This is a genomic window from Brevibacillus daliensis (assembly GCF_021245735.1).
In the GTDB taxonomy this organism is placed as follows: domain Bacteria; phylum Bacillota; class Bacilli; order Brevibacillales; family Brevibacillaceae; genus Brevibacillus_B; species Brevibacillus_B daliensis.
On sequence record NZ_JAJISB010000012.1, the window covers coordinates 115166 to 171999 of the forward strand.

A 56834-nucleotide genomic window follows, 5' to 3' on the forward strand; every position below is an offset into this window, starting at 1 on the left:
TTACGCTTATTTCAACATTGATAGGATTAACTATGGTAACGAATACAGGTGATGGAACAACGTATTATCATAATAATAATCAGCTTGATGAGACAGATAAACAAAGTAGATTCACATGGGTCCTCTCTTCAGCTGTAGTAGCAATGCCCAATTTACTTGGTGGAGTGTTGTTGGGGTATGTGCTGGTATAAGGATTGAATCCGAATAAAGCACATATAGGAGCCCGAGATCCATATCAGATGCGGCAAGCAACATGCTTCCTGTACAAACTCCTGCTACAATGGTGCTATTTGCGTGCATATTTTAATCAGCCGCGGTAAAAAGGAGTGATTTCTATGAAAAAAATAACGATAAAAGTAATCTACGTTATGGTTACTTGGTTTGTGTTACATGTTCTAATCACATCCCTTGATGGTTTTATAGATGAAAAACAGCAGGTGGATCTTGCTGTTATCTTAGGCAATAAGATTGAAAATGATGGAAGACCATCAGATAGATTAAGGTATCGATTAGAAAAAGCAGTAGATCTTTATAAAGAAGGCTATTTTACATACGTACTTGTTAGTGGCGGAGTTGGTAAAGAAGGTTATGACGAAGCACAAACAATGAAACAATACTTAGTTCAAAAAGGTATACCTAGTGACAAGATAATAACGGATAGCATGGGATTAAATACAATTATGACTGCACAGAACACTAAGAAAATTATGGATGGCATGGAAGCCAAATCTGTCATGGTGATAACTCAGTTTTATCATATTAGCAGGACTAAGTTAGCCTTTTACAAGTCGGGATTCGAAGATGTTTATTCAGCTCACGCAGATTATTTTGAAGTAAGAGATTTCTATTCGCTTTTCAGGGAGTTTTTTGCTTACTATAAGTATCTACTTTTTGAGTGATAATACCTTGAAGTCTCGTATTCCAGTGAAATTTCTCTACTTGGAATAAAAGGTAGAGTCACAAACTTGATTTAACCTCTCCACACGACTCCTCGTCTTTCATACTCCATACGATATTCCACAGCAGCAGCTATGTTTGACCCAGCAAAACGTTCAACAATCCATAGCCCGAGATCCACACCAGATGTAACTCCTCTAGCGGTAATGACATCCCCGCTATCTACAATTCGATAACCGAGGACCTCTGCCTCATATGTTTTCATTTCATCTTTGGCTAAGTGGTGCATTGTGGCTTTTTTACCTTTCATAATACCGGAGGCGGCAAGCAACATGCTTCCTGTACAAACACCTGCTACAATGGTGCCATTTGCGTGCATATTTTGAATCAGCTGCGGTAATTCTCCACGCTCCGCTTCTTTTCTAGCCCCCAGCTCAGCCTTATGATTCCAGCCACCACCAGGAATGATTAATAAATCAGGTCGATTATCTATTCGCAAGTAGTCATCAATGTTTACCTTAACACCATAGGAAGTGGTCACTTCATTTTTTTGTTGACTTGCGACCAAGTTTATTTGAAAATCCGCTCCAATTTCTACAGCTCTTTTCAATACTTCGTAGGGAGCAAAAGCGACTAGCTCACCGAAACCATCAAAAAGTACGATTTGTATTTTCATGGCGAAACGTCCTTTCCCACTGTTCTAAAAAAGCCTAATTCTTTCGTTTGAAACTCCTGTGAAAAAAGGTCGGAACCTTCTTTTACTATCTAATGATTTTGAATAGTAGTCAAATAAAAAAGTAATGGTTACTCTTGACTTTCTGTTTAACACCCTTTAATGTATATAGTGTACTACATCAAGTGGTACACGTAATACACGTAATACACATTTTAGATAATTACGCTTTGGAAAGAAGAGATATGATGACGAAAAGCTCTTTAAAGTATGTACTTATTCTCGTATTTCTGTTTGTAATCTCTATTTTTTTCTATGTGTGGAACAAAGATAGCTATTGTTTTGGAAAAAGAGCGGGCTGGAGAAGTTTCGGAAGTTCAATACTATGTTAATTCCATCCAGAACTCGCCTGATATAAAAGGATTTAAACGTTTTACAATCTCTGAAGAAAAACTAAATGAGGAAAAAAATCCATATATCCTTGTTGGTCTAGATGGAATAACTGACCCAATTGTTGTTAAAACCACAGATGGAACAATACTTGAAGAGATTAAGTAAACCTAAGCATAACTCATATTGAGAACAATTAAACATTAGCACAGGTAAAGGTGGCTGAAGCACATGATCGTGATAAACGAGAGAAGTCCCTCACCGATTTATGAGCAGATCATTCAACAGATTAAAGAGTTGATTCTGCGAGGTGTTTTACTGGAGGGTGAAAAGCTACCTTCCGTTAGGGAAATGTCTGGACTGATTGTGGTGAATCCCAACACAGTCAGTAAGGCATATCAGGAATTGGAACGTCAAGGCGTTATTGAAACATTACGGGGAAAAGGAACCTTCGTTGCCAAACAACAATCACCGAGAATGGAGAAGGAACGCATGCAAAAATTTCGAGAAGCATTAAAGCAGGTCGCCATTGAAGCTACTTATCTTGGAATAGATAGTGCACAGCTTCAAAAGTGGTTGGAAGAGTACATGATGGAACTAAGAGGTGGAACCGATGCTTAATGTAAAACAGATAACCAAGATGATAGATAATCGCATGATCTTGGATAAGGTTAGCTTCCAAGTATCAGCAGGAGTCATTGTGGGTCTTGTAGGGCGCAATGGTACAGGGAAAACGACTTTACTTCGCACGATCATGGGGATTCTTGATCCTGAGGGCGGTACTATAGAATTTGAAGGAAAATCTGTTCACAATTTTCCAGAGACGAAGCAACAAATGTTATATGTACCAGATTCTCCGGAAGCGATACATATGTACACACCAGATGAGTGTGCTAGGCTGTATCAGGCCATTTATCCAAAATTTGATCACAATAATTATGAGACACTGATGGAACGTTTTGAACTTCCGCGCAGGAAGAAGATTCGGACGTTCTCCAAAGGGATGAAAGCACTCGTGTCACTGATTCTGGCTTTCTCCACCAGAGTATCGCTCATATTGCTGGATGAACCGACCAATGGCATTGATCCTATTGTGAAAAAGCAAGTACTCAGCATGATTGTAGAAGAATCGGCAGAACGACAAGTCAGCTTTATTATTTCCACGCACCAGCTGGAAGAATTAGAGCGCATCGCTGACCAAATTATTATGATGAAAAACGGGGGAGTTGAAGTACAAACCTCCATTATGGATACAGAAGAAAGGTTTGCCAAGGTACAGGTTGTCTTCAGTGGTGAAGCACCACAAGAGTTATTGAATTTGCCTCGTATCTATCTCTTAGGTCAGGTTGGGCGTGTGTACACGTTACTGATTGAGGATGAGACTGACAAGACACTTAATGAGATTAAAGAAGTGAAACCACTCCTTTTGGAAAAACTGCCTGTTGATCTGGAAGACTTGTTTATTATGAAACTAGGTGGTGGCAAACATGTTTAATAAAGCATTATGGATAAAAGAATGGAAGCAGAACGGCTTATTATGGTTGATGCCTATCCTGGCGTTTTTCGGAGTGACAAGTACCAGATTAAGTTATGTAATGGATTCAGAAAACTCGAAGCTCATGAACTTGAAAATGTTTCAGGAACAGGGTGCAGATTCATTTTATTTAGCTACTAACAATACGTACGGAACGATTATTATGCTTGTTGTTTTTCTGTGCTGGCTTGGGGTTAACCAAATTGGGGCTGAACGTAAAAATCTGATGAATGATTTTACTTTTTCTCTACCTTATAAAAGATGGGAAATATACCTAAATAAATTTACAGTGGGATTCGTAACTCTAGCTGCAAGTTTAGTGATCGCAACAATAATCGATATGGCAATCGTACTTTTTTCTCCGTTTGGTATGTTTTTCTCACCATCGATTCATATTTATGAAGCAGTGGTTTGCCTATCTATATTGACTGCTTTTTACAGCTCTCTCTTATTGGTGGGTACTATGACAGGCGGATCTTCCATGCAGTTGTTACTCACGATTATCTTTAACCTGTTTCCGGTTTTATTTGCCGGATTAGTGCTTTATTTCGTTGAGGTTAACTTTGGGGCAGAGAACTTTCTTCCAAACATGGATTTCGGAAATATGTTTATGATGTTATATTCTACTCCATTTTTAATGTATCTCGGTCACATATACCCAGAATTCTCTGTGATACCAGTAATTTTATATTCCGTGGTGTGTTTAGGCTTAGGAACGTTCCTGTATAATCGGAGCAAGCTGGAGAACAATGGCAAGATGCTACTTTTCGCTAAATTAGAAACAATCTTTCATTTTGGGGTAACCATCTGCTTCGCTCTTCTAGGAGGAATGTTTGCAGTGGTTGTATCTGAGGAAACAATTTTACATTATTACATCGGATTTATTATTTTTGGACTACTAGCATTCTTTGGATTCAATTATATAAAAAAAGTCCGTTTTAAAGGCTAATTCATCTTGACGGATAGTAGAGAAACCTTGGGAGATACATGCTCTCAAGGTTTTTTGGTATTTCGTGTTATCGATTAATATAAAAGAATTATTTGACAAGTCGAAGGTATACCAGACAAGATGAAGAGAGAATTTATCTTACTCATTGAAAGAAGGGGGAAGCATGCTTTTTCATGACAATGAATACATTATCGAACTATCTGGTGGAAAGGTACAGCTTCTTCCCAAGGAATACGCCCTATTGCGCTTTTTATATCAGCATGCGGGGCAGATTTTTACACGAGAAGAGCTTCTTAATCAGGTCTGGCGGATGGAAGAGCCAGTCGATCGGACCGTGGATGATCATATCTATCGCTTGCGGAAAAAGCTGACACCTTACTCCAATTCTTTATCCATTGAAACGATAAGAGGAAGGGGATACCGCCTGCAAAAATATAGTCAGCAGGAGGAAACCTCGGCTGTCATACAAGAACCCCTACTTACGAAAAAAACAAGGGAGCTAATTGAGACCTATCACTATCTAGGGATGGGTGATCAAATGGTGGCGTTCACTGAACAAATGCAAAAGCTGGGTGTACCGATTAGAGGCTATTATAGCTGGATGCAGCATGTTGTAAAAGGGGATATATCTCGAGTTGTAGGAAATAACGTAATTCCGTTCTGGGAGCGTGCATTTACATTTTTTTCAGCTCATTTTTTGATTACGGATGATTATATGAAGTCGTTTACTCTCGCCCATATCTTACTCGATAGCAAGAAAATGCCACCGTCTCATGCTAAAGAACTGGAGGTTAATCTGGTGACACTGAATATGCTGGTGGATAGGCAAGAGGAAGCAGAAATCCAGTTATCGAAGCTATGGGGATGGGTACGTCACTCACAAGAGGAAAATGGCTGGTTGATATTCATTATTCAAATGGTTGAAATAGGGCTAGCCATCATGAAAAAGGATGTACACCGTGCAGAAAAAAGCTTGATGGAGGCTAAAGATTTACTCATTACTTTTCCAGGACTTCGTGAAAGAGGATCTTGGTATATAATGTGGGCACTTTATTTAAGTCTTAGTAAAAAACAAGACGAAGCCGTGCTTGCTTGGAAAAAAGGAGCCGCTTGTTTGGAAGAATCTTGTTTTGTACCAGCTATTTTTTCAGGATTAACGATGAGCCGGCAGATCTGTCTTGGCGATCCAGATTTTGCTTTTCTTATTCCAATCATAGAGCAGAAATGGGAAGAACAATGTGAAAAGTATAAAGTGGAGGAATGGAGGGCAGCAATCAAGGTAGAGTTACAGGCTAATTTGAAGGAGTATGTATAGGTTTACGACGGAAAAGAAGGTGAAGAATGCTTTTTCTTGACGACGAATACACACTTGAGTTGCCAGTGGGAAATGTTCAGTTTCTACCCAAAGAATACGCCCTCTTGCACTTCTTATATCAGCACCGAGGACGATGCTTTACCCGAGAGGAGCTACTTGATCGTATATGGCAGATGGAAGAACCAGTTGGTTCGTGAGTCCGATACGAATATCTATCTGATCTTTATCATTCAACTGGAAGAAATCATTCTTAGTTTACATAACAAGGATACCATACGGGCTCGGAATTCCTTGAGAGAAGCGAAGGATATGCTACTAAGCTTTCCAGGGCTACGTGAAAAAGGGCTTTTGTCTTTACTGGAGGCCTTTTATCTTGCACTTATGAATCAAAAGGAAGAGGCTTTATCTACCTGGGAAATGGGAGTAACTACTTAAGGGAGTCAGGGTTTGTCCCTGCCCTTATTTCTGGAATAGGCACCAGTCGTGAAATAAGTTCCCTTCATCCCAAATATCAATTTTTAATGCCAAAAGTGGAACAAATGTGGGGCGAGCTAACCCGAAAATATAAAACAGATGTATTACAGGAAGCGATTGACGCAGATTTTCGTACCAATCTAGGCGAAATATTTTAGGGAGTTCTGTTCTTCCTCTGATATTCTTCTGACATTCAAACTGTACACTTATAAAAAAAGAGTAACGGAGTGAATAAAGATGAATGTAGCCGTGGAACCTCAGTCAAAAGTTGAAAGCTTATGGAAAAACAGAATCTATACAAAGCTCCTGTCCTCTTATGCCATATCATCCTTCGGTAACTGGTTTGATTATATAGCCCTGATTGCCATCATTACATTTCAATGGAAAGCAACACCGATGCTTATCGCACTACTAACGGTCTGCTATGCCATTCCTAGTATCTTGTTTAGCCAATTAGCTGGTGTATTGGCAGACAGGGTTGATAAGCGCAAATTGATGATCATTTGTACGTTTTTTCGAGCCATTCTTACATTTTGTCTACTCTTAGCGTCCAATGTTTATATCTTATACGGACTCATTCTCATTCGCTCAACACTGGACGTATTTAATCTCCCTGCCGAGCAAAGTTTGACGAGACAGGTTGTAGCGGATGAACAGTTACTTAAAGCAACCAGTCTCAACACAATGGTTATGCATATGTCAAAAATTATTGGCCCACTTCTAGGGGCAGCTATTCTAGCGATTAGCTCCAGTGTCTTATGCCTGATTGTAAACGGCTTCTCTCTGCTCCTTTCCTGCTTGATTTTAATCAGCATCGGCTCCATAAAAAAACAACATAAGGCTAATCCACAGGAAATAGAAATGGATACGACTGATCAGGCAAAAGGAAATTCAGGTACATCGAAACAGGAATCTGAAAGTCTCATGACCTCATGGAAAGCAGGCTGGGCAGTCGTGCTAGGCAATAAAACCTTACTTGTCAGTCTTATCTTTATGCTGATTGCTGCAATGGCTATCCAGTTCGTTGATTCTCAGATGTCTGTCTTAATCCGAGAAATTAATCCAAATAAACCAGAGTGGTTAGGCTGGGGAATTGCTTTGTTTGGACTAGGAGCTGTCAGTATGATTGGTGTGTTAAATCGTCTATCGGGGATAAAAAGATATGGTCTGGCAATGGGGGGAAGTGCTTTTTTGATAGGGGTTAGCTTTTTAGCCTTGGGAAGTATTGCAAAAGGGGTTTCATTTTGGTTGGTTATTATTCCGTGTCTCATTGGTGGTGCAGGAAGTGGGTTATGGTCGGTCATGTCCAACTACTTATTTATGAACGAAGCACCGAAAGATGCGATAGGTCGTGTAATGGGAATCGTTCAGTCAATGGGTAGCGCAGTTTGGTTGATAGCACCGCTCATTGGTGGGGGAGTGGTTACAATGGTTGGTCCACATGTTGCCTTTCAATTAAGTGGTATTCTTGTCATTGTTCTTGGACTATCGGCAATCATATTTCAGAGCTGGTTGTGGCCACAACGACCTGAGGATGCAGGGAACCCAGATAAGAAAATGGATGAGGTAAAATCAGTCATGGGTTGATTGTCTTATTATGACTACTGTAGTGGGCTGGCAGAAGAAGCACATTTTTTGACAGACAGGAATTTATAAAAATTCCTGTCTGCATAAGTGCAACTAAGGCTTTACCTGCACTAGAGGCTTGGTAAAGCCAAGTTTTCTAATTTGCAAACTCGTTAAGGTCCAGCAGGGGAGCTATGACAGTCCGCTACACAACAAAGAGTGCGGAAAGTGCAAAAGTTGCGATGCTACGCAGTGTCTCAAGGGTTGCACTTTTTAATCCGCACTCTTTATTGTGTAGCTAGGTAGGACCTTAACTACTTCTGGACAAAAAATGTGCTTCTTCTGCAAAGGGCTGCAGTGGAAAGAAAAGACTTAAACAAAACCTACAACATGAAAAACCAGCTTCTCTTTTCACACAGAGCGTCTTGGCGAAGCCCGACCCAGCGTAGCACTATTTATCGGGATTAAGAAGCGAAACCCAGCAAGTCTTACAGTGAAAACTTCGTTTTGAAGCTTCCTAGGGTGAATAGTGCGGAGCGGACAGTCAATCCCCATATAGGGCGAAGACTCTAGCGAGAGTGTGAAAAGAGAAGCTGGTTTTCTCCACTACAGTAGGATGAAGACGATCTTTTAAAAAAACGTTTATTAATTACAGATTATTCGTTATTCCTCTGTAATACCGTACTTTTTCATTTTGTTATACAGTGTACCTCGTGATATTCCCAAGAGAGTAGCAGCTGCTTTTTTGTTACCATAGGTGCGATGAAGAGCAGCTATTACCTGTTGTTTTTCATTTTCATGATAGGAGTGTCCCACACGTGTTCCCCAGGTGAAAGAAGGCTTTTCTAGTGGTAGTTCTCCCGAGGGAAAATCAAGTAATGGAAGTTCATGGCTAGGTTGGATAACCGATTGAGATTTGCTGGAACGAAATGGCGCTGGCAAATGCTCACTCGTAATCATTCCGTTCTCCTGCAATATAGATAGTCGCTCCATCACGTTACGTAGCTGCCTGATGTTACCTGGCCATGGAAATGTGATCAATGCTTGCATTACATCAGGTGCCAGAAGAGGAATAGGGTGATCATGGGAGAGTGAGTATTCCTGCAGGAAAATTTGAATGAGTTCAGGAAGATCCTCCGAGCGTTCCCGTAACGATGGTATTTCTAACGAAAAAACATTCAAACGATAAAAAAGATCTTCGCGAAAACGCCCTTCTTCCACCAGTTGTTCCAGATTTTTATTCGTAGCGGCAATAATTCTCGTGTTAATCGTAATAGGCGCCGTTCCACCCACCCGATAATATTGCCGTTCTTGCAGGGCACGTAACAGCTTTACTTGTAATTCCAGCGGCAATTCTCCGATTTCATCAAGAAAAAGTGTACCTTCATGAGCCAGCTCCATTTTTCCTGGCTTACCTTTCTTATCTGCCCCGGTAAATGCACCGCCCTGATATCCAAAAAGTTCACTTTCAAACAAAGCAACAGGAATAGCACCGCAATTAATAGCTATAAAAGGTTTATCTGCACGCTTACTCGCCTGATGAATGGCTTGAGCAAACAGCTCTTTACCCACACCGCTCTCACCAGTGATCAAGACGGTGGCATCTGTTGTTGCTACTTTTTTTGCGCTTATAATTACTTGCTGTAGGACGGAAGAATGACCTTTCACCTGATAAAAAGGATCAGAGGTAGCCTGATATCGAGTCATCTCTTGTTGTAAATTGTGAAGATGAGCAGTGGTATGTGTCAGTTCTTCATGTAATTTGACCAACTCCGTAATATCTTGTTCAATGGATAGTCCACCGATGATTTCATCCCCCTGACGAATGGGGGCAGAGTTAATCAAGACATGCTGATTAGGTCTTGGAATATGATAGAGTCGTTGTACGGCTGAACCTTCCGACAAGGCGACCTTTACACGGAGCGATTCACTAGCAAAATGATTATCTAACGGTGTTCCTACCATCTGTTCTTTTGGAATTTGATAAAGCGTCTCTGCTGCCTTATTCCAATACATAACATGGTTCTCTGAATTAACAATTGTAGTAGCCTCGCTCATCGTGGCTAGAAGGGTGCTAAGCAATGCCTCCTGATTGCGAGCTGCTTCCCCAATTGCTTTTATAAAAAGCGGATAAGTGAGTTGTCCTGCTGGCTGCTGATTCTTGTCAACGATAATAAACGCTGGTACTGTAATGGATTCTGCGATCGTGTCTAGCCTAGTCATCCATTGTATATAAGTGAAATAAGCTTCTTCCAATGTGGAATCTAGTGGAAGGAACAAGGTATGTTCGTCTTGGATGTAGCTACTTAGATAGGGAGAATGGTTATCAGTAGGTAGCGGGCACATGAAGGAAGCTATTTTTGTTTGCAAGGAAAAAACGGTTTTCATTCCATCACCTCATTTACCTGTTGATCAAAAGTGTACAATATTATGAACATGATTGCACATAAATGTCAGAATAAACTGCACATTACGATAGTTTTATCCTTATATTGCACGATTAGCAGGACTTGGCACGGTAGTTGCAGTTTATATCCTGATATAAATAGAAACATGCAAGGGTACTAGCATGAAGGAGGCAATCATCATGGAACAACTTCTTAAAAATTTTTTCTTGTTCCTTTCCAAAAATCAAAGTTTAAATAAAGCGGCGAAGAAGTGGGGCTTACGATTTGGGGCGAGTCGTGTGGTATCAGGGGAAACTATTGCAGAAGCGATTACCAAGGTACGTGAGCTGAACCAAAAAGGACTGGTATGTACACTGGATCATTTGGGCGAATTTGTATTTAGTGTTGAGGAGGCAAATGAGTCAGCAGACTACTGTATTAAAACCATTGAGGCTGTTCACGAATCTAAAGTAGACTGCAATCTTTCTTTGAAGATGACCCAGCTCGGCTTAGATATTAGTAGAGACTTATGTGTAAGTAACATGCGCCGTGTCCTAGATGCTGCCAAGAGATGCGACAATCTGTTTGTGCGAATTGATATGGAGGATTATGCTCATAATCAGGTGACCATGGAGGTTTTGGATGAATTGTTATTGGATTACGATAATGTGGGTACTGTTATTCAGGCATATTTGTTCAAGGCAGAGCAGGATATTAAGGACTTGAAGGATAGTGGAGTTAACCTGCGTCTAGTAAAAGGAGCTTATAAGGAGTCGCCAGAGGTAGCATTCCCCGCAAAAGCGGATGTAGATGAAAATTATAAAAAGATTATCAAGCTTCATTTACAGAATGGGAACTACGCAGCAGTTGCCACCCACGATGACACAATGATCAATTATGTAAAACAGCTGGAAAAAGAATTTAATCTTCCACGGACACAATTTGAATTCCAGATGCTGTATGGAATTCGTACACAATCACAGATAGATTTGGCGAAGGAAGGGTATAAAATGCGCGTTTATGTTCCATACGGTAACGACTGGTATGGCTATTTCATGCGCCGTTTAGCAGAACGTCCAGCTAATGTGAGTTTTGTAATTAAAGGTATGTTTAGTAGGTGATCTCATCTATCCCGAGCATGGTAAAAGCAATAAACGAACTACTAAAAAGGTTTCATTCTGTAAAGGATGGTCTTTTTCTGAAAAATGTAATCAAGGGAAGGAATAGAAGTGCCCCTGGATTTCATGTATCAGTGAAAGAAAATCTCTTTGAGAATGAAACCTTTCTACTTAATAAGAATAGGTCTGGCTAGTTTAAAGCGAGCTTGCTTGTTTCACAAGCTTTCATGACTTTCCACTGATTTGATCTTCCTGCTACTCATTACATATCCCATTACTGTAATAACAAGCAAGATCCCACTTGCCAGAATAAATAAAGTGGTGACAGGTAGCTTACTAGCAAAGAGAACGCCCATCATACTGGAAGTCAGGCTAAAAATCGTTCCGATCATCTGGTTCATGGAGAATATTTTACCTGTGTTTCCGATACTTGACTGAGTCTGAATGGCTGTAATGGTGGGAATCCCAGTAAGTGGACCACTTAAGCCTGCAATAGCAGCTCCTATATTAACTAACATGCTGGAATCATGGAACATACCCATGACCAAAAACCCCAAGCCACATAGCATCCAGCCAGTTGTTATTAGTCGCAAATGATTGTGGTACCGGAAGCGAATCATAAACAGACTGCTCAGTAGGTTGCCTACACCATAAAAGCCAAAGAGGATTCCAAGGCGGCCTGGGTCACCTTCTCCAGTTTGACTAGCAAGTACGGGGAAACCCACACTCCAGATAACTTGCCAGGAAATGAAGCCAATATTACAAAAAATCAGTATGTACAATAGCGTTTTTTTATTCAGCAATTCATGGATGGTTTCTCGCCACTGAGAAGTGGGAGAGACAGCTGGGACAGTATCTGATACAGCTTGTTTGTTCGGTAAGGATGAGCGTAACATAAAGACACAAACCGCTGAGAAAACATAGCAGAAAGCATTCATAAAGAATAAATAGCCGATCGGCATCAGATTAGCCAATATTCCAATCGACATGGGGGCTATGATCCGAATTGTTCGGAAGGTAGTGTCAAGTATAGCATTTGCTTGACTCAAGTGTTCCGGTGCTACAATGGTTCGTAAGGCTACCGCTCGTGCTGGATAAAAAAGAGTCGAAAAGATCCCGATCAGAAACTGCATAGCTAGAAAGAAAGGGAACCATGTTAGATTAAACATAACGGCTACCCCTACGGTAGTTGCGATAGCTATGCGCGCAATATCTGATTGAAGCATCATTCGACCTGGATTATAGCGATCGGCGAGCATTCCGCCCCAGAGATAAAACATAAATCCTGCAATCATTTCAGGCATTCCAATCATACTGAGTGCAGCGGGGGATTGTGTAGAAGACAACAAATACCATAATAAGGCGATACTATATAACTGGTCACCAATATTGGAAGTGATTTGTGCCGTCCACAGCAAGTAAAAAGGTTTATGACGTAGTGGCGCACTGTTCAAGGCACTCGCTTCCTCTCAAACATTTTTGATCGATATATAATTTTTATTTTCTGAAAATCATATGTTCATAGATTATAGCAGAGATTTCTGAAAAGACAATTATACATATTTGTGAAAATTTCGTGCTGTTTGGTTCAAAAGTTTTTTCATGCAGGAAAAATGGGGTATGTATGTAGTATAATTCATTAATATAAAATTATATGGTGTTAGGAGAGAAACAGCTATGGAGCTAACTGGTCAACGTTTGTTCGTTTTATGGAGAACTTTTTCCCAGCTTGATTTTTTGCGACAAATTCGTGGACGTGACATTCCTGATCACTCCATCAATGAACTTATAACTAAGGTAAAAACGCTTGATGAAGTTCAAACGTTGCCAATTGACACCGAACAGCTTAGAGAAACGGTGATTCAATTACGGAAAAAGTAACAGGGATGCATTCGTGCATCCCTTCTTTATACCTTTGTAGTGTGCAGAAGAAGCACATTTTTCGTCTGCGAACTCGTTAAGGTCCCGCAAGGAAGCGTAGACTGTCCGTTACACAGTGAAGAGTGCGGAAAGTGCAAAAGGTAGAGATTGCTACGCAGTAACTCACGGGTTGCACTTTTTAGTCCGCACTCTTCGCTGTGTAGCTAAGTAGGACCTTAAATAGTTCTGGACAAAAAATGTACTTCTTCTGCAAAAGGTTGCAGTGGAAATTAAAAGATAATAACAAAACCAACAACAAGAAAAACCAGCTTCTCTTTTCACACGGAGCGACTTGGCGAAGCCCGACCCAGCGGAGCACTATTCATCGGGAAAAAGAAGCGAAACCCAGCAAGTCTTACAGTGAATACATCGTTTTGAGCTTCCCCGATGAATAATGAGGAGCGGACAGTCTAACCCCTTGCGGGGCGAAGACTTTTAGCGACGAGTGAAAAGAGAAGCTGGTTTTCTCCACTATGGTAGGTAGAAAACGATCTCTTAAAAGCGGTATGATTATGAAAATAAATTATTAGTGTGAGAGGATGAACATGCTTGCTACTAGCAACAATCCCCCTGTTACCTCCTTATTGCTTTGACAGATTAGTTAACCGCTTAGCTACTCATCCAGATCCGCAGGCATCCCTGATCATTGCAGAAAAAAAGATGTATCGTCTCTTCCGATTACAGGGACAACCTGTGTTAATTGAGCTCTTATTTTGTGGAGACATAGAAGACCCTTTCATTCAGTTATACTGTGAAGATACGATTTCAGAACAGCAAAAGGAAGAACTATTTGCCATTGTGCGTCATATGTTTAGTGCAGATGTTGATTTGCGTGACTTTTACCAGCAAGTTACAGGTGATTCTCATTTGGCATTGCTTACCCGTTATTTTCGCGGGTTACGTTTCTTGTTAGATAGTGATCTTTTCTCCAGTATGGTACGCACGATCATTGGACAACAGGTTAATTTGGCATTTGCCTCCACGATGACTGAGAGATTGCTGGCTCTTGCAGGTGAGCAAGCAATGACGCCTGATGGAAAAACATTATGGGCGTTCCCAACACCGTCAGCCATAGCAAGGTTGGAAGTAGGTCAATTGCGTGAGATGCAATTCAGCCAACGAAAAGCAGAATATATCATAGATTTTGCTCGAGCAGTGGTAAATGAACAGATTGATCTGGAATCTATTAAAAAGATGACCGACGACGAGGTAGTAGCTTATTTGACTCCCTTACGAGGGATAGGCAGATGGAGCGTGGAATGCCTATTAATGTTTGGTCTAGGACGACCAGACCTGTTACCTGCTGCTGATATTGGACTCCGCAATGGAATTCAACTTGTGTATAACATCCCGGATAAGCTAAATGAAAAACAGATCCGTGATATAGGTGAAGCGTGGCAGCCTTGGCGCAGTTATGTTTCCCTCTACTTGTGGGAAGCTGTAGGGGCTGTTAAGAGAAAAGAGGAAAAATTTATCGATTTAATTACCAACAAAGAACGGCTGTTACCCTAAAGAGGGAATCAGCCGTTTTTAAGATCAATGTTATTCTGTACGATCTAAGGTGAGAACAGGTGGAGCATCTACTTTTTGATAAGTAGTAAGCGCCACTCCTAAAAAGATAATGAATGAACCAATTAAAAAGCTAAGATGCAGGTTTTCTCCTAGCAAGAGCCAGCCTAGTAAGGCACCTACAATGGGCTGTACAAAAAAGAAACCAGCTCCCTTACCAGCATGAACCAATTGAAATCCCTTATTCCACAGATAGAATGCTCCTGCTGTAGAAATAACGCCAATGTAGAGAATGCCAGCCCAGATATCTAAGCTAAAAGACCATGAGATTGGCGAAGTAGTCAGTTCCCAGATCATCAGCGGACTGCTGGATATCATTCCAAACAGTGCTACATAGGCAGTTATGGATAAGGAAGAATAGCTAGCAGACAGATGTTTGCAGAGTACGGTGTATAATCCCCAGCTAACCGCAGCAATGAGTAGGATCAAATTGCCTGTTATTGCCTCGGGTTGAAGGGATTCATGAGGAAGCCCAATTATCAACAGAACGCCCAGTGTGGCAAGAAGAATCCCGCCGACCTGAAGAACCGTAAGTCGTTCCTTCAAGAGCCAGAATGCAAAAAGCAGGATAAAGGCAGGTGAGGCAGAAGTAATAACGGCACCCATATGAGCGGAGGATAAATTGGTTCCCACAAATTGAGCACCAATTGAGATGGTGACACCAACAATCCCCACAAGTATCAATAAGGGAATTTCTTTTTTTGGAATAAACTGACGTGTAACGATAACAGGAATGCCCAGAACGAGAAAGGCAATCCCGAATCGAATGACTAGTAAAGTAAAAGGCGGTACTACATCCAGTACAACTTTACTGACAACATATAGTCCACCCCAAATAGCAGCAGCCAAAGACAGATAAACAGCACCTAGCCATTGATTAGATTGAATAGATTTCATTGCAGAACCTCCCGGATTGTCTATAGTAGAACAGCCGGGAAACAATTAGTACCAAAAACAGGTTGTTCCCCGGTAATTATGAGAACAATACGGTTTCAGGTACATCACACTCATAGCGAACGTGTTGCATGGATTTATGCCTCCTTTACTTATAAAAATTTTGCCATACACATAACAGGCTGTGTCTGTGTACCAACGTCAGCCGTTACTTGTCTATATTGTTCAAATCCAAGTTGACTCCAAAATGAGAAGGCTTTTTCATTTGAAAGGATTACACCAATATGCAGCGTTTCTTTTCCAAGTGAACGGAAATACTCTTCTATCATTAAGAACGCCTTCTTTCCATACCCGTGGCGCTGATGATCTGAGTCTATCATTAATAGACCAATCCAGCTTTTGTGGTCATTCGGGTTCTCTAGCAAAATGTGAGAAATACCAATCAGCTGATCTTGATGGCGTATGGCGAGCCAATGTCCTGTAGGAAGCTTGCTCATTTTTTCATATTCGTGTGTGAGATCGTGTAAAGTAAGGGAAGGATCACCGTTCGTCCATTCATTGTATGCGGGGTTACTATTGTAGATGTGCAGCGCTTTAGGCAGTTCATTTTCCTTTAGTGTATTAATCAGAAGTTCGTCAGTTTGCAATCGGATACTCATGTGTATGGTACACCTCCACTATAATAAATTGTGGTAAGATTAGGAAAGAATCTGATGATTTCATTATAGTGGAAAGCTTGATTTCGTACAGAATAAATTATTCTGATTTGATATGAAAATAAGGGAGGTTTATAAATATGATACATACTTTTGATTTTACGGTTCGAAGTACAGAAGTAGATATAATTGGCCATGTTAATAATGCGAAATACTTGGAATACATGGAATGGGCAAGGTTCAACTGGTTAATCGCTCAAGGGTTTACGATTGAAAAACTAAAGCAAAAAGGAATTTTTCCCGTTGTTGTTAACCTGAATGTTAACTATCGAAGTGAATTGGTAATGGGGGATCAGGTACAGATACACACCTCCCTCATTAACGTAGGGAAAAAGAGCTTTGTGGTAAAGCATGAACTTTTCCATGAGCAAAAAGGTTTAGTCGGAGATGGTCTTATCACAATGGTGATGATTGATGCGAAAGAACGAAGAGCAGTTGAGTTGCCTGAAGAGTTACGAGAATTATACTTTGCTCTTCAAAAGGACGAATTAGTTCCATAACCATCAACCATCAACCTATAGAAGTTTCAGTATACAAATAAAGGAGCCTAACAATGGAAAGTTCAAAACGTAATATTGTTTGGGCGCTGATGGTAACTACGTTTTTGACTGCTATCGATACGACAGTAATCACAACAGCTATGCCAGCAATCGCCAACGAACTGGGACAAACCGAGTTAATATCATGGGTTTTTTCCATCTACTTACTAACAACGGCTGTAACCACGCCTATTTATGGTAAATTATCTGATCTGTTTGGGCGTAAGAAAGTATTTTTATTCGGTAGTGTCCTCTTTTTATTAGGGTCCGTATTATGTGGCCTGTCCGGTTCAATGAAAGAACTCATGCTGTATCGTGGTATTCAAGGATTGGGCGCAGGAGCTGTTCAACCGATCAGTATGACGATTATCGGAGATTTATTTAACCAGGAGCAACGCGCCAAGCTGATGGGAGTATTTAGCGCAGTTTGGGGCGTTGCTGCCATTGTAGGACCAGTCATTGGTGGGTTTTTCGTTGATTTTGTTACCTGGCAATGGATTTTCTATATTAATGTCCCGATTGGGATTTTGGGAATTTACCTCATGTACAAGCATTTTCATGAAAATCTTGTACCCAAAAAAGCACGTATCGATTATTGGGGCGCTCTGTTTTTTACGGGTGCACTAGTTACTTTCTTGTATGTGTTGCTTGCAGAAGGAGAAGGTCAGGGAATCGTCATCAATGGACAAACCATTACTTTACTTGTAATCAGCCTGGTCTTGCTCGGTGTTTTCTTACTGGTGGAAAAGCGTACGCCAGAGCCCATGCTGCCACTTTCGCTATTTAAACGTCCGTTAATTGCTGTCTCCCAGATTATTTCCATTTTGCATGGTGCTTTGTTAATCGGGATATCCGTGTATATGCCTAACTGGTTAATCAATGTGGTTGGGTTATCGGCAACTGCTGCTGGATTAGTTGTATTACCGCTCTCTCTAGGGTGGCCAATTGCCGCCGCTATTGGTGGGAGATTAATGGGACGTTACAGTTATAAATGGATCGTGTTCGTTGGCGGGATATTCTTTATCATTGGCCAATTCTTGTTATCGTTCCTGACTCAACAAACGCCTATCTATTATATAGGTATCTTGATGTTTATTATGGGACTTGGATTTGGTCTTACCTTTACGGCTTTGACGGTAGCAGTTCAGGGCAGTGTGTCATGGAATCAGCGCGGTGTTGCTACCAGCTCAATCCAGTTTATGCGCACAATGGGACAAACCGTGGGTATTACTGTGTTTGGGGCGATCTTTAATATGTATCTATCACAAGGTCATCTAGAAACAGGACTCCTAACTGTGTTCCATTCTCTGTTAATTATTGCTGGATTGGGTCTATTCGTTACCCTGATCTTGCCAAGAAAACAGGAGGAAGTACTCGAAGGCCAGTAGAATCAGGATTTTCGGGTTTTCTCCCCAAAATAGACAACGTAGAGATGAAGGCAGAAATCGTACAAGCCTCGCCACCAGGTGAGGCAGATGAAAAAACAAATGGGACCACAGAGAGGGGAAGCAAGATGGAAGCCATTCGTAATGTCTATTGTGTAGGTCGTAACTACAAGCTGCATGCAGAGGAATTGGGGAATGCTGTACCAACATCGCCAATGATTTTTTCTAAACCGACTCACGCGCTTGTACTGGCAAATGGAGAAAATATTATGCTACCGGCCAATCAGGGTGAAATTCACTATGAGGCGGAGTTCGTGATTCGTATAGGAAGAGAGTACGAGCCAGGTCTAGGTACGGAAGACATGGTAGATGGCTTTGCCTTAGGTATTGACTTTACATTAAGAGATGTTCAAGACGGTTTGAAGAAAAAGGGACATCCTTGGTTAGTCTCCAAGGGATTTAAGAACAGTGCAATCATTACTGAATTTCAAGAATTCCCAGGTGACGAAGCGATCAAGGAAACCGATTTTACATTAGTGAAAAATGGCGTGGAAGTACAACGAGGGAATATAAAGGATGTTATCTTTGACCTACAAACCTTGATTACGTTCATTGGTGAGCAACTTGGTCTCGGGAAGGGTGATATTATTTATACGGGTACACCAGCAGGGGTAGGTCCGGTAGCTGATGGGGACCAGCTTCGTCTAACATGGGGAGAAAAAACATTAGGTGAGTGTCAAATTACAATGAAATAAGAATACTTGAGTAAAAGGCATAAAAGAGATTGTCTATGGTCGTGTAGATAACTTCTTTCTGTGCCTTTTTCTGTTCTAAGCGTAGCCGAATGATTTTGTTTGAGGATTTTCTGTTTGAACATGAACCATTTTCCTTTTGCCATCGACTATATTGATGAATGCAATCAAAAAAGAGATGGAGTGAACAGAGTATGACGGAAGTAAAAAATTCTTTTAACATGGACTTAGCGGAACTTGAGGGCTTACTTGATTTAGCGAATAGCAAGGTACCTTCGCTCATAACAAATCTTCTCAAAACCATCTATTCGGAAGAAGCAGGGGCCAACATTGGTAAAGCTGTTGGTGCGTTATACAAAGAATTGATCGCAGCGGGTATTTCACAGGAATTGGCTTCTAAAATGGCAAGTGATTACATGTTCTCCTTGAAGGATGTTACGAAAAATGTGGATGTAAAAAGTGAAACGAATGAATAGCATGTCGGTGCGAATGGAGTGAAGCGAAGATGGAATCTAAGCCGAAATCTAAGCCGAAAGATTATCCCAATAAGGATGTACATGTATACCATCTTCGCTTACTTACTCTAATCTCAAAGGGTGATCGAGAAGCCTTCGAGCTACTATATAATGAATTCCATGGCAGATTGTATATTTATCTGAAAAAACGTTATCAAGATGAGCACATCATCCATGATATTCTACAGGACATTTTTATCGCGATTTGGAGAGGGGCGTCTGGATATTCTGGAAAATCAAGTGTGGCTGCATGGATATTTAGTATTGCTCGAAATAAAGTAACTGACGTGATCAGGCTGAAATATAAGCGTAATGAAGAGATGAATGATGGCGGAGCAGCGATAGGGATGATGACTGATTCTATGAGTTCCACCGATTTTTCAGAAATCGTTTCTACACAACTGACTTTACAGAATGTAGTGAGCAAAATGCCGATAGATATGCAAGAACTTATATCGCTTGTTTTTGTCCATGGTTTTTCTTATAAGGAAGTATCAGAAATCATGGCGATTCCAGAAGGTACAGTAAAAAGTAGAATGTATTCTCTTAAAAAGTTTGTAAAAAAAGAAATAGAGATAGGAGGGGAATTAGGAGATGGCTATCCCATGTGAAGAGACTCAATGGATGCTACCGTGGTTAGTTAATGGAACGCTACAAGCTGAGGAAAAAGTGTCAGCTTATCATCATTTGGCGGAATGCGTCTCTTGCAGAGAAGAGTTAAAACTATTAGACCAATTTCAACAAGCAGTAACCATGAACGAAACGGAACAGCTGACCTTTGCAAAAGAGCACGGGAAGAATCTGCTACAGTCAATTATGAAACGTATAGACGATCTGGAGCAAGTAGGGGAAGAACTACCATGTGAACAAGAGGATAAAAATGTTTTACAACGGGAAAACCGCAACATGGGAGTATATCTTGGACCATATAAAATAATGAATACGTCTGTTTTAGGCGAAATAAATAATGCTTTTAGAAAAAAAGCAGCTAGAATGAATGACAACATAAAACCAGCAATCTCACAATTGGCAGATATGGCTAGCATAGTAAGAAAAATGATGAAGCTAGTAAGTTAGAAGGTGGGGAGGTAAGTGATGAAAAATGGTAAAAAACTGGGGCGAATCATTCCTGTCACTGTCAAGGCAACGGTTCTTCTGGTCCGGCTAACAACCATTTATGGAAGTGTGAGATTTCAAAAAAGTAGAGGGGTAAAAGCATTTGAAAGAACCCTGTCTCGTGAAGGAATTCCAGTAGAATTAATCCACAGTTGGTCTAAGACATATCAGGAGATGGTCCCACTTTCATTATCTGGTTGGAAAAAGAGTGAAACCAAACCAACGAAAGAAACAGATGAAATAAAAACAGGAAGAGGCCCAATACCCTCTTCCTGAGCAATATTCACATCGTTTTACGCATCCATGTCAAACATCTTCTGTGACTCCCTTTGTTACAGGACGCTCTTTCCACTTTGCAAACAAATAGCAACCTACAATTACGATTATACTACCCAATAGTTGTACCCAGGTAAGCTGTTCACCCAGCATGAAAAAGGCGAGAATCGCTGTAAAAACGGGATTAAAATTAAGGAACATTCCTGATGTAGTACCGCCCACATGTTTGACTCCCATATTCCATGTCACCATACTAATTACCGTGGCAAAAATGCTAATGTACAAAATTCCCCAGACAAAAGTTGCATCAATTGCTGTAATCGTAAAAGATTGCAGGCTAAAAGGAAGCAGCATCATAACACCAAATATACCTGCGTACAGCGTAGACATCATTGGAGAAACATCTCGCATTGCCCATTTACTACTCACAGAATAAAGTCCCCAAGTAGCAACGGCACATAGCATGAACAAGTCCCCAGAATTAAAGGTTAGTGAGAATAGCAAACGTAAATCGCCCTTTGATAAGACGATCAAGACTCCTGCCAAAGATATAACCATTGCTAGCATCTGCAAAGGGCGAATTTTTTCCCGCAAGATCAGGAACGAGAAGATAGCAATAGAAAGTGGATTCAATGTGGATAACAACCCTACATTAGTGGCTGCTGTTCTCTCCAATGCCCAAAATAAAAAAAGATTGAATCCGACAACACCAGTTGCACCCATTAGGATAAGAGGAATAATGGCACGACGCGGTGGCAACAAGCGTTTTTCAGTAGCATATACAATTGGGAGTAGAATAATGACAGCAATGATGTATCGTAAATTGGTTAAGGTCATGGATGATGCATAATCAACCATGAGCTTGCTTACTACAAAATTGCCACTCCATAGAATGCTAGTAAGTAGTAAGAGAGCGACATAAAATGGTTTCATACGTGAATACTCCTTCGTAGCGAGATCTGGTAGCAAAGATGGTATTATACTAACACAGTAGCTACGTAACAGTTTATATTATTTATTTTAGTGAAACACTTTCATAATTTGTCAATCTTTTCTCCCAATACATTCCATAGTTAATAAAAACCTCCCCTGCAACATTGGAAGGGGAGGTTACATCTTATTTACCAAGTATTTTCTACTTACATCAAGCCTTGTATGTGATAGTTCTCATCCAGGTGCATTTTTTCTGCTGCTGGTACTTTTGGTAAGCCCGGCATTGTTAATACGTTGCCTGTTATTACAACGATAAAACCAGCACCTGCCAAAAGACGGAGATCACTAATGGTAATAACGAAATTAGAAGGAGCTCCTAATAAAGTTGGTTGATCAGAGAATGAGTAAGGAGTCTTCGCCATACAAACTGGCAAATGTGAGAAGCCCTGTTCCTCAATCATATGTAGAGATTTAATTGCTGTAGGAGAAAGAGAGATGTCTCTTCCATGATAAATTTCTTTTACGATGGTGCTTACCTTTTGTAAAATAGGTTGCTCAAGATCGTATAATGGTTTGTAGTTGGATGGGTTATCTTCCAACAGAGTTAATAAGCTTTCTGCTAGCTTCTTCCCACCAGCACCACCTTGTTCCCATACATCAGAAATTTCAGCAGTCACTCCGATTTCTCGGCAAAGCTCTTGAACCAACTGTACCTCTTCACTCCAATCCTGTGCAAAATGGTTGATAGCCACTACTACAGGAACGCCGAACTTTTTCAGGTTTTCGATATGTCGTTTTACATTGGCAAAACCGATTTTTATTGCACTAATATCTAGCTTAGCCAGATCGTCTCGCTTAACACCAGCATTATACTTAAGTGCTTTCACTGTCACAACAAGAACTGCTGCATCTGGAGCAAGTCCAGCTTGACGGCACTTTATATCAAAGAATTTCTCAGCTCCCAGATCTGCCCCAAATCCAGCTTCAGTTACTACATAATCTGCCAGTTTTAGAGCCATCTTGGTACCAAGTACACTACTGCACCCATGTGCAATATTAGCAAAAGGACCACCGTGAACGATAACAGGCGTTCCTTCGATCGTTTGGACAAGATTAGGCTTTAATGCTTCTTTAAGAAGTACGGTCATCGCGTCAACCGCATTTATATCTCTAGCTGTGACAGGGTGTCCATCCATGTTATATCCGATAATGATACGTCCTAGACGATCATGTAAATCTTCTGGATTTTCACTCAGGCATAGGATCGCCATAATTTCGGAAGCTGTAGTAATCATGAAACCATCTTCTCTTACTGCGCCATTACCTTCGCCCATCCCAACAACGATTTGCCGCAATGCACGATCATTCATATCCAAGGCACGCTTCCAAACGATTTTTTTCGGATTAAGTTGTAGCGTATTTCCATGGAAGATGTGGTTATCAATCATGGCAGCCAGCAGGTTATGTGCAGCTGTAATCGCATGAATATCACCGGTAAAATGAAGGTTGATTTCATCGGCAGGCAGGATTTGTGCCTGTCCACTTCCAGTTGCTCCGCCCTTCATTCCCATGCATGGTCCGAGTGAGGGTTCACGTAGAGCTGCAATCGTTTTTCTTCCAACATGGTTAAGAGCTTGAGAAAGACCAATCGAGGTTAATGTTTTTCCCTCACCTGAAGGCGTAGGATTCATAGCGGTTACCAAAATCAGTTTACCATCGGGGTTGTCTTGCACTCTTTTCCATAAATCCATCGACAGTTTAGCTTTATACTTCCCATACAGTTCCAAGTCATCTGCATCAATGTTTACTTGTTGAGCAACTTCCACAATTGGTCTCATTAGCTACCTCCGTTTGCTGCAATTTCAGATACAACTCTTCTACTTTCATTATAGAGTCTTTATAGCAGAAGAGAAGGGTAGGATGTACATTTTTAGAAAAAAGTCTTTATCAGACGGACACGCGATATCGATTAGGATATGAATAGCAAGGAGGTGGAAGCAATTATCAAATACTAAAAAAACACGGGTAGGTTAAGGACGATAACAGGTGAACAGATAATTTACTGCTCTCAAAATAGGTAAAGGAAAAAAGAAGTATTTCGTTCTGGGGAAAAACGACTAGACAATCTTATGTTTTGTTTATTATAATACAGACAATGATTATAATTGTTTTGATTAAGCGTGTAAAATGTAACGGAAGGATATGATTAATATGACAAACAACAGAAAAGAACGAATTCTTCAGTATAAAGAAGAAAAGATCTACGCAGGAGTTTATCAAATCAAGAATACTCGCAATGAAAAGATATACATTGGAAGTACTCCAAATGTGAAAACATTAAATGGGCAACTATTTAGTTTGAAGCATGGATCGCATGTTAACAGAGATTTACAAGAAGAGTGGAATCAGTATGGAGAAGATGTCTTCGTGATAGAAGTACTGGAACAGATGGAGAAAAATGCAGACAATCAAGGGCAGATTAAAAAGAAGCTAGAGAATCTTGAGAAGAAATGGATTGAAAATACCAAGCCGCATAGTACGCATGTTCTTAACAAAATTTTTGATTAAATGAGTATGATTCGTAATCATATAGGCAGGTAAAGGGGGCAGAGTGTTGCGAAATGCCCCCTTTTAGCATGCCAACAGATCTTTTAATTACGAGGAGCCCACAATATAACGGATACTCCCACAATACATATCGCAGCTCCTAGCCAGTCATACATATCAGGTGTTTTCTTATCAACTAGCCACCCCCATAATACAGCTAGTACAATAAAAACCCCACCATAAGCAGCGTATACCCTGCCGAAAGAAGGAAATTGTTGAAAGGTTGGAATAACACCATATCCAATTAATATGATGCTACCTGCTATACCATATAGCAGCGGCTTGGATTCCCTCAGCCACAACCAAACCAAATACCCACCGCCAATCTCTGCAAGACCAGCCAGTATAAATAAAAGAATTGACAAGACCACTTTTTTCACATCCAAATCAATACATGGTTGTATTCATTGTACCTGTGATTGTTCCAAAAAGAAAAATGTATAAGTAAGAAATGTAATTATTTTTGACAGAAAAGAGAGTTCAAGATAACTTTAAAGCATAGAATGGTCCGAAGATGAATCGATGACTCACTAAAGTAAGGAGAACAGATAAATGGTTGCAGAGCATGGAATGGATACATCGGCTTTCACTCAAGTGGAAAGGCAAATGCTACCTGGTCGTGTGCTGATCGTTACCTCTGTAGCGGGAGAAAGAGATGCAGTCATGCGTGGACTGCAAAATTCTGATCGTTTCGACTGTATAATAGGGGGAGTAGGTCCAATGGCTGCCGCAGCTAGTACGGCAAGAGCCTTGGCACTATCTACCTATGATCTAGTTATCTGCGCAGGAATTGCCGGTGGTTTCATTGGCAGAGTGGAGGTAGGTTCGTTAGTTGTAGCAAAAGAGCTGATTGCCGCCGATTTAGGAGCGGAGACAGAAGACGGATTTCTAAGTGTGGACGAGCTTGGGTTTGGATCTGCACGCATCCTTGCAGATTCAGATCGTGCTTCACTTGTATTACAACTGTTACAAGAAGCCAAGTTGCCTGTTACATCAGGAACGATTCTTACTTTATCAACAGTTACAGGAAGCGAGAAAACAGCAGATGAATTAGCTAATCGTTATCCGAAAGCAGTTGCTGAAGCAATGGAGGGATTTGGTGTTGCTACTGCTGCCAGAGATTTTGGTGTACCTGTACTCGAGATTCGTTCGATTTCCAATTCAATCGGTCCTCGTGATCGAGAAGCCTGGCGAATAAAAGAGGCAATGACTGCGTTAGAAACAGCAGGTTCAGTACTTCGGGAGGTTTTATAATGAAAATTGCATTCTCTCCTTGTCCTAATGACACATTTATTTTCCACGCATGGTCGCATGGATTAATTCCGGGAGCGCCTCAATTAGATGTGATGTATGCAGATATCGATATCACCAATACGTTAGCAGCGGAGTCTACCGAATTAGATATAGTAAAAATATCGTACGCAGCCTTACCTTGGGTTTTGTCAGAGTATGCCTTATTACCATGCGGAGGAGCGCTTGGGAGAGGGTGTGGTCCGCTCGTTCTCACCAATGCACAGGGTGAGAAAGCAGATGATCCTGCTCAGCTTAGCGGACGAAAAGTAGCCGTTCCTAGTGAGCGTTCTACAGCCTACCTACTATTTAGACTATGGGCAGCACAGAACGTTCCAGGCGGTGTAGGTGAAATAGTTGTTATGCCTTTCCACGAAATTATGCCTGCCGTACGTGATGGCAAAATTGATGCGGGACTAGTCATTCACGAAGCCCGCTTTACCTATCAGGAATATGGTTTAACGCTTCTAGGAGATATGGGAAGCTGGTGGGAGAGTGAGACAGGTCTACCCATCCCGTTAGGTGCCATTATTGCCCGACGCTCATCGGTATTAGATCATGAAGCAATCGCAGGCTGGATACGTGCGTCTCTGGCATATGCTTGGGAGCATCCAGAGGCATCGCAAAGCTATGTCCTGGAACATGCGCAGGAGATGAACCCTGAAGTAGCCAAAGCGCATATTAGCTTGTATGTGAATCAGTTTAGTGACAATTTAGGAGAAGATGGTTATGCAGCTATCACGACTTTACTGGGCAGAGCGATGGAAGAAGGGCTTGTGCCAAAGTTTGATCTTGAATTGTTAAAGTAATTTGATATGAAAAAAACAAAAAAGGCTATCAGCAAAATTGTTTGCTGGAAGCCTTTTTGCGTTAACGTAAAAAGTAATTTGCTCCTGGTAAAGAAGCAAATGATACAAATCAAGAAGGGAAAGACTCACTTTGAAATGGTCGTAAAAAAGTCTTTGGAATCTCTGTTTCAAAACGCATCGCTTTCCCAGTTGTAGGATGCACAAAAGATAAGACACGTGCATGAAGCCCAAGTCGACCGATTGCTTTTGATTTCGCTCCGTACTTCTTATCGCCAACAATAGGGTGTCCAATATCTTGCATATGCACACGAATCTGGTTTTTTCGCCCTGTGTCCAAATGTACTTCCAATAATGAAAAATTACGATTGGACTCAAGCACTTTGTAATGAGTAATGGCATGTTGCCCATCGTTAGGGCGCTGACTTGAATACATTAGTAACGTTTTGCTTTCCTTTAACCAGGAAGAGATCGTACCTTCCGGCTTCTTCACTTCACCTTCAACTAACGCTACATATAGACGCTCTTGAACGCTTTCTTTCCATGCATTTTGTAACGCTTGCTGGATCTTTTCACTTTTGGCAAACATCATGACACCTGAGGTATCTCGGTCAAGGCGATGAACGACAAAAATCCGGTTTTGTGGATTTTCATTTCGAACATGAGCCATAAGCTGGCGATATGCAGTCATTTCGTCTTCCTTCGGCGATGCAACTGACAAAAGTCCGGCATCCTTTTTGATCACAATGATATCTTCATCTTCGTGAATAATTTTTAGTCCTACCAATGGTGCAGAATCTGCTTGTTTCTCTTTTTGGATGGTTACAATTTGGCCTGGATGTAGCTGATAGTTATGTGCGGTAACAATTTTACCGTTCACGGATACCTCTTTACGAGTTAACAACGATTTAATTGAATTCCGGCTCAGCTTTTTTTCATGTGCTAATAGAAAAGGAAGCAATTCAGCAGGTTCTTTCACGGTGAATTGTTTGTTAGTGGAGGGCTTGTCAGCAGCTTCATGAGCTTTTTTGCTGTTTGGTCTATTTGTTGATTTATTAGATTGTCTGTTGTTGGCTTTGGCAGGAGGGCGTTTACTTGTTGTATACTCCATGCTGTCTGGTTGGTTTTTTGGTCGGTTATTCATTCTTTTATTCATGTTTACGTGTCTCCTCAGCAAAAATGCGTATGAACCTATTATAGGTGATTGCAATAAAAAATAAAGCGAGCCTACCAAAAACAGAGGAGGTGAGCATGAGGAAGAAGGCTTTCCTTGGTTTCCTCCTTTTTGATATAATGATGTGTAAGCCAAAAAAGGGAGTGTTACAGAAGATGGATCAATTGTTTGACCAATTGAAAGGGTATCTGAACATGGATACAGAATTGCCCTTCATTGATTTCGACAAATATTACAAAGAAGTGATTGCCTTCTTAGATTCTGAGTGGACAAATTTGTCCGAAGAAGATACGATGCGCATGATCTTCATCCTGGATAACCTGAAAGCAAACAGCGAAGAGCGTTCCAAGTACAAAGGAAAAGAAGCAAAGAAATTCGCTAAGATTGCTGAGCGTACAAACATCTGGGCACAAGCAATGATTAAGCGCATGAAAGAATTTGGCGTTAATGATGAAGAAATCGGTAAGCGCTACGAAGCGATTTACGAATCTGTATAAGAACGAATGGTGTATGACAATAGGTAAGCCTCGTCCTCTGTAGTGGAGGATTGAGGCTTTTTCTATTTTGTTAGAAAGACTGTAATAAGGCATGTAAATGGAGCTGGATAATTTTTCTTGTATTATAACAGCCTATTAAAAACAAATTAGTATTAATACAGAGAAAAACGGAGCATTATTGAGATATCTGCATCAAATGAATCCTTATTGACTATAAATGTGTTATAACAAGATTTGAATAAAATTGCTGTTGTAGTACAATGAAAACAACAAAATACACTGGGAGGCGTCTCAAATGGAAAAAATCTCATTTTTCTTCGCAAATTTAGGACCGAAATATTGCTCTTGCTGTGGAAAACCAATGGCTGAACAGGCTGAATCTTACATGCCTGAGTGCTTTGAATGCTCCGAAGGAAAATTCGCCAAACTGGATGTATAAGAATCGTTGAAAATACAAAAGAGATTCGCACGCGTTATCTCATAATGCCCCTATCATTTACAAGTAAAGTCATTTCTGCATGGAAAAGCAGAGTGGCTTTTTTTGCTGTATTAGATAGTTTGGTCATTCTCCATAATCTCTACTGTAGTGGGGAGGCAGAAGAAGCACATTTTTTGACTGCGAACTCGTTAAGGTCCAGCAAGGGAGCGAGGGCTGTCCGCTACTGGGTAAAGAGTGCGGAAAGTGCAAAAGGGCGAGAATGCTACGGAGTATCTCACAGGTTGCACTTTTTAATCCGCACTCTTTGCCCAGTAGCTAAGTAGGACCTTAAATAGTCCTGGACAAAAAATGTGCTTCTTCTGCAAACGGCTGCACTGGAAAGAAAAACTCAAACAAAAACCAACCGCACGAAAAACCAGCTTCTCTTTTCACCCCTCGCTAGGGGTCTCCGCCCCGCACGGGGTTAGACTGTCCGCCCCGCACTATTCATCGGGACAAAGAAGCGAAACCCAGCAAGTCTTACAGTGAATACATCGTTTAGAGCTTCCCCGATGAATAGTGCGGGGCGGACAGTCTAACCCCTTGCGGGGCGGAGACCCCTAGCGAGGGGTGAAAAGAGAAGCTGGTTTTCTCCACTACAGCAGGAAAAATTCGATCCTCTAAAATTCTGGAAGACTACAATATAAGTTTTTTTTATTTAAGAAAAAGGGTATCGTAAAAGTAGCAATGAGAGTGGAATGAGGAGGAAGAAGATGTTTCACCCTGTTATGTATGACAATATAAAGGTGGTTTTGGAAGGAACGGTCTATGATCATGACCTGGATGGAGACATCGTCGTTCTTGATCGTTTGGATGCAGTTGATTTGGCCAGATATAATCGTTTTTTTCACATTCGCTTTACTTTGCCTTCCCGAAACAGTGAAGAGCGGATGCTTGAAGCAGAAATACGTCTAACAACGGAGCTGGCAGATATTGCGAGTGAACAGCTGGGGACTTCTTTAGTGGGTGAGATGGGTTGTTACCTTCAACTATTTTTTCATTTGCCTACCTATGATGTTTCGTTAGATACAGCCGAGTTGTTTCAATGTCTTCAAACAGTGTGGGGAGATCGCCCTCATATCAAACAGAAGGTTAGCTATGTGCTGGATGAACATCATATTGAACAAGAAAAGGATAGGCGATACCAGCTTGAGACCCAGCTGGATTTTCAAAGGAAGATCAGTGAAGAAAATATCATGGATCTCGATTCAGTAGTAGAACACTGCATACGAACCTTACAAACATGGCATAGGGCCATGTAACGTAAGTGAGTCATCGATATACATAAAAGCAGCCGCCCGGTAGTTCCGAGGCGGCTGCTTTGTTAACAGATAAGAATTCATAAAAATTCTTATCTGCATAAGTGCAACTAAGGCTTTACCTGAGCCAGAGGCTTGGCAAAGCTAAGTTTTCTAATATTTTTAGGGACTTTCATAAGCTATTTGGCTATTTGTGCTTAGTAGAACTTGTCGAGATAGAGTTTTTCGGCTGAATGAGGGGAAGAAAGACTGTAAAAGCACTACCCACCCCAAGTTGACTGGTTACTTTAATGTGACCGCTGTGTAATTCTATAAGACGCTGACAAATGGAGAGGCCGAGTCCAGTTCCACCACTGTTACGGTTACGTGATTTTTCTGTCCGATAAAATTTGGTGAAAATCTTCGGCAAGTCTTCCTCTGCAATTCCTTCTCCTTTATCTATGACAGAAAAAATGACTTCGTTATTCCCAATATCACAAGTAAACAGAATGTTACCGTCAGGTTTGTTGTAATGAATAGCATTGTTTAGCAGGTTTTCTAATACTCTACGCAATTTTTGCTCATCTGCTTCCATATGCATTCTCTCTGAAACCCGGATTTTGCTCAAGAACTGAATGGAATTCTCATCCAGTCTCGTTGCATACTCTTCTGCGATACGAGAAGCGAATTCACGAATGTTCAATCTGCTTATATTTATAGGGAAATGACCTACTAACTGATTATGGTCCTGTAATTCGTCTAACAGGAATTCCAGATCTGCGGCACGCTGTTCAATTTTAGTCATCTGTTTTTGAATACGTGCTGGATCGATGACTCTGCCAGATGCGATATAGGAAGCATAGCCTTTAATTGTAGTAAGCGGTGTACGGAAATCATGGGCAATTGCAGCCATTAATTCTTGTTGGCGTTCTTCAACTAGACTGATTTCTTCTACCATCTCATCATACTGGTGGAACAACTGCCCGAATTCATCATTAGAGTGATAGGTAAAAGTAACATCACGCCTACCGTATTTTATTTCCTGAGTTACACGAGAGAGCTCGTTAACAGGGCGCAGTATCCAGCGAATGACGATAAAGAACAGGATGATCCCGATAAAGATCATGCTGATGTAGAGGTAGAGAATGAGCATTTCAATCCCTTTGAAGGAAAGAATATCATAGTCATCTGTATAGAATCGTACAACGGTTCTTCCACTTGACTGATTCCCACGTTCAAATACATATTCAGCAACAATTTTTTTCGGACCTTTACCTTTTGCATCAAAGGTCTTTGATGACTTGCTCGTAATGGTATGGCCTGTACCATCTTTGATTTCAATGGTGTACATCAAGTCTTCTGGTAGTTGCTTGGTTAATTCCTTAACTTCTTCAGGGAATTTTTGTAGATTAGAGCTAATATTTTCGTTAAAACTAATCAGTTCAGCTACTTCTTTTTCCAACAGATATTGCTGATGAAGATCTGTTTTTAGCTGATCGACAATTATATTCTGGAAAAAGTACCGATAAACAAGAAGATGAATCACAATTACAACCAAAAAAGCAAGCAAGATCTTTGTGCTGATTTTCACGGATTAGATTCGCTCCCCGATGAAAACATAGCCAGTACCCCACTGCGTTTTAATAAAGGTACGCTCAGTTTCCAACTTTTCACGAAGATTTTTAATGTGAACCGTTACGGTGTTCAATGAGCCATATCCATATCCCCAGACGCGGTCATAAATCTGTTCGCGAGTAAACACAATACCAGGATTCTCTGCAAGGAATGTTAATAGCTGAAATTCCTTAGTGGATAAATCAATCTTCTGTTCCCCGACGTAAACGGTGTACGTTTCCTTATGAATCTCTAACCCTTTAAATCGAAGAATAGTTAGTGAATTTCCGTTAACCTCTTTCTCCGTTTGTTCAACATGAGAAGAGAGTTTACGAATACGTTCATAACGGCGTAGGTGCGCACGAATACGCGCTAACAATTCTTCGGTATCAAAAGGCTTAGTTATATAATCGTCAGCTCCAATTTCCAAACCGACTACCTTGTCAACGGGTTTACCTTTTGCGCTAAGAAAAATAATAGGCATTTCTCGCTCGCGGCGGATTTGAGCACAGAGCTCATAACCACTCATTTCTGGCATCATAATATCGAGCAAGATTAAATTAGGAGAAAGCCCTTGTTCTAGCTTAGCCAATGCTTCCTCGCCACTGTTTGCAAACGATACTTCAAAATCTTCATTTTCGAGAATATCTTGGAGTAATTCGACAATCTCCTGGTTGTCGTCAACTACAAATATATGATCTTTCAAAGGAGACCCCCCAATATGATCTATTACAATACCTCCATCATAACACGTAAATACAAGCTTATGTGATCAAAAATATGTAGAATATTGTCACCTAATATTGTGATCAGGTACTAATATAAGTCAGAAAAAGCCAGAGGCATTAGCCTCTGACTCTCATATTACTTTGTTACTTTTAGCTTTTCCATACAGGTTGATTTAGCTAAGTATTATTCGGTTAAAGACGGAATAGAAACGCGTTTCGCGCCCACGTATTTTTTACTCCAGTAGTAAGGATCGTTTAAGCTTGATTTTACTACTCCCTTTCCTGATTCAGAATGAGCAAACATATTGTCGCCGATGTAGATACCTACATGAGAGATGCTTCGACCATTGGTATTAAAGAATACCAAATCCCCCGGTTGAAGATCGTCACGGTCAACAGATGTGCCTACCTCGTGCTGAGAAGCAGAAGAGCGTGGCAAGTCTACGCCAAGAGAATCAAATACGTAACTGGTAAATCCTGAACAGTCAAACCCTTTTGTGGTTTGTCCTGACGCCTTGTAAGGCACTCCGTACAGTGGATTGATAGCATCGGTCAATGAGCTTGCTGCAAAAGCAGCTCCCCCACCCATGACCAGTAATCCAGTAACCAGTATGGAACAAAAAAACTTACGCAACGAAAAAGCCCCTTCCTTTGAGCCTCCGAGGTTAGCTGATGGGTTCGGTCGAAGGTTCCCTAAGCTGTTAGAAGAACAGCTATTCACCCCAAAAGTATGGTTCCCCCGTTTCCATTTTCAGGAATTCGGCTATCTTCTTTTTTTTTACAAGACAATAAATTCTCTTTTTCTCCTAAATCCCCTCTTTTTTTTATAATTGTTCACAATTCAGACACAATTAGTGGTAATCTTTTTGTAACCACGACGTCATATTTTTATTTTGATATCTTCGTGCATTTTTTTAACTATAGAGGTGGAGATACCCTCCGTCTCAAGTCTGAGATGAAAACCATCCGTCCGTCCGTTATGAGATTTTGGGCTGTCGTCTACAATAAAGACATAAAGCAATGACATAGCAAAGGAGGGACAAGTGATTGCAGGAGAAACAAGGAAAAACACTACTTGGAGCTCTGATTGTGATAGTGGGGATCCTGGTTCTCTTTTTTACAATAGGAATTTCATTCGGTTGGATTATACCTATTCTGTTAGGGGCTTTTCTCATGATCTATGGATATAGAAAAATTATGGGAAGGGGCCTGTCTGGTAGCAAGGGACTAGGGGTTATCATGTTCCTGCTTGGGTTTATCATCCTGATGAATCGACTATGGTTGCCATTCGACATTATTTTGGCAATCGTCGTGATTTACCTGGGATTAAAGATGATACCTTCCAGAAAGGAAACAGCCCATTTTGATTCTTCTCCTTCTATGATGGAAAGAGATTGGGCAAAGCGTGTCCTGTATGAGGACAAGATGGATCGCTTTGAACGCGAATGGAAAAACCGTAAATAAGAGAAGAACAGATGAACCGTCACTAGCAAGAGCCAATACACCGTCACTAGCTACAGGAAACTTTAACAAATTTATTGGATACGATTACCTTAAAAAATGATAAACTCGTAGGGAGGAACTCAAGAATGAGTATTTTTAAAAGATTGCGTGATGTAACAGTTGCTTCAGTAAACAATGTGATTGATTCCATGGAAGATCCGGTAACAATGCTGAATCAATATATACGTGACATGGAAGCTGAAATTGGACGTGTTGAGATAGCGGTAGCACGCCAAGTTGCACAGGAGAAAAAATTCCGTCAACAATATGAAGAAGCAAAAGAACTTATGGAAAAACGCGATCGTCAAGTTATGTTAGCTCTATCTGAAGGGCAAGACGAATTGGCGCGACGTGCACTGTTAGATAAAAAAATGTATGAAGCTCGTACACAGGAATTGGAAGCTTTACTTACAACTTCAAGTCATGCAGCGCAACAAATGCGTGAAAAATTGGCTGAACTAAAAGAAGAGTTTTATAAAATGCGTGCAAAAAAATATACATTGATGTCCCGTGCACAGGTTGCACGCACACAAAAACAAGTAAACACATACGTAACAGGAATGGGTGCAGGTACAGAAAGTGCCGCAAAAGGATTCCACCGTATGGAAGAGAAAGTAATGCAAATGGAAGCAGAAGCTTCATTGAGCGGTCTATATCAGGATGCGAACTATGATCGTGCTCTTAATGAGCTGGATAAAAAAGACTCATTAGATCAGGAGTTGGCAAGATTAAAGCAAAAACTGGCAGGAAAATCTGATGAGAAAAGGGAAGAATTACAACTGGATAATAAATAGTAAGTAACTGTTGTAGCAGCCCCTCTTTGGGGCTGCTTTTCCCCTAGGGAGGATAATAGTAGATGTCTGATTTTATTCTGTTTTTGAGACGATTTGTCTCTTCACCTGGTCAAGTAGGAAGTGTAATACCTAGTTCACGTTATTTAAGCAAGTTGATGATGAAACAGGTGAATTGGAATAAAACCAATCGTATTGCTGAACTTGGCCCAGGTACTGGTGTGTTTACAAAAGCAATTCTTTCTCATAAACATCAAGAAGCACAATTCTTAGTTGTGGAGAGAGATGCGCAATTTAGACAGATGCTACAAGAGCGATTCCCTGAACTTACTATCAGGTATGAAGCACAGAAGCTACCACAATACCTTGATGAGCTTTGCATAGATAAATTAGATGCAATTATTTCGGGCTTGCCATTTGCGGTCTTTCCCGATTTACTGCGGAGCCAAATTTTAGATAGTGTGATTGAATCACTTCATGAAAATGGAACTTTTATCACCTTTCAATATTCTCTTCAAATGAAAAGTGAGTTGGAATCACGCTTTTCTGAAGTCGATATTCACTTTACTCCTTTTAATATCCCCCCTGCATTTGTGTATGTGTGCAGAAAGGGATAAATTTGTTTCTTTACAGAGAGGAGCAGAAACCTGTTGAAATTCACACGTGTTGAAACAATGGTAGCCGGTACCATTATCATATTGGTTGGATTAGGCCTCTTCCTAAATAATCTAGGTATTCTTTTTTTTAGTGTCTTTCATTTATGGCCATTATTATTTTTATTTTTAGGTTATCGTTTTTGGTTAAAGGGAAGAAAGATTACCGGTGGAATCCTACTTGCAATTGGGGTTATTAATATTTTTCAAGTGTGGTTTGGTGTCGCCAATTTTCTTGGCGTTATTATTTCACTCTTTGTTATATATTATGGTTTCCGTCTCTTAAGTAAGCATTCTATGGAGTTCAAACGCAAGGACAGGGACTTTATGAATAGATCACCAGAAGAACATGGTTATGATTTTGTACAAGCAGAACCGAAATATGAAAGTGAAGATGTAGACAAGTTATTTGAGGAATGGGAAAAGAAAAAACAGAATGCTTCATCAGAGTATCATCATAATCATCATTATCATGTAGGTTTGTTTCATAAGATAAAAGAAAAACTTGCATACAAGCACCCTGAAACTGGTCGCCCTTTTAAATCGTATACGAATAGAGATAATCAGAGGAACTCCTCTACTCATTATGAAAGTCAGAGCGATAAACATACAAACGATTATTATGGCTCTTCTACGGACTATTCACACACTCATTATTCTTGTCAGTCTCATAGTTCCTTGTTCGGTAGCTATCGATTGACATCAGGTCGTTTTGAGCTTAAAAACATGCGAATCTGGCAAGGGGTGGGTGATGTTGTAATCGACTTGTCACGCGCCATGATTCCGGATGGCGGAGGAACCTTGATTATTGAAGGCTGGGTAGGTGACATTACCGTTTATACTCCGATTGATCTTCCTGTACAGGTAAAAGCAGAAGTATCACTTGGAGATTTATCTGTGCTTGGTCATCACCAGGATGGGGTAACGCGAAAAGTGATGCTGTCTTCTCATGATTATACGGAATCTACCCAAAAGGTTAGAATTATTGTCTCCCTTAAGGTAGGCGCCGTTAATGTGAAGTACATCTAGAAAAAGGGGTGTACTTTTTAGGATGAAAGAGTCTTACTCAACGTTAAAAAGCATACAGTGGCAGGCAGTTCAACAGGCGATGTTCTGGACGAACAGTACTGTAGTTTCGATGTTTGGTATTTATCTTTGGTTACAGTATTCCGTTCCTCGTAATCAAACCATTAATCATTGGTTTTCAACCTATTTGGACATTCACTTTACTGGCGATATCGACTGGAGTCTATTCTTCTTTCAGGTAATTCTTGGTGTGGTAGTAGCTAGTGTTGTGGGTTTAGTCAGTGGGTATGTTGCTGGTAACTTTATTAAGAAGCGAATCTATAATCTGAACGAAGCAGCAATGAACCTGGAACGGGGGTTGCTTTCTTATAGAGCTCCCGATTTGGGTTCTGATGAACTTGGTGAATTAGCCTTTCAATTTAATCGATTGGCTGCCAAATGGGAAGGGCAGGTTGCTTCGTTACAACGCTTGTCTACCCATAATGCAGAATTACACGATCAAGTGAAAATAGCAGCAGTGACAGAAGAGAGGCAGCGACTGGCGAGAGAGCTGCATGATGCTGTTAGCCAGCAACTGTTTGCCATTGCAATGACAACAGCGGCAATTAAAAGGCTGATTGAAAAAAATCCGGATCGTGCTGCCCAACAAATTGAACTCGTAGAGGAAATGGCTGCAGGGGCGCAGGCAGAGATGAGGGCGTTATTATTACATTTACGTCCGGCTACCTTGCAGAATAAATCTCTTGCTGAAGCGGTGGCGGATTTACTTCAAGAACTAAAGATGAAGAATACCATTGCGATTCATTGGGAAATAAACATGCTGACGAATTTACCGAGTGGGATGGAAGATCAGTTGTTCCGGATATTGCAGGAAGCGTTGTCCAATTCTCTGCGTCATTCTCGTGCGAACAGTATTACCGTAAAATTGTTTACGTTACATGGACAGGCTCGTTTGCGGATTGCGGATGATGGTGTCGGCTTCGATCCAGAAGGTGAAAAAATGACTTCATATGGATTGATGACCATGAAGGAACGAGTTAATGATATAGGTGGAACAATGGAAATCTATTCATCACCTGGTAACGGAACTCAGATAGAGATACGCGTCCCACTGCTAATGGACGTACAACCAAAAGGAGCGGATGGCGAGGATGATACGAGTATTGTTGGTGGATGATCATGAAATGGTTCGGATGGGATTAGCCTCTTACTTATCTACAGAAGATGATATTGAGGTCGCGGGCGAAGCCTCAAGCGGTGAAGAAGGCGTGCGCATGGTGACTGAGCTTCAGCCAGATGTAGTACTGATGGATTTGGTTATGGAGGGCATAGGCGGAATTGAGGCGACGCGTCAAGTTCGAGATATAATGCCGCAGACGAAAGTGATTGTTTTAACAAGCTTTATTGACGATGAAAAAGTATATCCAGTCATTGAAGCGGGTGCGTTCAGTTACCTGTTAAAGACCTCTCGAGCATCAGAGATTGTTAAAGCAATTCGAGCAGCAGCAGATGGAGAACCTGTTCTTGAATCACGTGTTGCTAGCAAGATTATGGCGAGGTTTAGAACAGGAGCAGAAACGCCTCTTCATCATCAGTTGACACCGCGTGAATTGGAAGTATTGCTTCTGATTGGTCAAGGGAAATCTAATCAAGAGATTGCCGACGAATTAATTATCGGGATTAAAACGGTGAAAACACACGTAAGTAACGTCCTGTCCAAGCTAAACGTGGAGGACCGAACGCAAGCTGCGATTTATGTGCATAAGCATCAACTGAAAAAAACTGAGCTTCCTGGCTGATCGACTGGGGGGCTCTGTTTTTTTAAATAGATAAGAAGTGAACATGCTACGCAGTATTTCATGGGTTGCACTTTTTTATCCGCACTCTTTACCCAGTAACTAGGTAGGACCTTAAATAGTTCTGGACAAAAAATGTGCTTCTACTCAACCGGCTTTAGTCGAAAAATACGAACAATTACAGCGGCATGAAAAAACCAGCTTCTTTTTTCACACTGAGCGTCTTGGCGAAGCCCTTCCCAGCGGAGCACTGTTCATCGGGAATAAGAAGCGATACCCAGCAAGTCTTACAGTGAATACATCGTTTAGAGCTTCCCCGATGAATAGTGAGGAGCGGACAGTCAAACCATCAGTGGGCGAAGACTCTTAGCGAAGTGTGAAAAGAGAAGCTGGTTTTCTCCACTATGGTAGGAAGAAGACGATTTTTATCTATTTTTTATCATTAGCAGCTGGGCTCAAAGTTTTTCTTCCGATTCCTGGGTAATACTACTATATAAGAGAATCTAGATGATTTTTCAATCCAAATAGGAGGGAGGTGCAGATCATGAAACAGGAGGAAGCACGCAGAGAGCTATACTTTCATGCTGATTTTGGAGTAGATGTCATTGGCGACATTCATGGGTGCTACGAGGAATTTATTGAATTGATTGAGAAACTGGGCTATCGTTTGGAGCCAGAGAGTCAGCTATATAAGCATCCTGAGGGAAGAAAAATATTGTCCCTTGGTGACATCACCAGTCGAGGCCCAGAATCCCTTCCTATGCTCTCTTTTTTTATTCGTCATGTAAAAGCGGGATTAGCGGAGATGATCGAGAGTAATCATGGCTGGAAAATTGCTCGTTGGTTGGATGGGAGAAGGGTGACGTTAGCGCATGGAGATGAATTGGTAGAAGCAGAATTCCTACAATACGAACAAATACATGGCAAAAGAAAGGCAAACAAGCTACGTTACGATAGTCTAGAGCTATTAATGACTGCCCCTTCTCATATTATTTTACTAGATAAGGGAGAACAAGCATTAATTGCTGTACATGCTGGAATTAAAGATAGTTATATTGGAAAAGAGAGCCATGCAATCTTGAATTTTTGCCGTTATGGAGATGTAGATGGAATGGCTGCTGATGGAAGACCAATTCGGAAAGACTGGACGGTCCAACATGAATTGCCAATCCTGATTGTTTGGGGTCATGATCCTCGAGTGGAGCCAGAGAGAAACCCTTATACGCTTAACATTGATCAGGGGTGTGTATTTGGGGGCAAGCTAACAGCGTATCGTTATCCCGAGGATGAACTGGTTAGCGTCGTTGCTAAAAAGAACTATTCTGGTAAGACGGATACACCCTTAACTAGAGAACTTCAGCGTAATCAAACATAATCTTCCCACGGACGAAAGTGACGGGCTGAGTCCAATGTCTGATTCTCTGTTTCTTTACTTTTAGATTCATTCTGTACCAGAGATGGGCGGGGCTTCTGTGAGGTAGATGAAGAATATGATAGTAGTGTATTGCTTGAATTGGTAGAGGGATCTGTTTTGGCGAAGGGGATTACCTCTACTGAATTTTGTCCAGCTTGATTCTGGCTCAATTTCTCATATAACCGTTTAAGAAGAATAGCTTCTGCCCATAAGGGAAGTGACTGATCATATTTTGTGCGCCACTCTTCATTGGTAAGTAAATCCTCTTGAAATAGCCAATCAACGGCTTCTCTTTTCCAGTTATCTGGAGGAGCAGGAGGATTCGTTCCTGGATTAGGAGGACGTGGAGGTTGGTAAGGACGATTGGCGAATTCAGCAAATCCCCGCACAGTTGCCTCTGCGAGCTTGGTCCAATTAGCCTGCAAAAATGTTGCATCCAGATTGTTATCAGCAAAGCCATATTCCAGAATAATCGTTTCTACATTTCCTGTTTCCCGATGCATGAAGTAGTAATCCGACTGAGGATTGGATGGAAGGGTTTTTGTATAGACCCTGCGTGCAGGCATGCCTTCTGCTTCTAGTTCATCAAGAATGGTTTTAGCGAAAGTAGCATTGGAATGATTGGAATATATCGCTTCTGCTCCCCTGCCACCTCCAGAGTTGATATGATTGCTTATGCAGTATTTTGCACCACTATTTTTTACGATGGAAGCGCGTTGATCGCTTGTTACTGTCAGATCAGTGGTACGCGTTAACACTACCGGGATGTTTAATTCTCGGAAACGTCGGTATTGGTACAGGGAGATTTGAAGAGTCAAATCTTTTTCTTTAAAGAGTTGATTGGTCCCTCCACCAGGATCAATTCCGCCGTGACCAGGATCAATAATTAGAAAAGAAGCCATGTATATTCACCTCTAACATATTATATGTAAGGTGCTTGTCAAAAAGTTAGCCCCATTTTGTTGAAGAACATACAAATCTGCGTGGACAGCAGGTCGTGATATGGTAAAATGGACAAGATAAGATATTGAAAAAAGGATGGTAATGAATCATGGCGTGGTACAACTGGGTCATTCCAATCGTAACGCTACTGCTTGGATTAGCGGGTGGCTTCTATGGTGGAGTTCAATATTTAAAAAAGCAAATGTCTAACATGCAGATGGATGAAAAACAAATTCAAGCTATGGCACGTTCTATGGGTATGAATTTGAACCAAAAGCAACTGAAACAAATGAGTCGCAATATGAAAAACATGAAAATGCCTAACAAGCTTCCTAAAGCAAAAAAGTAGGAGGGAAGTAGATGGGCTCCTCTCGTTTGCGTTTCATGATGATCGGTTTTATTATTGGAGTCATTCTCTTCTTTATAAAAGAGTTGCCTACTGGAGTGCGGTTTGCCGCTCCCTTCTACGGAGCAGGTCTAGGCTTGCTAGTAGATGGAATCCTCTCTCGAATACGACAACAACGAAACGACAAATAAGCAGGCGGGACGAAAGAACCATCGTCACGCTGGAGCTTCTCTATGATTGACGTAAAAGAATAAAACGGCGTAACCACTTTGTCTGGTTAACGCCGTTTTTTTACTCTATCAGAAAGTATGTGAAGATTGGATATTTTAGACAAATAAAATTTCATATACCATTTTTGTGATAAGCGAAAGGGAAACAAGCAGGAAAAGGGGACGAACATACTTTACGCCAGTTTTTACAGCCATATTTGCACCTAGAGTAGCACCAACAATCATGGCTGCCCCCATAATTAAGCCTGTCGAAAAGATAACTTTACCATGCCAAATAAAAACAGCGAGAGCAGCAATATTGCTTGCGAGATTCAGAATTCGCCCGTTACCTGCCCCAATAACAAAATCATATCCAAATAAAAGTACCATCAGAAAAACAAAAAATGAACCTGTGCCAGGACCAAAAAATCCATCGTAAAATCCAATCATAAAAGCAAAGAGAATTCCCCAGCTAATGGTAAAGGTAGTGTATCCTTTAAATTTTGCTTCAAAACCAAATCTTTTGTTTAAAAGAGTATAGATGAATATAATTCCCATCATGATAATAACCAAAGTATGCAAGAATTGTTGAGGTACATCGAGGACAGTAAGCGCTCCTATCCATGCACCGATAAATGAAAAGGGGACCAGAACCAGCATTAATTTCTTGTCGTATTTCCCCATCCTCATAAAAGTAATAGAACTGGTAAGGGACGAGATCGTACCAGCCAGCTTATTTGTGCCTAAAGCCAAGTGAGGAGGAATTCCTAGACCAAGTAAGGCTGGAAGTGAGATTAGTCCACCGCCACCAACACAGCTGTCGATAAATGCTGCCAAAAAGCCAAAAGAAGCGAGTAAAATAATCGTAGTAATGTCTATGTCCATCTAATAGCTACCCCTTACGTTCACAAAATATATAATAAATCCAAGTCTACCACTTGTCTTATGGTTTGCAAGAAGTTACATATGTTTATCTATAGAAAAAAATGATAGCAGTATAAAAAATTATGTGAGTTATCAAAGTTTTGTATTTTTGATACTTTACCAACCTTTTTGTTGCATTAGTCTAGATGTTCATTTATAATAAGTAATGAAAGAAGACAATAGAAACATGAACATCTACATATAAAAGGAGGATTTTTAATTATGGCACACCAATTACCTGAACTACCTTACGCAAAAGATGCACTAGAGCCTCATTTCGACGCTCAAACAATGGAAATCCACCACGATCGTCACCATGCAACATATGTTAACAACCTAAATGCAGCTCTAGAAGGACATGCAGATTTGCAAGAGAAAAGCATTAACGAACTAATCTCCAATTTGGATGCTCTACCTGAAGCAATCCGCACAGCAGTACGCAACAATGGTGGTGGACACGCGAACCACACATTGTTCTGGGAAATCCTAAGCCCTAATGGTGGCGGAAACCCTACAGGTGCAGTAGCAGATGCTATCAATGAAGCTTTCGGAAGCTTTGACAAGTTCAAAGAAGATTTCGCAAAAGCTGCAACAACTCGCTTCGGTTCCGGCTGGGCATGGTTGATCGTAGATGGTGGCAAAGTGGCTATCACTTCTACTCCAAACCAAGACACTCCAGTTATGGAAGGTAAAACTCCTATCTTGGGTCTAGATGTTTGGGAACATGCTTACTACCTGAAATATCAAAACAAACGCCCTGACTACATCGGTGCATTCTGGAATGTAGTTAATTGGGAAGAAGTAAACAAACGTTTCGAAGCTGCACGCTAAGAAAATATAAGCAAAACCGCCTTTGGTTTAGACCAAGGGCGGCTTTTTTGACTTTATCAGAAAGTATGAATACAGTGAATCACTCTCACCTCTATGATATTGTTTGCTCTTTACCTAAAAAAATTTCTGGTCTACAGTTTTGTTTGATTTTAGACATATAATTGCTCAATTCAAGAAAATATGTTTCTTGCCAAAACACAACGCTTATATGTCCCGAAGGTAAGCCTTACTGCTGTACCGCCATAATTTTTCCTTAATACAACAATTTTTCCTAGTAGATGTTTTGCTTCCCGATTGCAAAAACGTTTCTCTAGACTAACACGATTTTCGTTAGGTACCATAGTGATAAGAAGTTGAAAACGGGAGGAAGAGACCGTAATGATGAATCAACCTAGCGAAGCAGACCTTGCTCATAAAAGAGGGCGCAGAGCTATTTCTTTAAGTATTGCCGTATATTTACTACTATCTACGGCCAAGATCCTTGTAGGTGCCTATACAGAGTCTGAGGCACTCACCGCAGATGGGATGAATAATATCACGGATGTGGGAGCTTCGATCATGTTGATGATCGGGATGATTATTTCACGTAAGCCAGCAGACCATAATCATCAATATGGTCATGTACGGGCAGAGACTGCTGGTGCTTTACTAGCTGCCTTCATGATGGCTGCAGTGGGTATTGAGGTTGTAATAAGTGCAATTGGTAAACTCATAACACCGAATACGATTACAGCAGCTCCTGAACTTCTATCTACCGTTGTAGCAATAGTAAGTGCCCTTATTCTATATATTCTTTCGCGCTACAACATGAAAGTAGCTGATGAAACAAGTAATTTGGCGGTAAAAGCAGCTGCCTATGACAATAGAAGCGATGCCATCGTTAGTATCGGGACTTTAATTGGTATCGCTGTAGCCCAACTTGGATGGTTATGGGCAGATGCCGCGATGGCAGTTATCGTCGGTATCATTATCTTGAAGACTGCTTATGTATTAGGTAAGGAAGCAATTAACAGGTTGATGGATGGATTTGAAGAAGATAAAAGGCTGGAAATCAAAGATCGAATTATGGAGATAGAAGGGGTACGCAATGTAACTGAACTACGAGCACGTTATCAGGGAAGTGCTGTCCATGTGGATTGCATAATTGAAGTCTCCCCTCTCCTGACGGTAGAAGAGAGCCACGATCTGACAGATGAGATTGAAATCCATCTTGAAGGTTTTTGTGGCATAGAACGAACACTCATTCATGTTGAACCTGCAAAGAGGGAGTCCATCCCTGTATAAAATAATGTCTACAAAAATAGCCAAGTCTGAATTGATTTGGCTATTTTTGTTGTGATTTGAAATGGGTTGTATCGTATATTTTCCTCAAGCTTGTCGTGATGAGCCAGATAAACAAGTGGAGGATAATCTGTGATAATTGCGTCTACACCCATGTTACTTAATAAATACGCTTGGTCAGGTAAATTCACGGTCCAGACATATACCGGCTTATTTAGTTTTTTAGCCTCAACTAATTGGGATGGTTTAAGTGAGTATTCCTCCACTACAAAAAAATCACCAGGAAGCTCTTTTAATTTTGTCTGACTTGCAAACGTGATATAACCCACTTGCAAGTTTGGATCGGCGTTTTTTATTTTTCTTACTATCGTATGATGGGAGGATTGGATGATGGAAACCTGCTGTAGCTCGTTTTCATTTATTAATTGAATGAGACGAGTAACAACGGCTTCTTTATCTTCATGACCGTGTAGTTTGATTTCAATGTTAAGTTTAATCTTACCTTTCGCGTACTGAATAACTTCTTTCAGAGTGCTAATCTTGCCCGTAAAAGAACCGACCGATAGTGTCAGTTGTTGTAATTCCTCCAGGGTCGCTTCATGAACATGCAGATCTACACCTGCTAGACGTTCTAAGTGGTTATCGTGTATGACCACCAATTCCTTATCCTTTGTTTGCATGACATCTATTTCTACGTACTCAGCTTTTGCATCGATTGAATTTTGAATCGCTTCTATGGTATTTTCCACACCTAGATAACCACGATGTGCCATGATGATCGGTCTGTCATTGTCATCTGGTAATGGTCCAGAAATGCTGCTGACGTATCCTGTAATCGTGATTATTACTAGCAGGTAAGCAATCATAAGCTTATAAACGTGTTTATGAAAAAAAGGTGACCAACGCTTTTCTTTTCTAGTGATATCATCCTGAACAACAGTGGGTACTCCTGATATTTCACGATAGAGATGAATAAGAATGGCAAGGTAAAAGGGAGTGAGCAGAAATGATCCGGCATAGACAAGCTGAGCTTGAACTGATATGGCAAGTGACGACCATAATTTTTGTTCCGTTAAAGTAGTCAACCAATAAGAGAAAAAGGAAATGCTCTTTATAAAAACAAAAATAAACAACATGAAAAAGAGGATGGACAACCCCTTTTTAAACAGGATTTTTCGATTTTTCTTTACAAGGATTGAACTTTCTCTTGTTGCCTGCCAAAATGTTTTCCGGTCCAGTACAATCATTGGAAAAACAAATACATAGCGAATCATGAGAAAGAACAAAACTAGATAGGCAATGATAAACACGAGAAGACCGCCTCCACTATGAAGCAGATCATTCATAATGAAAGGTGGAATGGTCATAAATGGCAAGAAAAATGAAGTACCCCCTAGGAGTGATAGGATCAATAACGTCATGACATACCATCCGTATACCAATATAGCATAGGGAATGAGATGCCCTACTATGGAAAAAGCTGAACGGATTGCCCATCCTATACTTACTCTGTATTTCTTTTCTCCATAGACAAGGAGCATGAGCAATACGGCAGATGTAAAAAAGACGATTAGAGTAAGGAACAGCCCAAAACCAAGTAATGTAGGGAATTGAAATGATGTGATTAAGATAGAAAAGATTGGGATAACAAGCAGGAGGGCGCATAATTTCATTAGTACTTCAAACAGTACTATATTCCAAAACGAAATCTGTACCGTTTTCCACCCCTGAATGAATACGTTCATATATGTACCGCCTTAGTAACTGAATTTTATGTTAATGAATGAGAAAGCTCCTCTCATGGAGGAGCTTTCCCTATTCAGGATTTTCGTATTAATTAATTTGCATGTTCTTTTGTGGATTTAATTTTTTATTCAATTGTTCCTCGCTTCGATGAATCCATCCAACGAAGGAATCACGAATCTGTTTATCTTTATCCAGGTAGACCACTGCGACAAGCATATAGTGTGATTTAGCTGTATGCTTCGCACGATAGCGCAGTTCTTTCCACTTCACTTCATAACCGAATGGTCGAGGTATAACTTCAGCATGAGCATGTTCACTAAAACTTAGGAAGGACTGGACTTTTTTATCCTGTCTGGAGATAGTAATTAGCTCATGTTCTTTCTTCGGGATAGAAAAGGTGTCGAGAACAATGGGTTCTGATCCTAGGTGCATCTCACCTACATACCAATTAGTTGGAGTTTTTACAACAAAAGACCACTGATTCCATGAGTAGGTGGGAATGAGAGTATAATCACCTGAGTGTCCCAGCCAGGAGCGTAAATAGGCAACTTCCTTGGCACGTGCTCGAAACCGTTGAATGTAGTACAGGATGAGAATCAAATAAATGGTTAAGAACAATTTACCTGGTTCAGCACCTGCTACCCAGAGAAGCAGTCCTATTACGTGCATGGAGAAGATTATGGGATCAAAAATAAACATGGTGCCAAGTCTCACCCATTTTTTGCTGAAAGGACGAAGCGCTTGTGTCCCGTAAGCATTAAATATATCGACAAAGACGTGGAGAAATACGGCGAAAAAGATCCAGCCAAGAAGATGTATCCATTGCACCTGCGGTATAAAAAACTGGATCAATCCAAAAATAGCTATCGTCCAGAGAAATATGGCAGGAATGGAGTGAGATTTCCCACGATGATTGCGAATATAAGAAGCATTGCCAAGTAATCGGGTGAAACCGTCCAAATCAGGAGCCTGTTGTCCAATAACTGTCCCAATCATGACAGCTTGAGCCAAACCAGGTGTGGATGCCACTACTGGATCTAGATGAGCGAGGGCTGCAATACCAAAGCCCATGGCAAAATGTGTGGCCGTGTCCATTTGGATGATCTCTCCTTTCGTTCAATCAGTTAGTAAGGTTATCTTTATCGTAACAGTAAATACCACAGGAGAAAATGCCTTAACTGGTTGTTTTTCATAACTTTTTTACAGTATGATGAAAGTTAAAACATGTAACCTGAAAATGCAGAGGGGAAACAAAAAAGCGTAATGAACAGAAAAAAACAAGCACTTCCTTATACATTGCCTGATGAGTTTCAGGCCTTTAACTTTGCAACAGAACTCCTTCATTGGTATGATACCCAAAAACGCGATTTGCCATGGCGAATAAATCGGGATGCATATCGAGTGTGGGTATCAGAAATCATGCTACAGCAGACGAGAGTAGAGACGGTAAAGCCTTATTACCAGAATTTTATGCGAAAGTTTCCTACAGTGGAAGCCTTGGCTGATGCACCGGAAGAAGAAGTATTAAAAGCATGGGAAGGTCTGGGATACTATTCCCGGGCACGCAACCTGCAAACTGCAGCTAAAGAAGTGAAAGAAACTTATGGTGGTACGGTTCCAAATACACCTGAAGAAATTTCCAAGCTAAAGGGAGTAGGGCCATATACCGCGGGAGCTATTTTAAGCATTGCCTATGAAGTGCCGGTTCCAGCCGTAGATGGGAATGTCATGCGAGTGTTCTCCAGACTTTTACTTATGGACGATGATATTGCCAAACCGGCAACTCGTAAGAAGCTGGAGCATTTGGTTCAACAAGTAATTCCAGTTGGCAGAGCTGGGGACTTTAATCAAGCGATCATGGAACTAGGTGCTCTTATATGCCTTCCTAAAAACCCGCAATGCCTTACCTGTCCTGTATTTGATTTTTGTCTGGCCAGGCAGGAAGGAGTCCAGAATACTCTACCTGTAAAAGGGAAAGCGAAGCCGCCTCGTCCTGTTTCCTTACTGGCTGCTGTTGTGAAGAAGGGTGATCAGGTACTTATTCGTAAACGTCCAGCACAGGGTCTGTTAGCAGGACTATGGGAGTTCCCCATGCTAGAGGACCTATCGAACGAAGACGACGAGGAACAACTGATTACGGCCTTAGAGAAGGAGTACGAGATAGCGACAACAGCTAATTCCTACCTCATGAATGTTCAGCATACTTTTTCCCATTTACATTGGGATGTTGAGGTATACGTTCTACAGTATGAAGATGGGGAACTGTTTAGTGAGGATGCACGGTTTGTCTCACATGAAGAGATTAGAAAATATGCATTTCCAGTGCTCCACAACAAGATTATCGACCAGATTTATCCTGTAAAAGATAATGTTTAGTAATGGTTGAAAAGAAACAGGGAAGTCCTTCTTCGTTACAAGAAGGCTTCCCTGTTTTTTGTATTAGAAACGATTTATCAAATAGTTGTCTAGTTGTTTATTTCTATTTTGTTCCATGATTTTTTTAATTTGTTTCTGTTGTTTATATTGAAAAATAATTTCTTCATCCGTTTTATGTTTACGCTCAATTATTATGGTAAAAAAGATCATCGAGATTCGCATGTTCTTTTTTCCTCCTTTTTAGTTACTAACGATTTCAGTCAGGTTCCATCTATCACCTTTACACCTACAAACTTCATGCGTTGCTTACGTTTTACGTTCATCATCTTAACAATCCTCCTTTTATCGTTATCACACACTTCATTACATGCAGATTGGCATTTGCGTATCCTTGAATTGTCTTGCTTCATCACGTTTCCATAATGCTTTTTCTTGGTTGTACTGACATAACTTTTCTTCAGCTGATTTTGTCGATCGCTCAATGCGAATCGTGAACATAAGAAACTGTAAGACCATCTGAAATCACCTCCCATTTTAGTGAAAATGAAGACAAAAAAGACCGCAAGATAAATTCTTACGGTCTGTGAGCTTCTTTCACGTATGTATAATCGCCGCAAGAGACTTCTCTCCCGCGAACAAAAATGAAACGGTTGACCTAATTGACAACCTTCACCATTTGGATTGTGAGGAAAGAAGACGATATGAAGTTATGAAAGCCAGTTGCAGAAGTATTTAGTGCAAGAACAATCATGTTGAACATCGTTTTTTCCTCCTTTCAAAAAATGGTTATGTAGGTATCTTAAAGTAATTCTTCCACGTTGTAAAGGAAAATATACGTAATATTTTAAAAAAAGTGAAAATGTATGTCCTACCACAATTGGTGCATGGCGTCTTTACTTGAAAGAGAGTATAATAAAAAAGATATTTAGTACCAGATATTAATATCTGGTTATTGAACGATGAACTGTATCTGTCCAGGAGGAGAAATGTATGAACGGAAAAGGAAAAGTAGCACTAGTAACAGGTGGAACGCGTGGAATCGGGAAGGCAATTGCTCATAAATTGGCAGATCAAGGCTACGATCTGGTCATTAATTATTTGCGTAATCGCACAGCTGCTAAAGAGACGGCAACTGAACTGGAAGCAAAAGGTGTTCGTGTTCATCTGGTAAAAGCTAATGTAGGAGATGTTGCCAAAATCAAGGAAATGTTTCAGGAGATTGATCGTGAATTCGGACGGTTAGATATCTTGGTTAATAATGCCGCATCTGGAGTATTACGTCCTTTGATGGAGCTTGAAGAAAGTCACTGGGATTGGACGATGGAGATTAACAGTAAAGCTTTGCTATTCTGCGCTCAAGAAGCAGCTAAACTCATGCAAAAATCGGGTGAGGGTGGTAACATTGTCAGCCTTTCCAGCTTGGGATCTATTCGGGTGTTTGAAAACTACACGGCAGTTGGTGTATCGAAGGCTGCATTAGAGGCTTTAACGCGCTATCTGGCTGTTGAATTAGCCCCACTCAAAATTAGAGTGAATGCTGTTTCAGGTGGAGTGGTGGACACTGATGCCCTCAAGCATTTTCCTAATCGGGAAGAGTTGCTTGAAGGATCATCTGCTCGTACTCCAGCTGGACGTATGGTGGAGGAAGAGGATTTGGCAAATGCTGTTATATTCTTACTTTCTGATCAATCATTCATGGTTCGTGGTCAGACGCTGATCGTAGATGGTGGCATATCTCTTCTGGTGTAATATGATTGCTAGGAAGTTTTTTCTTTTAGATAAAAACTGATACAATGAATCTTAGCCATATCGGGACAAACTGGTTCTAGTAGTGTACAATAGAAAAATGAATGCCGTCTAAGGGAGGCCTATTATGATTATTCGGACGTTTCGTCTGGGCGATTATTCAGCGATTACTCGTATCTGGCAGGAGACTGATTTAGATCGGACGGACTCTGAGTCATTTGATTCGCTAGCCAAACAACTGGCTTGGGATAGTGATCTAGTCATGGTAGCAGAGAATGATGGGGAAGTTGTAGGAGTAATTGTTGGAACAATAGATGGTACCCGTGCTTATTTTTATCGTTTGGCTGTCAAACCAGGAGAGCAGGGCACAGGCATTGGCCGAAAATTGGTAGAAGCGCTGGAAAACCGTTTCAAACAGCGTGGGGTTAATCATATACTGATAATGGTAAATCAGGCAAACCAGCGTGTGTTGCCTTTTTATCGTTCTTTAGGATACGAATTGCAGCAGTACATTACACTTTCTAAAAAGCTCTCTTCATAAAGGGCGGATTCCCAAAAGAGACACATTAGAAGAAAGGGGAGAGTCATGGCGTCGCAAGTACCAGGATCTAATATACGTATTGAAAGCTTTAAACATGACCAGTCCTTGCATCGCTCATGGGATCGATCTACATTGATCCATACCAGTGATGCCGTGGTGATCGCCGGAAATGACCGGGTTAAGGTAACGGAAGCAGATGGACGGGAATGGCGAACAAGAGAGCCAGCAATCTGCACGTTTGGTCGTGGACAATGGTTTAATATCATTGCGATGATTCGGGATGATGGTGTGTATTATTACTGTAATATAGGTTCTCCCTTCAGCTTAAAAGGGAATTTGCTTACCTATATTGATTATGATTTGGATGTAAAAGTATATCCAGATATGACGTATACGGTACTGGATGAGGAAGAATTCGAGCTACATAGTTCCAAAATGAATTATCCTCCATTCGTAAAAGAAAGAGTTCAGCTTGCGTTACAGGAGGTTCTGGAATGGATACACGCACGGCGAGGTCCTTTCCAGAGCGGCTTTGTACAACGCTGGTATGATCGGTATCAATTACTGAAACATCAGGATGATGTCTAGGCTTACGAAAAAGGTAATATACCCCTGATTTTTGTTTCACGTCTGTCGTGGAGCTGAAATCAGGGGTGTTTTACTATTTTTCTTTTAGGCATATAAGTCATAAAAACTTGTGTGGGAGACAGAAGGAATAGAAAGGTGTAAAATCTTACAAAGGAGAATTGACACCGGGGGATTATAAGCTCATTCCGGATTAGATAGAACGAAGGAGGAGCGCTATGGGAAGCATACGGAGATATATGACCTTTGTTGGGCCATATAAAGGAAAGATTATTTTAACAATTTGTATCGGTATTGTGAAGTTTGGAATTCCTCTTCTCATGCCGTTAATATTAAAATATGTCATTGATGATTTAGTTAGCGGCACCATGTCGATGGATCAGAAGCTTAGAAATCTGCTGTGGGTTATGGCAGGTGCTTTTTTCATTTTTACTGTCGTTCGAGCACCAGTAGAGTACTATCGACAGTATTTTGCACAATGGACATCAAGTCGCATTTTATATGACATCAGAAATCAGTTATTTAGCCACTTACAAAAATTATCCATGCGATTTTACAACAATAATAAAGTGGGCGAAATCATCTCCCGCGTCATTAATGATGTTGAGCAGACACGTAGCTTTATTGAGACGGGGCTCATGAATGTGTGGCTTGACTTGATTACAATTGGTATTACTTTGACGATCATGTTTTTTATGGACGTGGAATTAACGTTGATTGCTATTGTGGTTTTACCGCTATACGGCTTCTCTGTTAAGTTTTTTTACAAACGATTGCGTCAATTAACGAGAGAGCGTTCTCAAAGGCTAGCCCAGCTACAGGGACATTTGCACGAGAGAGTGAATGGAATTTCGGTAACACGCAGTTTTGCCTTGGAAGAGTATGAAGGTGAACAGTTTGAAAAAAAGAATCATAAATTTCTTGATAAAGCACTAGAGCAGACCCGGTGGAATGCATATACCTTCTCTGTTGTGAATTCTATTACTGATGTTGCTCCCTTGTTAGTGTTAGGATATGCAGGTTATCAGGTTATTACAGAGACGATGACCGTAGGAACCTTAATGGCTTTCTTTGTCTATCTGGAAAGGCTTTATACACCATTGCGCCGATTGGTCAATTCATCTACCACATTGACACAGGCAATAGCATCCATGGACCGTATGTTTGAATTTATTGATGAGCAATATGACATTGTAGATCGTCCAAATGCCAAGCCTATTCCGGTTCAACCTGAAACCGGGCGAGTAAAAGGTGAGGTTGTATTTGATAACGTCTCCTTTGCATACAATAACGATGGAGATCATGTATTGCATGATATCAATTTAAGAATCGAACCAGGAGAGACAGTAGCGCTCGTTGGAATGTCGGGTGGAGGTAAATCTTCTCTGATCAGTCTCATTCCACGCTTTTGGGACGTAACAAAAGGGCGTATTCTCATAGATGGTATTGATGTTCGCGATGTTACTCAGCAAAGCTTGCGGGAACAAATCGGAATCGTGCTGCAAGACAATATTTTGTTCAGTGAGTCTGCAGGGACCAATATTATGATGGGAAATCCTGAAGCGACAGAACAGGAAATGCTTGATGCAGCCAAGGCAGCAAATGCTCATGATTTTATCAACGAGTTACCCCATGGCTATCGTACAGAGCTCGGAGAACGAGGTGTCAAACTGTCGGGCGGTCAAAAACAACGAGTTGCCATTGCCCGTGTTTTTCTTAAAGATCCAGCTATCCTGATTTTGGATGAAGCCACTTCTGCACTTGATCTAGAGTCCGAACACATGATTCAGGAATCACTTGCGAAATTGGCTAAAGGTAGAACAACAATTATCGTTGCTCATCGTCTATCAACAATTACACATGCAGACAAGATTGTAGTATTGAAAGACGGCGAGATTGTTGAAATGGGTAAACATGAAGAATTGTTACAAAAAGAAGGCGTGTATCATACACTTTGGAACGTACAGGATTTCGGTCAGCCAATTGAATTGCCAGTGTCCCTACGAGGGTAAGTATCTCAAGCTGCGATTCTCGCAGCTTGGGTTTTTTCCGTAGATGAAGTTATTCATTCTCTGATTTTGAATGAACGGTGCAGGAGACATAGCTAGAGCAAGGAGTTGAGAGTATGGAGGTATGGAAACGCAATTTATATGTCCTCTGCGGCGCATTGTTTATCGCAATGGTAGGAATGAGTATGGTAATGCCGTTTTTGCCGTTGTTTATTGAACAGGAATTCAATATCACCGATCCAGATGAAGTCACTACCTGGGCAGGAATCATTTTCGGGGCGAATTTTTTGACTGCAGGTCTTTTCTCGCCAATATGGGGAAATTTGGCGGACAAGTATGGACGAAAAATCATGATTTTACGTTCTGGATTTTTAATGTCAATTACGATTGGTCTAACTGGACTAGCAGGAAACGTATGGCATCTATTATTCCTGCGGCTTTTAAATGGAACGATTGCCGGAATTATTCCTGCAAGTAATGCTTTGGTTGCTTCAACTGCACCAAGAGAGAAATCAGGTTGGGCATTGGGAGTGTTACAATCCAGTGTTGTGTCGGGGTCTATTATGGGACCTTTTTTTGGTGGGCTTTTAGCTGATATGGTTGGGTATCGTGTGGTATTTTTAATAACAGGTGGATTATTATTTATTGCGAGCCTTATCATTACCTTTGCCGTAAAAGAAGAATTCACTCCTCTTCCTAAAAAGGAGCAAACCAGTTTGCGGGAAGACTTTAAGATGATGTTTTCAAGTAAAACCTTGCCTGTTTTATTTGCCGTTACGGTCATGATTCAACTTTCATTGAATGGTATACTTCCTATTCTGCCTCTATATGTGAAAAGTTTAGTTGGGGATAGCAACAATATAGCGTTTTTTGCAGGTTTAGTTACAGCTGTGACTGGTTTAGCTAATGTTATGTCATCACCTACATTAGGAAAAATAGGGGATAGAATCGGACCACACAAAGTATTGCTGGGTAGTCTATTACTATCAGCAATTGTTTTTATCCCGACAGCAATGGTAGAAACGTATTGGCAGTTGCTTCTATTACGATTTATTGCTGGTTTATGTCTCGGTGGATTAATGCCGGCAGTCACCTCTTTGTTGCGCAAAGTAACGCCATCCCATATGGTGAGTCGCGTATTTGGTTACAATAATAGTTTTCTAAGCCTAGGCAATATGATAGGACCAGCCACCGGTGGTTATGTCGCTACATTTTTCGGTTATCATGGTGTTTTTTATATGACCAGTATCTTGTTGCTCCTGACATTCTTCTGGTTCTTGTATGTGGTTAGACATGGATTCCAGCCTTCTAGTGAAAGAGAAGAGCTGTAAAAAAATAAAATATGCAAACTTCCGAACGAGAAACAGAACAGAAAGTATCTGGAACGTAAGTAAAAATATGCAAACAAAAAAGACGACCCGCTGATGTTATTAAAAGTTATAAGAAGTCCACTCTAACTAATAAAAATAAGCAATTAAATATGATGTTAGCTATTTTATCAGTGAAAAAGAATGGATAGAGGTCTCAGAAAACTTCTGAATCTCTATCCATTTCGCTTTGTTATTTACAACAACATTTTTACATGGAAAGTTGAATGATGTTTATTGAACGATCGAACCCGTTAGCCACTCATGCAGCGCTACTGCATGAGTGGCTAACGGGCAGTTTTGCTTAATCTTTAAAGTCCCAATAGTGGAATAAACATTAAAACCAAGAAGGTATTTGTTCTATAACGAAGAATAATCTTATCGAATGCTCCCTGTCACACGAATAATGATGAAGGAGAGGATCGGATGGAAAAGTTGATCGAGGAGTACAGCCAAGACTATGCGCTGCTGCGAGAAGCCATCGAAGGATTGTCTGAGGAAGAGCTGCGTTTCCAACCTGCACCGGATAAATGGAGCATCCATCAGATTGTGATCCATGTGACGGATGCCGAAATCCTGTCGACACATCGGATGAGAAAAGTCTTGGCGGAGGAAGAACCGCTTCTGTTATCATTTGATCAGGAAGCCTTGGCGGATAACCTGGGATATGAACGGTTGGACCGCGAGCAGCATCTGCTCCTGTTCCAAATGCTTCGGGCCAGCATGCTGCCACTTCTGGAAAATCTGACTCCCGAGCAGCTTGAGCGGGTCGGGGAATATCCCGATGGAGCGCGGTACACGTTCAAAGAGCTGCTGGAATTGCGCGTCCAGCATGTCCGTGACCACCTCGCCCAGATCGAGCGGGTAAGGCAGGCATATCGGGAGGAATGAACGATGCACTTACGGAATCAAACGCAATACGCCCTGATATGGGAATGATTACACCTGTTGACAATTCGAAAATGAGATTCGCCATGACATTTAGGGTTAATGCTATATCTGGTGTCCTATATACTGTTCTCCCTTGTTTTGTTAACTTAGAGGGAAGGACAGGTTGGGGTCCATTCAGCAGAAATATGTTTAGCGGCATGTAGATCAAATGTTGAACTATGTAGAATAGTGGAGGAGCCAACATTAGTTGGTTCCTTATTTGTTTTGAAAAAATATTTGGTTTAAACCCTATTATTGTTGAGGGGCTTCTTCTGATAATTGAATTATCCATAGATGAAATTTCCAAACAAGCCACATAAATAGGATATAGCCGAAAAAGGAATAAAAATGCCGCCATTCGCTGCTGTGGGCAAACCATCCCAGTTTTTCAGCTATCTGTTCAATTCCAGCCGCTATTATGCCGAAAAACAGGACGATTCCCTTTCTTTGCCATGAGTTAATCGACTGCAAGCAGTTCAGAAAGATAGCTGTAACAATCGGCAATACACACAGAGTAAACATAATATTGATTTTAAAAATATCGGAAAACGGCCTCACAGGAAAAGAATACAATTGCTTCTCCACTAAGATGAGATCCAGATAAGTTCCCAACCAAGAAACAAATATCATTGTTGGAACATAAGATTTAAGTTTCTGTCTAAAAGATGGCTGTTTTGGCCATGACCGCAAGTTCGACTTTCTCCAGTGTTTTACAGTATTTATGATAGATCTCCCCATTTACATTTTTTTCTTGGTTGATAAAGTAGGTTAAGATTTTCCAATCCTCAAACCAATCCTCGATTTCCGCTTCACCATGCTCAATATTTTTCCAAGCGTACTGTAATTTTGGGCTGAATAATCGATTGGCCCCAGCTTTCAATTGACAATTATCTGTTCGCCTCTTATAGGGAGTTCCAGGCATAGATGGCACAGATTCGTTTACGTCGTTAAACAGATGGGGCCAGTAATCTTTACGGGAACCCGTATGTGGATGATCCGCCGCCCAGTTTATTACGCCCTGTAGAATTTCAGAACTGCCAAAAAGCACGGAATATAATCTTTTACCCAATAATATGCGTTCTTGAAGGGAAGCAAAATGCTGAAGCGTTTGGCCGATAAGGTCAGGTACCTGCCCGGGAACCTTGTTCATATTGTTACAACATGGGAAAAGAATTTGATTTAAACTCAATAAATCCTGGACTTTGAACTCTTTCGTATTCAGAACCGTTTTTTGATAATGGGGATTCTGTATCACCCTTTTTTCCAGATAGCTCTGCTCGTTGATGACTAGGGCAATCGCCAGAAGATAGCGGTCTCCATTTTTCCAGAAATAATTCCACATAACCTCCATAAAGACGGATACATGAAAAAAAGAAAGCAGATAGAACAAGCTCGCTTCTCTTTTCAAACTTTCCTCATACAGCAATAATTGAGGATAGATATCTTGGAAAATCAACCAATTGCCGCG

General features: G+C 40.8%; 63 protein-coding genes, 1 pseudogene and 1 riboswitch (2 of these 65 running past the window's edge). Of the genes and pseudogenes, 44 read left to right on the forward strand and 20 right to left on the reverse strand.

Translation table 11 applies throughout. The annotated features are described in order from the left end of the window. Together LM917_RS11935 and LM917_RS11940 are read left to right on the forward strand one after the other, a co-directional pair. Positions 1 to 191, forward strand: partial view of a hypothetical protein gene (locus LM917_RS11935; RefSeq protein WP_232697738.1) — the 3' portion only. Its footprint begins 157 nt before the window's first position; 191 of the gene's 348 nt are visible here — the last part of the coding sequence; the start codon falls outside the window, past its left edge; its stop codon occupies positions 189 to 191. A gap of 144 nt (positions 192 to 335) precedes the next feature. Then, positions 336 to 899, forward strand: a complete 564-nt coding sequence (locus LM917_RS11940; RefSeq protein ID WP_232697739.1) for a YdcF family protein — start codon at positions 336 to 338, stop codon at positions 897 to 899. A 71-nt stretch (positions 900 to 970) separates the two neighbouring features. On the opposite strand, the gene LM917_RS11945 is transcribed toward LM917_RS11940, so the two are convergent. After that, positions 971 to 1573 carry a DJ-1/PfpI family protein gene (locus LM917_RS11945; RefSeq protein WP_232697740.1) on the reverse strand — a complete coding sequence of 201 codons (603 nt, stop codon included), beginning with the start codon at positions 1571 to 1573 and terminating at the stop codon, positions 971 to 973. Between the two features lie 339 nt (positions 1574 to 1912). On the opposite strand from LM917_RS11945, the gene LM917_RS11950 reads away from it, so the two are divergent. From LM917_RS11950 to LM917_RS11985, 8 genes are all read left to right on the forward strand, one after another. Continuing rightward, the gene (locus LM917_RS11950; RefSeq protein WP_232697741.1) at positions 1913 to 2128 is read left to right on the forward strand and encodes a hypothetical protein; all 216 of its coding nucleotides are present in this window, start codon (positions 1913 to 1915) and stop codon (positions 2126 to 2128) included. A 63-nt stretch (positions 2129 to 2191) separates the two neighbouring features. Then, positions 2192 to 2581: a GntR family transcriptional regulator gene (locus tag LM917_RS11955; RefSeq protein WP_232697742.1), complete on the forward strand. Its 390-nt coding sequence runs from the start codon at positions 2192 to 2194 to the stop codon at positions 2579 to 2581. After that, entirely contained in the window at positions 2574 to 3455 is an 882-nt protein-coding gene (locus LM917_RS11960) for an ABC transporter ATP-binding protein (protein WP_232697743.1), read from the forward strand. Before LM917_RS11955 ends, LM917_RS11960 begins: the two co-directional genes overlap by 8 nt. Then, the gene (locus LM917_RS11965; RefSeq protein WP_232697744.1) at positions 3448 to 4443 is read left to right on the forward strand and encodes an ABC transporter permease; all 996 of its coding nucleotides are present in this window, start codon (positions 3448 to 3450) and stop codon (positions 4441 to 4443) included. Before LM917_RS11960 ends, LM917_RS11965 begins: the two co-directional genes overlap by 8 nt. Positions 4444 to 4606: 163 nt before the next feature. Continuing rightward, complete coding sequence (locus LM917_RS11970; protein WP_232697745.1) at positions 4607 to 5758, forward strand: winged helix-turn-helix domain-containing protein; 1152 nt, start codon at positions 4607 to 4609, stop codon at positions 5756 to 5758. Between the two features lie 26 nt (positions 5759 to 5784). Further along, positions 5785 to 5955 (forward strand): winged helix-turn-helix domain-containing protein, encoded by a 171-nt coding sequence (locus tag LM917_RS11975; protein ID WP_232697746.1) that lies wholly within the window; start codon positions 5785 to 5787, stop codon positions 5953 to 5955. Continuing rightward, complete coding sequence (locus tag LM917_RS11980) at positions 5915 to 6193, forward strand: hypothetical protein (protein ID WP_232697747.1); 279 nt, start codon at positions 5915 to 5917, stop codon at positions 6191 to 6193. The genes LM917_RS11975 and LM917_RS11980 overlap by 41 nt, the downstream gene beginning before the upstream one ends. 276 nt (positions 6194 to 6469) lie before the next feature. Next, the gene (locus tag LM917_RS11985) at positions 6470 to 7819 is read left to right on the forward strand and encodes an MFS transporter (protein WP_232697748.1); all 1350 of its coding nucleotides are present in this window, start codon (positions 6470 to 6472) and stop codon (positions 7817 to 7819) included. A 642-nt stretch (positions 7820 to 8461) separates the two neighbouring features. Here the strand turns inward: LM917_RS11985 and LM917_RS11990 are convergent. Then, positions 8462 to 10186, reverse strand: a complete 1725-nt coding sequence (locus LM917_RS11990; protein ID WP_232697749.1) for a sigma-54 interaction domain-containing protein — start codon at positions 10184 to 10186, stop codon at positions 8462 to 8464. A 199-nt stretch (positions 10187 to 10385) separates the two neighbouring features. Here LM917_RS11990 and LM917_RS11995 point away from each other — a divergent pair, with 199 nt between their 5' ends. Next, complete coding sequence (locus tag LM917_RS11995; protein ID WP_232697750.1) at positions 10386 to 11306, forward strand: proline dehydrogenase family protein; 921 nt, start codon at positions 10386 to 10388, stop codon at positions 11304 to 11306. Between the two features lie 212 nt (positions 11307 to 11518). On the opposite strand, the gene LM917_RS12000 is transcribed toward LM917_RS11995, so the two are convergent. Continuing rightward, positions 11519 to 12757: an MFS transporter gene (locus LM917_RS12000; RefSeq protein ID WP_232697751.1), complete on the reverse strand. Its 1239-nt coding sequence runs from the start codon at positions 12755 to 12757 to the stop codon at positions 11519 to 11521. Positions 12758 to 12980: 223 nt separating this feature from the next. Here LM917_RS12000 and LM917_RS12005 point away from each other — a divergent pair, with 223 nt between their 5' ends. Both LM917_RS12005 and LM917_RS12010 read left to right on the forward strand, forming a co-directional pair. Further along, positions 12981 to 13184, forward strand: a complete 204-nt coding sequence (locus LM917_RS12005) for a hypothetical protein (RefSeq protein WP_232697752.1) — start codon at positions 12981 to 12983, stop codon at positions 13182 to 13184. A gap of 588 nt (positions 13185 to 13772) precedes the next feature. Beyond that, on the forward strand, positions 13773 to 14735 hold the full coding sequence (locus tag LM917_RS12010; RefSeq protein ID WP_232697753.1) for a DNA-3-methyladenine glycosylase family protein: 963 nt from the start codon (positions 13773 to 13775) through the stop codon (positions 14733 to 14735). Positions 14736 to 14765: 30 nt separating this feature from the next. Here LM917_RS12010 and LM917_RS12015 read toward each other — a convergent pair whose 3' ends face one another. Then, positions 14766 to 15689, reverse strand: a complete 924-nt coding sequence (locus LM917_RS12015) for a DMT family transporter (RefSeq protein WP_232697754.1) — start codon at positions 15687 to 15689, stop codon at positions 14766 to 14768. A gap of 149 nt (positions 15690 to 15838) precedes the next feature. Continuing rightward, the gene (locus tag LM917_RS12020; RefSeq protein ID WP_232697755.1) at positions 15839 to 16345 is read right to left on the reverse strand and encodes a GNAT family N-acetyltransferase; all 507 of its coding nucleotides are present in this window, start codon (positions 16343 to 16345) and stop codon (positions 15839 to 15841) included. A 137-nt stretch (positions 16346 to 16482) separates the two neighbouring features. Between LM917_RS12020 and LM917_RS12025 the strand changes: the two genes are divergently transcribed. The 7 genes from LM917_RS12025 (at position 16483) to LM917_RS12055 (ending at position 20985) form a co-directional block, all read left to right on the forward strand. Further along, positions 16483 to 16902, forward strand: a complete 420-nt coding sequence (locus LM917_RS12025) for an acyl-CoA thioesterase (RefSeq protein ID WP_232697756.1) — start codon at positions 16483 to 16485, stop codon at positions 16900 to 16902. Between the two features lie 53 nt (positions 16903 to 16955). Then, positions 16956 to 18329 carry an MDR family MFS transporter gene (locus LM917_RS12030; RefSeq protein ID WP_232697757.1) on the forward strand — a complete coding sequence of 458 codons (1374 nt, stop codon included), beginning with the start codon at positions 16956 to 16958 and terminating at the stop codon, positions 18327 to 18329. A 125-nt stretch (positions 18330 to 18454) separates the two neighbouring features. Then, positions 18455 to 19081: a fumarylacetoacetate hydrolase family protein gene (locus tag LM917_RS12035; protein ID WP_232697826.1), complete on the forward strand. Its 627-nt coding sequence runs from the start codon at positions 18455 to 18457 to the stop codon at positions 19079 to 19081. Between the two features lie 191 nt (positions 19082 to 19272). Further along, positions 19273 to 19554 (forward strand): hypothetical protein, encoded by a 282-nt coding sequence (locus tag LM917_RS12040; RefSeq protein WP_232697758.1) that lies wholly within the window; start codon positions 19273 to 19275, stop codon positions 19552 to 19554. A gap of 29 nt (positions 19555 to 19583) precedes the next feature. Next, positions 19584 to 20204, forward strand: a complete 621-nt coding sequence (locus LM917_RS12045; protein WP_232697759.1) for an RNA polymerase sigma factor — start codon at positions 19584 to 19586, stop codon at positions 20202 to 20204. After that, positions 20188 to 20670, forward strand: a complete 483-nt coding sequence (locus LM917_RS12050; protein WP_232697760.1) for a zf-HC2 domain-containing protein — start codon at positions 20188 to 20190, stop codon at positions 20668 to 20670. The genes LM917_RS12045 and LM917_RS12050 overlap by 17 nt, the downstream gene beginning before the upstream one ends. 18 nt (positions 20671 to 20688) lie before the next feature. Further along, the gene (locus tag LM917_RS12055; RefSeq protein WP_232697761.1) at positions 20689 to 20985 is read left to right on the forward strand and encodes a hypothetical protein; all 297 of its coding nucleotides are present in this window, start codon (positions 20689 to 20691) and stop codon (positions 20983 to 20985) included. A gap of 30 nt (positions 20986 to 21015) precedes the next feature. Here LM917_RS12055 and LM917_RS12060 read toward each other — a convergent pair whose 3' ends face one another. Together LM917_RS12060 and LM917_RS12065 are read right to left on the reverse strand one after the other, a co-directional pair. Continuing rightward, positions 21016 to 21918: a DMT family transporter gene (locus LM917_RS12060; RefSeq protein ID WP_232697762.1), complete on the reverse strand. Its 903-nt coding sequence runs from the start codon at positions 21916 to 21918 to the stop codon at positions 21016 to 21018. Positions 21919 to 22124: 206 nt separating this feature from the next. Further along, positions 22125 to 23756 (reverse strand): formate--tetrahydrofolate ligase, encoded by a 1632-nt coding sequence (locus tag LM917_RS12065; protein ID WP_232697763.1) that lies wholly within the window; start codon positions 23754 to 23756, stop codon positions 22125 to 22127. A gap of 373 nt (positions 23757 to 24129) precedes the next feature. Between LM917_RS12065 and LM917_RS12070 the strand changes: the two genes are divergently transcribed. Then, positions 24130 to 24486, forward strand: a complete 357-nt coding sequence (locus LM917_RS12070; protein ID WP_232697764.1) for a GIY-YIG nuclease family protein — start codon at positions 24130 to 24132, stop codon at positions 24484 to 24486. A gap of 83 nt (positions 24487 to 24569) precedes the next feature. Here LM917_RS12070 and LM917_RS12075 read toward each other — a convergent pair whose 3' ends face one another. Then, entirely contained in the window at positions 24570 to 24896 is a 327-nt protein-coding gene (locus LM917_RS12075) for a YnfA family protein (protein ID WP_232697765.1), read from the reverse strand. Positions 24897 to 25095: 199 nt separating this feature from the next. Here LM917_RS12075 and LM917_RS12080 point away from each other — a divergent pair, with 199 nt between their 5' ends. After that, on the forward strand, positions 25096 to 25779 hold the full coding sequence (locus LM917_RS12080) for a futalosine hydrolase (RefSeq protein WP_232697827.1): 684 nt from the start codon (positions 25096 to 25098) through the stop codon (positions 25777 to 25779). Next, positions 25779 to 26624 carry a 1,4-dihydroxy-6-naphtoate synthase gene (locus tag LM917_RS12085; RefSeq protein ID WP_232697766.1) on the forward strand — a complete coding sequence of 282 codons (846 nt, stop codon included), beginning with the start codon at positions 25779 to 25781 and terminating at the stop codon, positions 26622 to 26624. The genes LM917_RS12080 and LM917_RS12085 overlap by 1 nt, the downstream gene beginning before the upstream one ends. A 109-nt stretch (positions 26625 to 26733) precedes the next feature. Here the strand turns inward: LM917_RS12085 and LM917_RS12090 are convergent, their stop codons facing one another. Then, positions 26734 to 27777 (reverse strand): RluA family pseudouridine synthase, encoded by a 1044-nt coding sequence (locus LM917_RS12090; protein ID WP_373688785.1) that lies wholly within the window; start codon positions 27775 to 27777, stop codon positions 26734 to 26736. 173 nt (positions 27778 to 27950) lie between these two features. Here LM917_RS12090 and LM917_RS12095 point away from each other — a divergent pair, with 173 nt between their 5' ends. From LM917_RS12095 to LM917_RS12105, 3 genes are all read left to right on the forward strand, one after another. Next, a complete protein-coding gene (locus LM917_RS12095; RefSeq protein WP_309241948.1) occupies positions 27951 to 28292 on the forward strand; it encodes a hypothetical protein in 342 nt (113 codons plus the stop codon). Positions 28293 to 28587: 295 nt separating this feature from the next. Further along, entirely contained in the window at positions 28588 to 28731 is a 144-nt protein-coding gene (yhfH, locus tag LM917_RS12100; protein ID WP_232697768.1) for a protein YhfH, read from the forward strand. A 752-nt stretch (positions 28732 to 29483) separates the two neighbouring features. Further along, positions 29484 to 30032, forward strand: a complete 549-nt coding sequence (locus LM917_RS12105) for a hypothetical protein (protein WP_232697769.1) — start codon at positions 29484 to 29486, stop codon at positions 30030 to 30032. A gap of 184 nt (positions 30033 to 30216) precedes the next feature. On the opposite strand, the gene LM917_RS12110 is transcribed toward LM917_RS12105, so the two are convergent. The 3 genes from LM917_RS12110 to LM917_RS12120 form a co-directional block, all read right to left on the reverse strand. Next, the gene (locus LM917_RS12110) at positions 30217 to 31599 is read right to left on the reverse strand and encodes a sensor histidine kinase (RefSeq protein ID WP_232697770.1); all 1383 of its coding nucleotides are present in this window, start codon (positions 31597 to 31599) and stop codon (positions 30217 to 30219) included. Positions 31600 to 31602: 3 nt separating this feature from the next. Then, positions 31603 to 32328: a response regulator transcription factor gene (locus LM917_RS12115; protein ID WP_232697771.1), complete on the reverse strand. Its 726-nt coding sequence runs from the start codon at positions 32326 to 32328 to the stop codon at positions 31603 to 31605. Between the two features lie 206 nt (positions 32329 to 32534). Continuing rightward, positions 32535 to 32984, reverse strand: coding sequence for a C40 family peptidase (locus LM917_RS12120; RefSeq protein WP_232697772.1), 450 nt, complete (start codon positions 32982 to 32984; stop codon positions 32535 to 32537). Between the two features lie 5 nt (positions 32985 to 32989). Next, positions 32990 to 33125: riboswitch (cyclic di-AMP (ydaO/yuaA leader) on the reverse strand. A gap of 272 nt (positions 33126 to 33397) precedes the next feature. Here LM917_RS12120 and LM917_RS12125 point away from each other — a divergent pair. The 7 genes from LM917_RS12125 to prpE all read left to right on the forward strand — a co-directional run bounded on the left by LM917_RS12125 (position 33398) and on the right by prpE (position 39494). After that, positions 33398 to 33814 carry an NfeD family protein gene (locus LM917_RS12125; protein ID WP_232697773.1) on the forward strand — a complete coding sequence of 139 codons (417 nt, stop codon included), beginning with the start codon at positions 33398 to 33400 and terminating at the stop codon, positions 33812 to 33814. A 125-nt stretch (positions 33815 to 33939) separates the two neighbouring features. Beyond that, positions 33940 to 34647, forward strand: coding sequence for a PspA/IM30 family protein (locus LM917_RS12130; RefSeq protein ID WP_232697774.1), 708 nt, complete (start codon positions 33940 to 33942; stop codon positions 34645 to 34647). 62 nt (positions 34648 to 34709) lie between these two features. Next, a complete protein-coding gene (locus LM917_RS12135; RefSeq protein WP_232697775.1) occupies positions 34710 to 35261 on the forward strand; it encodes a class I SAM-dependent methyltransferase in 552 nt (183 codons plus the stop codon). Positions 35262 to 35294: 33 nt separating this feature from the next. Continuing rightward, the gene (gene liaF / locus LM917_RS12140) at positions 35295 to 36326 is read left to right on the forward strand and encodes a cell wall-active antibiotics response protein LiaF (protein ID WP_232697776.1); all 1032 of its coding nucleotides are present in this window, start codon (positions 35295 to 35297) and stop codon (positions 36324 to 36326) included. A gap of 22 nt (positions 36327 to 36348) precedes the next feature. Further along, positions 36349 to 37500, forward strand: coding sequence for a HAMP domain-containing sensor histidine kinase (locus LM917_RS12145; protein ID WP_232697777.1), 1152 nt, complete (start codon positions 36349 to 36351; stop codon positions 37498 to 37500). Next, positions 37475 to 38122 carry a response regulator gene (locus LM917_RS12150; RefSeq protein ID WP_232697778.1) on the forward strand — a complete coding sequence of 216 codons (648 nt, stop codon included), beginning with the start codon at positions 37475 to 37477 and terminating at the stop codon, positions 38120 to 38122. The genes LM917_RS12145 and LM917_RS12150 overlap by 26 nt, the downstream gene beginning before the upstream one ends. Before the next feature lie 541 nt (positions 38123 to 38663). After that, on the forward strand, positions 38664 to 39494 hold the full coding sequence (prpE, locus tag LM917_RS12155) for a bis(5'-nucleosyl)-tetraphosphatase PrpE (RefSeq protein ID WP_232697779.1): 831 nt from the start codon (positions 38664 to 38666) through the stop codon (positions 39492 to 39494). Positions 39495 to 39700: 206 nt separating this feature from the next. Here the strand turns inward: prpE and LM917_RS12160 are convergent. Continuing rightward, positions 39701 to 40435: pseudogene (locus tag LM917_RS12160) on the reverse strand (N-acetylmuramoyl-L-alanine amidase family protein); the annotation flags it as partial. A 149-nt stretch (positions 40436 to 40584) separates the two neighbouring features. Here LM917_RS12160 and LM917_RS12165 point away from each other — a divergent pair. Both LM917_RS12165 and LM917_RS12170 read left to right on the forward strand, forming a co-directional pair. Beyond that, positions 40585 to 40824, forward strand: coding sequence for a YneF family protein (locus LM917_RS12165; RefSeq protein WP_232697780.1), 240 nt, complete (start codon positions 40585 to 40587; stop codon positions 40822 to 40824). 11 nt (positions 40825 to 40835) lie between these two features. Continuing rightward, positions 40836 to 41012 (forward strand): hypothetical protein, encoded by a 177-nt coding sequence (locus LM917_RS12170; RefSeq protein ID WP_232697781.1) that lies wholly within the window; start codon positions 40836 to 40838, stop codon positions 41010 to 41012. A gap of 135 nt (positions 41013 to 41147) precedes the next feature. Here the strand turns inward: LM917_RS12170 and LM917_RS12175 are convergent, their stop codons facing one another. Then, complete coding sequence (locus LM917_RS12175) at positions 41148 to 41915, reverse strand: TSUP family transporter (protein ID WP_232697782.1); 768 nt, start codon at positions 41913 to 41915, stop codon at positions 41148 to 41150. 261 nt (positions 41916 to 42176) lie between these two features. Here LM917_RS12175 and LM917_RS12180 point away from each other — a divergent pair, with 261 nt between their 5' ends. Together LM917_RS12180 and LM917_RS12185 are read left to right on the forward strand one after the other, a co-directional pair. Then, positions 42177 to 42785 carry a superoxide dismutase gene (locus LM917_RS12180; protein ID WP_232697783.1) on the forward strand — a complete coding sequence of 203 codons (609 nt, stop codon included), beginning with the start codon at positions 42177 to 42179 and terminating at the stop codon, positions 42783 to 42785. Positions 42786 to 43163: 378 nt separating this feature from the next. Then, positions 43164 to 44069, forward strand: a complete 906-nt coding sequence (locus LM917_RS12185) for a cation diffusion facilitator family transporter (protein WP_232697784.1) — start codon at positions 43164 to 43166, stop codon at positions 44067 to 44069. Between the two features lie 8 nt (positions 44070 to 44077). Here the strand turns inward: LM917_RS12185 and LM917_RS12190 are convergent, their stop codons facing one another. Further along, entirely contained in the window at positions 44078 to 45811 is a 1734-nt protein-coding gene (locus tag LM917_RS12190) for a glycerophosphodiester phosphodiesterase (RefSeq protein ID WP_232697785.1), read from the reverse strand. Positions 45812 to 45899: 88 nt separating this feature from the next. Continuing rightward, positions 45900 to 46907: a metal-dependent hydrolase gene (locus LM917_RS12195; RefSeq protein WP_232697786.1), complete on the reverse strand. Its 1008-nt coding sequence runs from the start codon at positions 46905 to 46907 to the stop codon at positions 45900 to 45902. A gap of 168 nt (positions 46908 to 47075) precedes the next feature. Here LM917_RS12195 and mutY point away from each other — a divergent pair, with 168 nt between their 5' ends. Further along, positions 47076 to 48188, forward strand: a complete 1113-nt coding sequence (gene mutY / locus LM917_RS12200) for an A/G-specific adenine glycosylase (protein ID WP_232697787.1) — start codon at positions 47076 to 47078, stop codon at positions 48186 to 48188. Positions 48189 to 48251: 63 nt separating this feature from the next. Here the strand turns inward: mutY and LM917_RS12205 are convergent, their stop codons facing one another. Continuing rightward, complete coding sequence (locus tag LM917_RS12205; protein ID WP_232697788.1) at positions 48252 to 48410, reverse strand: YrzI family small protein; 159 nt, start codon at positions 48408 to 48410, stop codon at positions 48252 to 48254. 141 nt (positions 48411 to 48551) lie between these two features. Beyond that, complete coding sequence (locus LM917_RS12210; RefSeq protein WP_232697789.1) at positions 48552 to 48704, reverse strand: hypothetical protein; 153 nt, start codon at positions 48702 to 48704, stop codon at positions 48552 to 48554. Between the two features lie 474 nt (positions 48705 to 49178). Here LM917_RS12210 and fabL point away from each other — a divergent pair, with 474 nt between their 5' ends. From fabL to LM917_RS12240, 6 genes are all read left to right on the forward strand, one after another. Beyond that, positions 49179 to 49937 carry an enoyl-[acyl-carrier-protein] reductase FabL gene (gene fabL / locus LM917_RS12215; RefSeq protein ID WP_232697790.1) on the forward strand — a complete coding sequence of 253 codons (759 nt, stop codon included), beginning with the start codon at positions 49179 to 49181 and terminating at the stop codon, positions 49935 to 49937. A 124-nt stretch (positions 49938 to 50061) separates the two neighbouring features. After that, on the forward strand, positions 50062 to 50475 hold the full coding sequence (locus LM917_RS12220) for a GNAT family N-acetyltransferase (protein ID WP_232697791.1): 414 nt from the start codon (positions 50062 to 50064) through the stop codon (positions 50473 to 50475). 45 nt (positions 50476 to 50520) lie between these two features. Then, positions 50521 to 51063: a DUF402 domain-containing protein gene (locus LM917_RS12225; RefSeq protein WP_232697792.1), complete on the forward strand. Its 543-nt coding sequence runs from the start codon at positions 50521 to 50523 to the stop codon at positions 51061 to 51063. 215 nt (positions 51064 to 51278) lie between these two features. Next, positions 51279 to 53072: an ABC transporter ATP-binding protein gene (locus LM917_RS12230; protein ID WP_232697793.1), complete on the forward strand. Its 1794-nt coding sequence runs from the start codon at positions 51279 to 51281 to the stop codon at positions 53070 to 53072. Between the two features lie 113 nt (positions 53073 to 53185). Next, positions 53186 to 54400, forward strand: a complete 1215-nt coding sequence (locus LM917_RS12235) for an MFS transporter (RefSeq protein ID WP_232697794.1) — start codon at positions 53186 to 53188, stop codon at positions 54398 to 54400. 462 nt (positions 54401 to 54862) lie between these two features. Then, the gene (locus tag LM917_RS12240; RefSeq protein WP_232697795.1) at positions 54863 to 55327 is read left to right on the forward strand and encodes a DinB family protein; all 465 of its coding nucleotides are present in this window, start codon (positions 54863 to 54865) and stop codon (positions 55325 to 55327) included. Between the two features lie 291 nt (positions 55328 to 55618). On the opposite strand, the gene LM917_RS12245 is transcribed toward LM917_RS12240, so the two are convergent. After that, positions 55619 to 56056 (reverse strand): CBO0543 family protein, encoded by a 438-nt coding sequence (locus tag LM917_RS12245; protein ID WP_232697796.1) that lies wholly within the window; start codon positions 56054 to 56056, stop codon positions 55619 to 55621. Continuing rightward, positions 56025 to 56834 carry the 3' portion of a DUF2515 domain-containing protein gene (locus LM917_RS12250; RefSeq protein WP_232697797.1) on the reverse strand. 378 nt of this gene lie beyond the right edge of the window, so only the last 810 of its 1188 coding nucleotides appear in the window; its start codon lies off the right edge, out of view; it ends in the stop codon at positions 56025 to 56027. Before LM917_RS12250 ends, LM917_RS12245 begins: the two co-directional genes overlap by 32 nt.

What these genes read in the sequence shown, in the direction of transcription:
- LM917_RS11940 (WP_232697739.1), top strand. Translation starts at nt 336, where the DNA reads ATGAAAAAAATAACGATAAAAGTAATCTACGTTATGGTTACTTGGTTT.
- LM917_RS11945 (WP_232697740.1), bottom strand. Translation starts at nt 1,573, where the DNA reads ATGAAAATACAAATCGTACTTTTTGATGGTTTCGGTGAGCTAGTCGCT.
- LM917_RS11955 (WP_232697742.1), top strand. Translation starts at nt 2,192, where the DNA reads ATGATCGTGATAAACGAGAGAAGTCCCTCACCGATTTATGAGCAGATC.
- LM917_RS11960 (WP_232697743.1), top strand. Translation starts at nt 2,574, where the DNA reads ATGCTTAATGTAAAACAGATAACCAAGATGATAGATAATCGCATGATC.
- LM917_RS11965 (WP_232697744.1), top strand. Translation starts at nt 3,448, where the DNA reads ATGTTTAATAAAGCATTATGGATAAAAGAATGGAAGCAGAACGGCTTA.
- LM917_RS11970 (WP_232697745.1), top strand. Translation starts at nt 4,607, where the DNA reads ATGCTTTTTCATGACAATGAATACATTATCGAACTATCTGGTGGAAAG.
- LM917_RS11975 (WP_232697746.1), top strand. Translation starts at nt 5,785, where the DNA reads ATGCTTTTTCTTGACGACGAATACACACTTGAGTTGCCAGTGGGAAAT.
- LM917_RS11985 (WP_232697748.1), top strand. Translation starts at nt 6,470, where the DNA reads ATGAATGTAGCCGTGGAACCTCAGTCAAAAGTTGAAAGCTTATGGAAA.
- LM917_RS11990 (WP_232697749.1), bottom strand. Translation starts at nt 10,186, where the DNA reads ATGAAAACCGTTTTTTCCTTGCAAACAAAAATAGCTTCCTTCATGTGC.
- LM917_RS11995 (WP_232697750.1), top strand. Translation starts at nt 10,386, where the DNA reads ATGGAACAACTTCTTAAAAATTTTTTCTTGTTCCTTTCCAAAAATCAA.
- LM917_RS12005 (WP_232697752.1), top strand. Translation starts at nt 12,981, where the DNA reads ATGGAGCTAACTGGTCAACGTTTGTTCGTTTTATGGAGAACTTTTTCC.
- LM917_RS12015 (WP_232697754.1), bottom strand. Translation starts at nt 15,689, where the DNA reads ATGAAATCTATTCAATCTAATCAATGGCTAGGTGCTGTTTATCTGTCT.
- LM917_RS12020 (WP_232697755.1), bottom strand. Translation starts at nt 16,345, where the DNA reads ATGAGTATCCGATTGCAAACTGACGAACTTCTGATTAATACACTAAAG.
- LM917_RS12025 (WP_232697756.1), top strand. Translation starts at nt 16,483, where the DNA reads ATGATACATACTTTTGATTTTACGGTTCGAAGTACAGAAGTAGATATA.
- LM917_RS12030 (WP_232697757.1), top strand. Translation starts at nt 16,956, where the DNA reads ATGGAAAGTTCAAAACGTAATATTGTTTGGGCGCTGATGGTAACTACG.
- LM917_RS12035 (WP_232697826.1), top strand. Translation starts at nt 18,455, where the DNA reads ATGGAAGCCATTCGTAATGTCTATTGTGTAGGTCGTAACTACAAGCTG.
- LM917_RS12040 (WP_232697758.1), top strand. Translation starts at nt 19,273, where the DNA reads ATGACGGAAGTAAAAAATTCTTTTAACATGGACTTAGCGGAACTTGAG.
- LM917_RS12045 (WP_232697759.1), top strand. Translation starts at nt 19,584, where the DNA reads ATGGAATCTAAGCCGAAATCTAAGCCGAAAGATTATCCCAATAAGGAT.
- LM917_RS12050 (WP_232697760.1), top strand. Translation starts at nt 20,188, where the DNA reads ATGGCTATCCCATGTGAAGAGACTCAATGGATGCTACCGTGGTTAGTT.
- LM917_RS12055 (WP_232697761.1), top strand. Translation starts at nt 20,689, where the DNA reads ATGAAAAATGGTAAAAAACTGGGGCGAATCATTCCTGTCACTGTCAAG.
- LM917_RS12060 (WP_232697762.1), bottom strand. Translation starts at nt 21,918, where the DNA reads ATGAAACCATTTTATGTCGCTCTCTTACTACTTACTAGCATTCTATGG.
- LM917_RS12065 (WP_232697763.1), bottom strand. Translation starts at nt 23,756, where the DNA reads ATGAGACCAATTGTGGAAGTTGCTCAACAAGTAAACATTGATGCAGAT.
- LM917_RS12070 (WP_232697764.1), top strand. Translation starts at nt 24,130, where the DNA reads ATGACAAACAACAGAAAAGAACGAATTCTTCAGTATAAAGAAGAAAAG.
- LM917_RS12080 (WP_232697827.1), top strand. Translation starts at nt 25,096, where the DNA reads ATGGATACATCGGCTTTCACTCAAGTGGAAAGGCAAATGCTACCTGGT.
- LM917_RS12085 (WP_232697766.1), top strand. Translation starts at nt 25,779, where the DNA reads ATGAAAATTGCATTCTCTCCTTGTCCTAATGACACATTTATTTTCCAC.
- LM917_RS12090 (WP_373688785.1), bottom strand. Translation starts at nt 27,777, where the DNA reads ATGAATAAAAGAATGAATAACCGACCAAAAAACCAACCAGACAGCATG.
- LM917_RS12095 (WP_309241948.1), top strand. Translation starts at nt 27,951, where the DNA reads ATGGATCAATTGTTTGACCAATTGAAAGGGTATCTGAACATGGATACA.
- yhfH (WP_232697768.1), top strand. Translation starts at nt 28,588, where the DNA reads ATGGAAAAAATCTCATTTTTCTTCGCAAATTTAGGACCGAAATATTGC.
- LM917_RS12105 (WP_232697769.1), top strand. Translation starts at nt 29,484, where the DNA reads ATGTTTCACCCTGTTATGTATGACAATATAAAGGTGGTTTTGGAAGGA.
- LM917_RS12130 (WP_232697774.1), top strand. Translation starts at nt 33,940, where the DNA reads ATGAGTATTTTTAAAAGATTGCGTGATGTAACAGTTGCTTCAGTAAAC.
- LM917_RS12135 (WP_232697775.1), top strand. Translation starts at nt 34,710, where the DNA reads ATGTCTGATTTTATTCTGTTTTTGAGACGATTTGTCTCTTCACCTGGT.
- LM917_RS12145 (WP_232697777.1), top strand. Translation starts at nt 36,349, where the DNA reads ATGAAAGAGTCTTACTCAACGTTAAAAAGCATACAGTGGCAGGCAGTT.
- LM917_RS12150 (WP_232697778.1), top strand. Translation starts at nt 37,475, where the DNA reads ATGATACGAGTATTGTTGGTGGATGATCATGAAATGGTTCGGATGGGA.
- prpE (WP_232697779.1), top strand. Translation starts at nt 38,664, where the DNA reads ATGAAACAGGAGGAAGCACGCAGAGAGCTATACTTTCATGCTGATTTT.
- LM917_RS12165 (WP_232697780.1), top strand. Translation starts at nt 40,585, where the DNA reads ATGGCGTGGTACAACTGGGTCATTCCAATCGTAACGCTACTGCTTGGA.
- LM917_RS12170 (WP_232697781.1), top strand. Translation starts at nt 40,836, where the DNA reads ATGGGCTCCTCTCGTTTGCGTTTCATGATGATCGGTTTTATTATTGGA.
- LM917_RS12175 (WP_232697782.1), bottom strand. Translation starts at nt 41,915, where the DNA reads ATGGACATAGACATTACTACGATTATTTTACTCGCTTCTTTTGGCTTT.
- LM917_RS12180 (WP_232697783.1), top strand. Translation starts at nt 42,177, where the DNA reads ATGGCACACCAATTACCTGAACTACCTTACGCAAAAGATGCACTAGAG.
- LM917_RS12185 (WP_232697784.1), top strand. Translation starts at nt 43,164, where the DNA reads ATGATGAATCAACCTAGCGAAGCAGACCTTGCTCATAAAAGAGGGCGC.
- LM917_RS12190 (WP_232697785.1), bottom strand. Translation starts at nt 45,811, where the DNA reads ATGAACGTATTCATTCAGGGGTGGAAAACGGTACAGATTTCGTTTTGG.
- LM917_RS12195 (WP_232697786.1), bottom strand. Translation starts at nt 46,907, where the DNA reads ATGGACACGGCCACACATTTTGCCATGGGCTTTGGTATTGCAGCCCTC.
- mutY (WP_232697787.1), top strand. Translation starts at nt 47,076, where the DNA reads ATGAACAGAAAAAAACAAGCACTTCCTTATACATTGCCTGATGAGTTT.
- LM917_RS12205 (WP_232697788.1), bottom strand. Translation starts at nt 48,410, where the DNA reads ATGCGAATCTCGATGATCTTTTTTACCATAATAATTGAGCGTAAACAT.
- LM917_RS12210 (WP_232697789.1), bottom strand. Translation starts at nt 48,704, where the DNA reads ATGGTCTTACAGTTTCTTATGTTCACGATTCGCATTGAGCGATCGACA.
- fabL (WP_232697790.1), top strand. Translation starts at nt 49,179, where the DNA reads ATGAACGGAAAAGGAAAAGTAGCACTAGTAACAGGTGGAACGCGTGGA.
- LM917_RS12220 (WP_232697791.1), top strand. Translation starts at nt 50,062, where the DNA reads ATGATTATTCGGACGTTTCGTCTGGGCGATTATTCAGCGATTACTCGT.
- LM917_RS12225 (WP_232697792.1), top strand. Translation starts at nt 50,521, where the DNA reads ATGGCGTCGCAAGTACCAGGATCTAATATACGTATTGAAAGCTTTAAA.
- LM917_RS12230 (WP_232697793.1), top strand. Translation starts at nt 51,279, where the DNA reads ATGGGAAGCATACGGAGATATATGACCTTTGTTGGGCCATATAAAGGA.
- LM917_RS12235 (WP_232697794.1), top strand. Translation starts at nt 53,186, where the DNA reads ATGGAGGTATGGAAACGCAATTTATATGTCCTCTGCGGCGCATTGTTT.
- LM917_RS12240 (WP_232697795.1), top strand. Translation starts at nt 54,863, where the DNA reads ATGGAAAAGTTGATCGAGGAGTACAGCCAAGACTATGCGCTGCTGCGA.